Annotated in this window: 50 protein-coding genes (2 of these 50 only partly in view); 18 read left to right on the top strand and 32 right to left on the bottom strand. The window is 69.9% G+C overall.

The window, feature by feature from the left end; translation table 11 throughout:
* The 3 genes in view from ACG01O_RS15435 to ACG01O_RS15425 are tightly spaced (each overlapping or abutting the next) and all read left to right on the top strand, a layout consistent with a single transcriptional unit that may run on beyond the window.
* A protein-coding gene (locus ACG01O_RS15435) for a hypothetical protein (protein ID WP_394385894.1) crosses the window boundary here: on the top strand, positions 1-634 show its 3' portion. It extends 74 nt beyond the left edge of the window; the window shows 634 of its 708 coding nt (coding positions 75-708); its start codon lies beyond the left edge, outside the window; its stop codon occupies positions 632-634.
* Positions 631-1,482, top strand: a complete 852-nt coding sequence (locus ACG01O_RS15430; RefSeq protein ID WP_394385893.1) for an ATP-binding protein — start codon at positions 631-633, stop codon at positions 1,480-1,482. Before ACG01O_RS15435 ends, ACG01O_RS15430 begins: the two co-directional genes overlap by 4 nt.
* The gene (locus tag ACG01O_RS15425) at positions 1,479-2,117 is read left to right on the top strand and encodes a response regulator transcription factor (protein ID WP_394385891.1); all 639 of its coding nucleotides are present in this window, start codon (positions 1,479-1,481) and stop codon (positions 2,115-2,117) included. Before ACG01O_RS15430 ends, ACG01O_RS15425 begins: the two co-directional genes overlap by 4 nt.
* An 893-nt stretch (positions 2,118-3,010) precedes the next feature.
* On the opposite strand, the gene ACG01O_RS15420 is transcribed toward ACG01O_RS15425, so the two are convergent.
* Positions 3,011-3,316, bottom strand: coding sequence for a high-potential iron-sulfur protein (locus tag ACG01O_RS15420; RefSeq protein ID WP_394385889.1), 306 nt, complete (start codon positions 3,314-3,316; stop codon positions 3,011-3,013).
* 74 nt (positions 3,317-3,390) lie between these two features.
* Positions 3,391-5,139 carry a PQQ-dependent methanol/ethanol family dehydrogenase gene (locus ACG01O_RS15415; protein WP_394385887.1) on the bottom strand — a complete coding sequence of 583 codons (1,749 nt, stop codon included), beginning with the start codon at positions 5,137-5,139 and terminating at the stop codon, positions 3,391-3,393.
* Positions 5,140-5,539: 400 nt separating this feature from the next.
* Here ACG01O_RS15415 and exaC point away from each other — a divergent pair, with 400 nt between their 5' ends.
* Positions 5,540-7,063 carry an acetaldehyde dehydrogenase ExaC gene (gene exaC / locus ACG01O_RS15410; protein ID WP_394385885.1) on the top strand — a complete coding sequence of 508 codons (1,524 nt, stop codon included), beginning with the start codon at positions 5,540-5,542 and terminating at the stop codon, positions 7,061-7,063.
* A 66-nt stretch (positions 7,064-7,129) separates the two neighbouring features.
* Positions 7,130-7,525: a DUF779 domain-containing protein gene (locus tag ACG01O_RS15405; RefSeq protein ID WP_394385884.1), complete on the top strand. Its 396-nt coding sequence runs from the start codon at positions 7,130-7,132 to the stop codon at positions 7,523-7,525.
* Between the two features lie 33 nt (positions 7,526-7,558).
* On the opposite strand, the gene ACG01O_RS15400 is transcribed toward ACG01O_RS15405, so the two are convergent.
* From ACG01O_RS15400 to ACG01O_RS15380, 5 genes are all read right to left on the bottom strand, one after another.
* Positions 7,559-8,806: a hypothetical protein gene (locus ACG01O_RS15400; RefSeq protein WP_394385883.1), complete on the bottom strand. Its 1,248-nt coding sequence runs from the start codon at positions 8,804-8,806 to the stop codon at positions 7,559-7,561.
* 90 nt (positions 8,807-8,896) lie between these two features.
* A complete protein-coding gene (locus tag ACG01O_RS15395) occupies positions 8,897-9,574 on the bottom strand; it encodes a hypothetical protein (protein WP_394385882.1) in 678 nt (225 codons plus the stop codon).
* A gap of 293 nt (positions 9,575-9,867) precedes the next feature.
* On the bottom strand, positions 9,868-11,775 hold the full coding sequence (locus tag ACG01O_RS15390) for a hybrid sensor histidine kinase/response regulator (RefSeq protein WP_394385881.1): 1,908 nt from the start codon (positions 11,773-11,775) through the stop codon (positions 9,868-9,870).
* Positions 11,756-12,571 carry an alpha/beta fold hydrolase gene (locus ACG01O_RS15385; RefSeq protein ID WP_394385880.1) on the bottom strand — a complete coding sequence of 272 codons (816 nt, stop codon included), beginning with the start codon at positions 12,569-12,571 and terminating at the stop codon, positions 11,756-11,758. The genes ACG01O_RS15390 and ACG01O_RS15385 overlap by 20 nt, the downstream gene beginning before the upstream one ends.
* 118 nt (positions 12,572-12,689) lie before the next feature.
* A complete protein-coding gene (locus ACG01O_RS15380; RefSeq protein ID WP_394385879.1) occupies positions 12,690-13,646 on the bottom strand; it encodes a sodium-dependent bicarbonate transport family permease in 957 nt (318 codons plus the stop codon).
* 75 nt (positions 13,647-13,721) lie between these two features.
* Between ACG01O_RS15380 and ACG01O_RS15375 the strand changes: the two genes are divergently transcribed.
* The 3 genes from ACG01O_RS15375 to ACG01O_RS15365 all read left to right on the top strand — a co-directional run bounded on the left by ACG01O_RS15375 (position 13,722) and on the right by ACG01O_RS15365 (position 15,994).
* Positions 13,722-14,663, top strand: a complete 942-nt coding sequence (locus ACG01O_RS15375; RefSeq protein WP_394385878.1) for a LysR family transcriptional regulator — start codon at positions 13,722-13,724, stop codon at positions 14,661-14,663.
* Between the two features lie 96 nt (positions 14,664-14,759).
* Positions 14,760-15,233: a hypothetical protein gene (locus tag ACG01O_RS15370; protein WP_394385877.1), complete on the top strand. Its 474-nt coding sequence runs from the start codon at positions 14,760-14,762 to the stop codon at positions 15,231-15,233.
* Positions 15,234-15,439: 206 nt separating this feature from the next.
* Positions 15,440-15,994: an Lcl C-terminal domain-containing protein gene (locus ACG01O_RS15365; RefSeq protein WP_394385876.1), complete on the top strand. Its 555-nt coding sequence runs from the start codon at positions 15,440-15,442 to the stop codon at positions 15,992-15,994.
* A 154-nt stretch (positions 15,995-16,148) separates the two neighbouring features.
* Here ACG01O_RS15365 and ACG01O_RS15360 read toward each other — a convergent pair whose 3' ends face one another.
* The 7 genes from ACG01O_RS15360 to ACG01O_RS15330 are packed head-to-tail and all read right to left on the bottom strand — an operon-like array spanning position 16,149 to position 23,996.
* The gene (locus ACG01O_RS15360) at positions 16,149-17,162 is read right to left on the bottom strand and encodes an ABC transporter ATP-binding protein (RefSeq protein WP_394385875.1); all 1,014 of its coding nucleotides are present in this window, start codon (positions 17,160-17,162) and stop codon (positions 16,149-16,151) included.
* Complete coding sequence (locus ACG01O_RS15355; protein WP_394385874.1) at positions 17,138-17,941, bottom strand: ABC transporter permease; 804 nt, start codon at positions 17,939-17,941, stop codon at positions 17,138-17,140. The genes ACG01O_RS15360 and ACG01O_RS15355 overlap by 25 nt, the downstream gene beginning before the upstream one ends.
* Positions 17,938-18,774, bottom strand: a complete 837-nt coding sequence (locus ACG01O_RS15350) for a hypothetical protein (RefSeq protein WP_394385873.1) — start codon at positions 18,772-18,774, stop codon at positions 17,938-17,940. Before ACG01O_RS15350 ends, ACG01O_RS15355 begins: the two co-directional genes overlap by 4 nt.
* Positions 18,765-19,541 (bottom strand): alkaline phosphatase family protein, encoded by a 777-nt coding sequence (locus tag ACG01O_RS15345; protein WP_394385872.1) that lies wholly within the window; start codon positions 19,539-19,541, stop codon positions 18,765-18,767. The genes ACG01O_RS15350 and ACG01O_RS15345 overlap by 10 nt, the downstream gene beginning before the upstream one ends.
* Entirely contained in the window at positions 19,538-20,587 is a 1,050-nt protein-coding gene (locus ACG01O_RS15340; protein ID WP_394385871.1) for an ABC transporter substrate-binding protein, read from the bottom strand. The genes ACG01O_RS15345 and ACG01O_RS15340 overlap by 4 nt, the downstream gene beginning before the upstream one ends.
* On the bottom strand, positions 20,584-21,738 hold the full coding sequence (locus tag ACG01O_RS15335) for an alkaline phosphatase D family protein (protein WP_394385870.1): 1,155 nt from the start codon (positions 21,736-21,738) through the stop codon (positions 20,584-20,586). The genes ACG01O_RS15340 and ACG01O_RS15335 overlap by 4 nt, the downstream gene beginning before the upstream one ends.
* Positions 21,738-23,996, bottom strand: a complete 2,259-nt coding sequence (locus ACG01O_RS15330; protein ID WP_394385869.1) for a TonB-dependent receptor — start codon at positions 23,994-23,996, stop codon at positions 21,738-21,740. Before ACG01O_RS15330 ends, ACG01O_RS15335 begins: the two co-directional genes overlap by 1 nt.
* 222 nt (positions 23,997-24,218) lie before the next feature.
* Here ACG01O_RS15330 and ACG01O_RS15325 point away from each other — a divergent pair, with 222 nt between their 5' ends.
* On the top strand, positions 24,219-25,061 hold the full coding sequence (locus ACG01O_RS15325; protein ID WP_394385868.1) for a DeoR/GlpR family DNA-binding transcription regulator: 843 nt from the start codon (positions 24,219-24,221) through the stop codon (positions 25,059-25,061).
* Here ACG01O_RS15325 and ACG01O_RS15320 read toward each other — a convergent pair.
* The 4 genes from ACG01O_RS15320 to murQ are packed head-to-tail and all read right to left on the bottom strand — an operon-like array spanning position 25,046 to position 29,602.
* On the bottom strand, positions 25,046-26,326 hold the full coding sequence (locus ACG01O_RS15320; RefSeq protein WP_394385867.1) for a glycoside hydrolase family 10-like protein: 1,281 nt from the start codon (positions 26,324-26,326) through the stop codon (positions 25,046-25,048). The two genes, ACG01O_RS15325 and ACG01O_RS15320, sit on opposite strands and share 16 nt — an antisense overlap.
* Positions 26,323-27,456 (bottom strand): acyltransferase family protein, encoded by a 1,134-nt coding sequence (locus ACG01O_RS15315; RefSeq protein ID WP_394385866.1) that lies wholly within the window; start codon positions 27,454-27,456, stop codon positions 26,323-26,325. Before ACG01O_RS15315 ends, ACG01O_RS15320 begins: the two co-directional genes overlap by 4 nt.
* Positions 27,453-28,724, bottom strand: a complete 1,272-nt coding sequence (locus ACG01O_RS15310) for an MFS transporter (protein WP_394385865.1) — start codon at positions 28,722-28,724, stop codon at positions 27,453-27,455. Before ACG01O_RS15310 ends, ACG01O_RS15315 begins: the two co-directional genes overlap by 4 nt.
* On the bottom strand, positions 28,721-29,602 hold the full coding sequence (gene murQ, locus ACG01O_RS15305) for an N-acetylmuramic acid 6-phosphate etherase (protein WP_394385864.1): 882 nt from the start codon (positions 29,600-29,602) through the stop codon (positions 28,721-28,723). The genes ACG01O_RS15310 and murQ overlap by 4 nt, the downstream gene beginning before the upstream one ends.
* A 233-nt stretch (positions 29,603-29,835) precedes the next feature.
* Between murQ and bufA2 the strand changes: the two genes are divergently transcribed.
* The 5 genes from bufA2 (at position 29,836) to ACG01O_RS15280 (ending at position 33,846) form a co-directional block, all read left to right on the top strand.
* Positions 29,836-30,090, top strand: a complete 255-nt coding sequence (bufA2, locus tag ACG01O_RS15300) for a BufA2 family periplasmic bufferin-type metallophore (protein WP_394385863.1) — start codon at positions 29,836-29,838, stop codon at positions 30,088-30,090.
* Between the two features lie 126 nt (positions 30,091-30,216).
* Complete coding sequence (gene bufB / locus ACG01O_RS15295) at positions 30,217-31,038, top strand: MNIO family bufferin maturase (RefSeq protein WP_394385862.1); 822 nt, start codon at positions 30,217-30,219, stop codon at positions 31,036-31,038.
* Complete coding sequence (locus ACG01O_RS15290) at positions 31,035-31,829, top strand: HvfC/BufC family peptide modification chaperone (protein WP_394385861.1); 795 nt, start codon at positions 31,035-31,037, stop codon at positions 31,827-31,829. Before bufB ends, ACG01O_RS15290 begins: the two co-directional genes overlap by 4 nt.
* A gap of 95 nt (positions 31,830-31,924) precedes the next feature.
* A complete protein-coding gene (locus tag ACG01O_RS15285; RefSeq protein ID WP_394385860.1) occupies positions 31,925-32,467 on the top strand; it encodes a peroxiredoxin in 543 nt (180 codons plus the stop codon).
* On the top strand, positions 32,467-33,846 hold the full coding sequence (locus tag ACG01O_RS15280; protein WP_394386351.1) for an amidase: 1,380 nt from the start codon (positions 32,467-32,469) through the stop codon (positions 33,844-33,846). Before ACG01O_RS15285 ends, ACG01O_RS15280 begins: the two co-directional genes overlap by 1 nt.
* Before the next feature lie 24 nt (positions 33,847-33,870).
* On the opposite strand, the gene ACG01O_RS15275 is transcribed toward ACG01O_RS15280, so the two are convergent.
* The 4 genes from ACG01O_RS15275 to ACG01O_RS15260 form a co-directional block, all read right to left on the bottom strand.
* Positions 33,871-34,353 (bottom strand): hypothetical protein, encoded by a 483-nt coding sequence (locus ACG01O_RS15275; protein ID WP_394385859.1) that lies wholly within the window; start codon positions 34,351-34,353, stop codon positions 33,871-33,873.
* 43 nt (positions 34,354-34,396) lie between these two features.
* On the bottom strand, positions 34,397-35,869 hold the full coding sequence (locus tag ACG01O_RS15270) for a hypothetical protein (RefSeq protein WP_394385858.1): 1,473 nt from the start codon (positions 35,867-35,869) through the stop codon (positions 34,397-34,399).
* Complete coding sequence (locus ACG01O_RS15265) at positions 35,866-36,345, bottom strand: hypothetical protein (RefSeq protein ID WP_394385857.1); 480 nt, start codon at positions 36,343-36,345, stop codon at positions 35,866-35,868. Before ACG01O_RS15265 ends, ACG01O_RS15270 begins: the two co-directional genes overlap by 4 nt.
* A 69-nt stretch (positions 36,346-36,414) precedes the next feature.
* A complete protein-coding gene (locus ACG01O_RS15260; RefSeq protein ID WP_394385856.1) occupies positions 36,415-37,041 on the bottom strand; it encodes a glutathione S-transferase family protein in 627 nt (208 codons plus the stop codon).
* Between the two features lie 129 nt (positions 37,042-37,170).
* On the opposite strand from ACG01O_RS15260, the gene ACG01O_RS15255 reads away from it, so the two are divergent.
* Entirely contained in the window at positions 37,171-37,815 is a 645-nt protein-coding gene (locus ACG01O_RS15255; RefSeq protein ID WP_394385855.1) for a DUF6515 family protein, read from the top strand.
* Between the two features lie 22 nt (positions 37,816-37,837).
* Here the strand turns inward: ACG01O_RS15255 and ACG01O_RS15250 are convergent, their stop codons facing one another.
* Together ACG01O_RS15250 and ACG01O_RS15245 are read right to left on the bottom strand one after the other, a co-directional pair.
* The gene (locus ACG01O_RS15250) at positions 37,838-38,818 is read right to left on the bottom strand and encodes an XdhC family protein (RefSeq protein WP_394385854.1); all 981 of its coding nucleotides are present in this window, start codon (positions 38,816-38,818) and stop codon (positions 37,838-37,840) included.
* A gap of 94 nt (positions 38,819-38,912) precedes the next feature.
* Positions 38,913-39,581: an alpha/beta hydrolase family protein gene (locus ACG01O_RS15245; RefSeq protein WP_394385853.1), complete on the bottom strand. Its 669-nt coding sequence runs from the start codon at positions 39,579-39,581 to the stop codon at positions 38,913-38,915.
* A 317-nt stretch (positions 39,582-39,898) separates the two neighbouring features.
* Here ACG01O_RS15245 and ACG01O_RS15240 point away from each other — a divergent pair, with 317 nt between their 5' ends.
* Positions 39,899-42,856 carry a TonB-dependent receptor plug domain-containing protein gene (locus tag ACG01O_RS15240; protein WP_394385852.1) on the top strand — a complete coding sequence of 986 codons (2,958 nt, stop codon included), beginning with the start codon at positions 39,899-39,901 and terminating at the stop codon, positions 42,854-42,856.
* A 332-nt stretch (positions 42,857-43,188) separates the two neighbouring features.
* Here the strand turns inward: ACG01O_RS15240 and ACG01O_RS15235 are convergent, their stop codons facing one another.
* From ACG01O_RS15235 to ACG01O_RS15220, 4 genes are all read right to left on the bottom strand, one after another.
* On the bottom strand, positions 43,189-43,902 hold the full coding sequence (locus tag ACG01O_RS15235) for a queuosine precursor transporter (RefSeq protein WP_394385851.1): 714 nt from the start codon (positions 43,900-43,902) through the stop codon (positions 43,189-43,191).
* Positions 43,903-44,005: 103 nt separating this feature from the next.
* On the bottom strand, positions 44,006-47,311 hold the full coding sequence (locus ACG01O_RS15230; protein WP_394385850.1) for a PAS domain-containing hybrid sensor histidine kinase/response regulator: 3,306 nt from the start codon (positions 47,309-47,311) through the stop codon (positions 44,006-44,008).
* Positions 47,312-47,421: 110 nt separating this feature from the next.
* Positions 47,422-48,225 (bottom strand): orotidine-5'-phosphate decarboxylase, encoded by an 804-nt coding sequence (pyrF, locus tag ACG01O_RS15225; RefSeq protein WP_394385849.1) that lies wholly within the window; start codon positions 48,223-48,225, stop codon positions 47,422-47,424.
* Between the two features lie 3 nt (positions 48,226-48,228).
* On the bottom strand, positions 48,229-50,472 hold the full coding sequence (locus ACG01O_RS15220; protein WP_394385848.1) for a putative bifunctional diguanylate cyclase/phosphodiesterase: 2,244 nt from the start codon (positions 50,470-50,472) through the stop codon (positions 48,229-48,231).
* A gap of 64 nt (positions 50,473-50,536) precedes the next feature.
* On the opposite strand from ACG01O_RS15220, the gene ACG01O_RS15215 reads away from it, so the two are divergent.
* Positions 50,537-51,046: a GNAT family N-acetyltransferase gene (locus tag ACG01O_RS15215; protein ID WP_394385847.1), complete on the top strand. Its 510-nt coding sequence runs from the start codon at positions 50,537-50,539 to the stop codon at positions 51,044-51,046.
* A gap of 34 nt (positions 51,047-51,080) precedes the next feature.
* Here the strand turns inward: ACG01O_RS15215 and purB are convergent, their stop codons facing one another.
* Both purB and ACG01O_RS15205 read right to left on the bottom strand, forming a co-directional pair.
* Positions 51,081-52,457, bottom strand: a complete 1,377-nt coding sequence (gene purB, locus ACG01O_RS15210; protein ID WP_394385846.1) for an adenylosuccinate lyase — start codon at positions 52,455-52,457, stop codon at positions 51,081-51,083.
* Positions 52,458-52,540: 83 nt separating this feature from the next.
* A complete protein-coding gene (locus ACG01O_RS15205; protein WP_394385845.1) occupies positions 52,541-52,837 on the bottom strand; it encodes a DUF7092 domain-containing protein in 297 nt (98 codons plus the stop codon).
* A gap of 351 nt (positions 52,838-53,188) precedes the next feature.
* On the opposite strand from ACG01O_RS15205, the gene ACG01O_RS15200 reads away from it, so the two are divergent.
* Complete coding sequence (locus ACG01O_RS15200) at positions 53,189-53,815, top strand: glutathione S-transferase family protein (RefSeq protein WP_394386350.1); 627 nt, start codon at positions 53,189-53,191, stop codon at positions 53,813-53,815.
* A gap of 56 nt (positions 53,816-53,871) precedes the next feature.
* Here ACG01O_RS15200 and ACG01O_RS15195 read toward each other — a convergent pair whose 3' ends face one another.
* Both ACG01O_RS15195 and ACG01O_RS15190 read right to left on the bottom strand, forming a co-directional pair.
* Positions 53,872-54,519 (bottom strand): response regulator, encoded by a 648-nt coding sequence (locus ACG01O_RS15195; protein WP_394385844.1) that lies wholly within the window; start codon positions 54,517-54,519, stop codon positions 53,872-53,874.
* A 104-nt stretch (positions 54,520-54,623) separates the two neighbouring features.
* Positions 54,624-54,903, bottom strand: partial view of an FMN-binding glutamate synthase family protein gene (locus tag ACG01O_RS15190; protein WP_394385843.1) — the 3' portion only. 1,373 nt of this gene lie beyond the right edge of the window; only the last 280 of its 1,653 coding nucleotides appear in the window; the start codon falls outside the window, past its right edge; its stop codon occupies positions 54,624-54,626.

Here is a 54,903-nt window from a genome sequence, read left to right as displayed (position 1 = left end):
CTGGTTCCCGCTCGCCGCCGGCCACCGCTGGACCTACCGCGTCACCACGCAAAGCGGCGCCGAGGCGCCCGAGCGCGAGACGCTCACGCTGCGCACCCAGGGCCGCGACACCCTGGTGCTGGACGACCAGCCCGCGTGGCTGCGCCGCAGCGACAGCGGCATCACCTACTGGCTGCGCAGCGACGAAGCCGGAATCCGCCGCGTGGCGCAGAAGAGCGACATGCAGGTGGACCCGGTGGCCGACCCCGCCGACCGCTTCGTGCTGAAGGCGCCGTTCGTGGCGGGCACGCAGTGGCAGGCCGGCACCACCACCTACCTGCTGATGCGCACGCACGAGTACCCGCGTGAGCTCAAGCACAGCCACCCCAACATCCCCATGACCTACACCATCGAGGCCGTGGCCGACGAGGTGCAGGTGGCGGCGGGCAAGTTCTCGCCCTGCCTGCGCGTGCGCGGCAGCGCCACGGTGCGCGTGTTCGTCGATCCCATCAGCGGCTTCAAAGACCAGCCGCTCACCAGCCTGGAGTGGTACTGCCGCGGCGTAGGCCTGGTGAAGATGGAGCGCAGCGAGCCCTCCAGCTCGCCCATGCTGGTGGGCGGCACGCGCACGCTGGAGCTGGAGCGCTGGGAATGAAGCTCGCCACGCGCCAAGACCTGGCCTGGGTGGCCGCTGCCACGCTGGCTGCCTACGTGCTGGGTGGCCTGGGCCAGTGGCGCGAGCGCATGGCCGCGCTGTTGGAGCGTTATGAAGCCTGGCAGGTGGACGAGCTGCCCCTGGCGCTGACCGTGATGACCGTGGGCCTGGCTGTGCTGCTGTGGCGCCGCCACCGCGAGGCCGCGGCGCTGCTGCGCCACAACCGCGAACTCGCCCGGCAACTGATGACCGTGCAGGAGCGCGAACGCCAGGCCGTGGCCCGCGAGCTGCACGACGAACTGGCCCAGCATTGCACCGCCATCCGCTTCGAGGCCGCCGTGGCCCAGCGCTGCACCAGCCTGCCCCAGGCCGTGGCCGCCGCTCAGCGCGCCGCCGCCAGTGCCGAGCAGTTGCAGCAAGGCGTGCGCCGCCTGCTGCGGCAGCTGCGCCCGGCCGACCTGGACGCGCTCGGACTGGGCGCCGCGCTGCAAGCCCTGTGCGCCCAGCGGCCGTGGCCGGCTTGCCGCTTTCAGGGCAATGCCGAGCTGCGCCTGGGCGACGAAGCCGACATGGCCGTGTACCGCGTGGCGCAGGAGGCGCTGTCCAACACCCTGCGCCACGCCCACGCCACCGCCGTGACGGTGCGCCTCACCGCCGCGGACGGCGGCGTGTGCCTGCAGGTGCAAGACGACGGCCTGGGGTTCGACCCCGAAGCCAGCACCCCCGGCCTGGGCCTGCTGGGCGCTCGCGAGCGCGCCGCCGCCCTGGGCGGCCACCTGCAACTGCACAGCGCGCCTGGCAAGGGCACGTGCGTCAATTTGTGGTTGCCCACCGGAGCCCACCCATGACCCGCCTGCTGCTGGTGGACGACCATCCCATCGTGCGCGCCGGCTACCAGCGCCTGCTGGAAATGGACGGCGCCTGGCGCGTGGTGGCGCAGGCCGGCAGCGTGGACGAAGCGCTGGACCTGCACCGCCAGCACCAGCCCGAACTCACCATCACCGACCTCGGCCTGCCCGGCCGCGGCGGGCTGGAGCTGCTGCGCCAGCTCACCGAGCGCGACGCCAGCGTGCGCGTGCTGGTGTTCAGCATGCACGAGGGCGAGGCCATGGTGCGCCGCGCGCTGGCCATGGGCGCACGCGGCTACGTCAGCAAAAGCAGCCCCCCGCAGGAACTGCTGGACGCCGCCGCCTGCGTGATGACCGGCTGCCGCTACCTCTGCAGCGGCCTGCCCGCCCATTGGCTGCAACCGTTGCCACCGCAAGGCGACCCGGATGGCCTGGAGACCCTGAGCGACCGCGAGTTCGAAGTCTTCCGCCTGCTGGCGCGGGGCCTCACGCCGGCGGACTGCGCGGGCACTTTGAGCCTGAGCTCCAAGACGGTGTCCAACCTGCAGACGCAGATCCGGGACAAGCTGGGGTTGGCGTCAACGGCGGCGATGGCGCATTTGGCGTTGCGGCGGGGGGTGATCGAGGGGGGCTGAGTGGCGGTTTGGCTGCTGGTTTGCTCGGGCTGCGGCGGCGGCGAGCTCGCCAAGGATTTTTTGAGTGGTCGCTGCGCTGACCTGTAGGTTGGGGTGAGCCTGCGAACCCCAACGACTTGTTCGGCTGCGCTGACTTTTGGGGCGTTTGCCAGGAGCCTTTCGACGCGGGGCACCGAGCCGGGAGTTCTGCCTTGCCGCTTGCAAGCGGCAAGGCCTTCGCCAGGCACAAGACAGCCCGCAGTGGGCTGTCTTGTGTCCGGGCTCAGTCCCGGCGGGCGAGTAACTTTTCTCTGTCTTGCCAGAGAAAAGTCACCAAAAGAGAGGCGCTAACCGCAAGTCAGCGGACTGGGGCGTGAGGCTCTCGCGCGAGAACAGCCGCTCGGTTGGTGCGTAGAAGCGAACCGCTGCGCTCTCGCCGCCCACTTGTCACGAGCGCTACAACCCGTGCCGCTCAGTCGCTCAACGCCGGCTGCACGCCGGGCTCATCAGTGAATGCACCGCATGCTGTGACGCGCCGTCGACGGCGCTTGCCTTTCACGCGTGAGTTCGGCGTGCAGCCGACGTTAGGCGCACGAGCGGTGGATGAGTCGGGTTGGGGATAAGGACAGCAGCGAGAGCGCAGCGGCTCGCTTCGTACCCACAACCCACTGCCCGTTCTCGCGCGATGTCCGTCGCAGGCCAGTGGCCGTGTGCGGTTCAGCGCCTCTTCTTTGGTGACTTTCTTCTGGCGCCCAGAAGAAAGTTACCCCGCCGCCGGGCGGGACTCCCGGCTCGGTGCACCGAACGGCAAAGGCTCCAGGCAAAAGCCCGAAAGGTCACTGCCGCTCAACAACGTCGTTGGGGTTCGCAGGCTCATCCCAACCTACACAGCTGCACAGCGGCCCGATGGCTGATCAGCCAGCCATCTTGACCCACGCGTTGCACCACCCGTTTTTGGCGACTTGAGCCTTGCGCCCGAACATCGCGCAGTTGCTCCACGCGTCGGTGGGTTTGGCCTGCCAGAACTGGCAGTTGGCGCAGTGCTGGCTGGCCTGGTGCTTGGGGAACTTGACGGTGTCGACCTTGGTGGTGTCGTGCTTGTAGCCCAGGGCCACGGCGGTTTCGCTGGCTTCGTCGACGGGGGACGTCTGCGCGAGGGCCGGGACGGCCAGGGTGGCCATCGTGGCCTGGAGCATGAAGATACGGCGGGTGGGTTGCATGGGAAATACCTCGGAGAAGAACAAAGCGCCGGCCCGCCTGCGCAGGCCGGCGCCTTCACATCGAAACGAACGGCTTACTTGGGGAGTTTGAACACCCAGACCATGCCGCCCTGTTCGAGGTAATTGACCTTCTTGGCCACATCCCCGCCCCACAGCGGCACCGCACCGCCCCAGCCGGACACGACGCTGATGTACTGCTCGCCGTTTTGCTGCCAGGACACCGGCGGGGCCACCACGCCCGAGCCGGTCTGGAACTGCCAGACGACCTTGCCGGTCTTGGCGTCGGCGGCCTTGAGCCAGCCTTCCGGCGTGCCCCAGAACACGAGGTTGCCGGCGGTGGTGAGCACGCCACCCCACAGCGGGGCGCCGTTCTTCACTTCCCAGACGATCTTGCCGGTCTTGGGGTCCACGGCGCGCATGGCGCCGATGTAGTCGTCGTTCAGCGTCTTGATGGTGAAGCCGGCACCCAGGTAGGCCGCGCCCTTCTTGTAGGCGATGGGCTCGTTCCAGATCTCCATGCCCCATTCATTGGCCGGCACGTAGAACAGCTTGGTGTCGGGGCTGTAGGCCATGGGCATCTGGTTCTTGCCGCCCAGGAACGAGGGCGCCGAGAACACCGAGTTGCCCTTCTTGCCGTCGGCCGCGGCGGTCGGGTCGCCGGGGCGGTTTTCAGGGATGAAGTTGGGGCGGCCGGTCTTGAGGTCGATGCCCGAGGCCCAGGTGATCTTCTTGACGAAGGGGAAGGCGTTGTTCAGCTGGCCGTTGGTGGCGTCCAGCACGTAGAAGTAGCCGTTGCGGTCGGCCTTGGCGCCCATGCGCTTGCCGTCCATGTCGAAGGTGATGAACTCGTTGACGCCGTCAAAGTCCCAGCCGTCGTTGGGCGTGCCTTGGTAGTGCCAGACGATCTTGCCGGTCTTCACGTCAATGGCGACGGTGGAGCAGCTGAACAGGTTGTCGCCCTGGCGCAGGTGGCTGTTCCACGGCGCGGGGTTGCCGGTGCCGAAGTAGGCCAGGCCCGTCTTGGGGTCGTAGGTGCCGCCCAGCCAGGTGGCGGCGCCGCCGGTCTTCCACAGGTCGCCGGGCCAGCTCTTGCCTTGGGTGCCCGAGATGCCGTTCTCGGTCTTCTTGCCGTTCTTGTCCCAGGTGTAGCCCATGTGGCCTTCCACCGTGGGGCGAATCCAGACCATCTTGCCGGTCTTGGGGTCGCGCGCTTCCACGCGGCCCACCACGCCGAACTCACCGCCCGACACGCCGGTCAGCAGCAGGCCGCCCGCGATGATGGGCGCGGCCGTGGCCGAGTAGCCGGCGGCGTAGTCGTCGATCTTTTCCTTCCACACCAGCTCGCCGGTGTTCTGGTCCAGCGCCACGAGTTGGGCGTCCAGCGTGGCGAAGATGACGAGGTTGTCGTAGAGCGCGGCGCCGCGGTTCACCACGTCGCAGCAGGGCATGATGCCGTCGGGCAGGCGGTGCTCGTACTTCCACAGCTTCTGGCCGGTGGCGGCGTCCAGCGCAAAGATGCGCGAGTACGAGGCCGTCACGAACATCTTGCCGTTGTGGATGACCGGCTGCGACTCCTGGCCGCGCTGCTTTTCACCGCCGAACGAGAACGCCCAGGCCGGCACCAGCTTGGCCACGTTGCTGGTGTTGATCTGCTTGAGCGGCGAGTGGCGTTGCCCCTCGGTGCCCAGGCCCCACGACAGCACTTCCTTGCCGGACTTGGCGGAGGCTTCGATCATCTGGTCGGTCACGGCGGCGTGGGCGGTGCCAGCAGCCATCAGCCCGAAGCTGAGGGACAGCAGGGCGGCGAGCGGTTTGCGTTGCATGGGGTTGTCTCCTGATGGATTGGATGTGCACCGCCATGCCAAGGCGGCGAGCGGATCGCCCCCCAAAGCGCAAGCTCCATGCCAGTTGAAATCGGCGCGGGTTGGAGCAATTCCGGGCCCTGCCCGTGGCCGGTTTGCAGGGTTCCACCGGGGCCGGTGTCAACGGCTTGAACAGGCTGCGCCGCGGTGTGACAGCGGCGGCGTGGAGCACTGCCCACCCCCGCGCTGGCACAACGCCGTGCCACGCGGTGTTCCAGTGCTCCAGCCTGCAACAGTTGGCGGGTGCTTTCCCGGGTTTGAAGGCGTTGCCGCCGGGGGTGAACGCGCTTGCAGCGGGCTGGCACGGGTTCTGCGAAAGAGGTCTGTCCCAACCCCCATCGCACAACGCAGGAGACAGACCATGACCGTTTACGCCGCCCCCGGCCAAGCCGGCGCCAAGATTGCCTACAAGCCCCGCTACGACAACTTCATCGGCGGCAAGTTCGTGCCGCCGGTCGAAGGTCAGTACTTCGACGTCATCACGCCCATCAGCGGCAAGGTCTACACGCAAGCCGCCCGCTCGGGTGCGGCGGACATTGAGAAGGCCCTGGACGCCGCCCACGCCGCCGCCGCCGGCTGGGCCGCCACGCCGCCGGCCGTGCGCGCCAACATCCTGCTGCAGATCGCCGACCGCATCGACGCCAACCTCGAACTGCTGGCCTACGCCGAGACCGTCGACAACGGCAAGCCCATCCGCGAAACGTTGAACGCCGACATCCCGCTGAGCAGCGACCACTTCCGCTACTTCGCCGGCTGCGTGCGTGCACAAGAAGGCGCGCTGAGCGAGATCGACCACAACACCATTGCGTACCACTTCCACGAGCCGCTGGGTGTCGTCGGCCAGATCATTCCCTGGAACTTCCCCATCCTGATGGCGGCCTGGAAGCTGGCCCCCGCGCTGGGTGCGGGCAACTGCGTGGTGCTCAAGCCCGCCGAGAGCACGCCCATCAGCCTGCTCATCCTGGTGGAGCTGATCGCCGATCTGCTGCCCCCGGGCGTGCTGAACGTGGTGAACGGTTTCGGCCGCGAAGCCGGCATGCCGCTGGCCAACAGCAAGCGCATCGCCAAGATCGCCTTCACCGGCTCCACCGCCACCGGCAAGGTCATCGCCCAGGCCGCCGCCACCAACCTCATTCCCGCCACGCTGGAGCTGGGCGGCAAGAGCCCGAACATCTTCTTTGAAGACGTGATGGCCGAGGACGACGCCTTCCTGGACAAGGCCATCGAAGGCCTGGTGCTGTTCGCGTTCAACCAGGGCGAGGTGTGCACCTGCCCCAGCCGCGCGCTGATCCAGGAGTCCATCTACGACAAGTTCATCGAGCGCGCGCTCAAGCGCGTGGCCGCCATCAAGCAAGGCGACCCGCTGGACACCGACACCATGATGGGCGCGCAGGCCTCGGCCATCCAGATGGACAAGATCCAGAGCTACCTGGCGCTGGGCAAGGAAGAAGGCGCCAAGGTGCTGATCGGCGGCGACCGCGCGCAACTGGGCGGCGACCTGGCCGGCGGCTACTACATCCAGCCGACGCTGTTCCAGGGCCACAACAACATGCGCATCTTCCGCGAGGAGATCTTCGGCCCCGTGCTGGCCGTGACCACCTTCAAGACCGAAGCCGAAGCGCTGGCGATTGCCAACGACACCGTCTACGGCCTGGGCGCCGGCGTGTGGAGCCGTGACGGCAGCCGCGCCTACCGCATGGGCCGCGCCATCCAGGCCGGCCGCGTGTGGACGAACTGCTACCACGCCTACCCGGCGCACGCTGCCTTCGGCGGCTACAAGGAGTCCGGCATCGGCCGCGAAACCCATAAGGCCATGCTCGACCACTACCAGCAGACCAAGAACCTGCTGGTCAGCTACAGCCCCAACGCCTTGGGCTTCTTCTGATCGCGCGATCCGCGACTCAGCCACGGGGGCGGCTTTCGGGCCGCCCTTTTTTCATGGAGGCTGCCCATGCCCGAGTTCATTCCCCGCGTGCGCGCCACCGCGGCCGCGCAAGCGCTCATCGAGCAACTGCGCCGCCAGCACGGTGAGCTGCTGTTCTACCAATCGCACGGCTGCTGCGCCGGCAGCGCACCCATGTGCTTTGCGGTGCACGAGATGAAGCTCAACGCGGCGGACCGCTGGCTAGGTCAGGTTGGCGAGGGGGCTGGTGTGCCCGTCTACGCCAGCCAGGCCCAGTGCGACTACCTCGCCGGCCTGGAAATGACGCTGGATGTGGCCCCCGGCAACAGCGGCAGCTTCGGCCTGGAAGACGGCTCGGGCCAGCACTTCACGGCGCAGTTCCGGCTGTGGACGGACGAGGAGGTGCCGCGGCTGGCGCCCTTGGTGCCCGCGCCCGTCAGCTGACGCGGCCGGGGCACGGCGCCACGGCCCGGGCGCTCAGCGCGCGGTCACCGCTGGCGGCTTCGGTGAGGCCGCCTGCCAGAAGGCCTGCCAGCGCGGCAGGGCCCAGGTGTCGCCTGCGCTGCGCGCGGCGGCCTCGGCGTCTTCCACCAGCGGCAGCAGCGTGGCGCGGGCGGCGTCCACGCCCTCTCGGGCTTCCAGCAGGCCGCGATAGGCGATCAGAAAGCTCAGGCGCGCCCGCGTGTCGGCCTGCGCCAGCTTGTGCGGGGGCAGTGCCACGGCCCAGTGCCAGGCCTCGTCCAGGTCGCCGTTCTGCACCAACAGGTACATCAGGTCGCCGGCGATCTCGGTGGTTTGGCTGGGGTCGTTGCAGCGCGAGCAGGCCGGGTCGTTCCACTGGGCCTGCAGATAGTGCGTCAGGAAAAACCGGTACAGCGGCACGAAGTTGGGGTCGTGCCCGGCGCTGATCAGCCCGGCCAGGTCTCGCGGCCGGTCTTTGAAGGCCAGCACGCGGGCGCGCGCCCACTTGAAGCGCCGCTCCGACAGGCCGGCCTCGGCATGGGGCCAGGGCGTGTGGGTGTCCAGCCAGTATTCGGCCGCGCCGGCCAACTCGCCTGACGCGCCGGCCGGGTTCATGCCGCGCCAGGGCAGGCGGGCCCACCACCAGGGGCGGGGCACGGCGGCGTCCAACTCGGGCCAGGCCGGCCAGCGGGCTTCCAGGGCGGCGTCGGCGGCGCGGGTGTCGGCGCGGCTCCACGCCGCCGCCTGGCCCACCAGCACCGGTGCGGCCGTGAGCGCAGCCAGCACGCCCAGGCGCCGCCAGCGGCCGGCCCCAGGCCAGGCGAGCAGCAGCACCGCGGCGCCCAAAGCGAGGGCCGGCGCCAGCATGTCGTGTGCGGGGTGGGCCAGCACGAAGGGCTCCTGCGCAGGCAGGGTCAAGGGGTCGTGCAGCACGGTGACGGTGTCGCCCGGCTGCTGTGTGAGGAAGAGCCCCGGGCTGAGCAGCGACAGGCGCTCCACACGGCCGTTGCGGCGTGGGTCGGCCACGTCCACCTCGATGCGCAGCTCCTGCGTGCGCGGGCTGGTGGCCGTGGGCCCGGCCACCGTGCTGTGGCCGCGGGCCACCACGCGCCCGGGCAGGTGCAAGGCGTTTTGCCACAGGGCCAGTCGCTCGTGCACCTGCCACCCTGCCACCAGGGCCAGCACGGTGGCCAGCACCCAGCAGCCGGCGCGCACCAGGCGCAGCGGGTGAAGGGCGGACAGCAGCAGAGGGGGCAAGGGCATGGTGGCGGGCCGCCGGCTGCGAACGCAGGCCACGGCTGGGGCGTGGGCAACAGCCCGCCACTGTAGGGCCTGGCCCTGCGGGGCCAACGCTCAGCCGCGGCTGCGGCGGCGCACCGTCAGCAGGGCGGCCAGGGCGGTGCCGGCCAGGGCCAGCGACGCCGGTTCCGGCAGGCGGCCGTCTTCGGTGGGCTCGGCGTTCAAGCGGACCGCAAACGTGAGGTCACTGGCATTCCACTGCGTATCCTCGATCCGGCGCAGTACCGAACTGTTGCCCCTCCGGTCGGTCACGCCCCACTGCCACGCAGAGACGCTGCTGCGAACCGACAGGTAGTAGTCACCCACGCCGAGCACCAGCGGCTGCGCGAGCGCGGCAACGTAGTCGTAGACCTGGAAGTCGGAGAACAGCCATTGGCCGGTGGCGGAGCGGCTCGCTTGGTCGGTGGTGACTGTGAGCAGCGGTGCAGAGTTGGGAAGGCCCTGGTTGGCGGCATAAACGTCGATGACGAACTCTTCCGTCGGAGCGGCGCCATAGCGGGCGTAGATGCCGCTCCAAGAGACGCTGGTCAACTGCACCGGCTGGGTCATCTGGAACAGCTCGGCGCGGAGCGCGCTGCCGCTGCGGTTTGCGGTGCGCGCATCCACCAGGCCGTTGCCATAGGTGTTCCACACCAAGCCGGCGTGGGCCGACGCGGCGGCCAATGCGCAGGTGAGGGCCAGCAGACCGCGTTGCAGGGGTTTGAAGCGAGCGAGGGGGTGGGAGTGGGACATGGTTGCCTTCCTGAGTCAGCGGTTGTGAGTGGGGCGAGCTCTGCGGCTCGCGTCCAAGAACAGGGCAATGACACATGCCCCGGCTTCTTCAAGAACGACACGGCGCGTGGGGTTGCGCCAGGTTGGGCGCGCAAACGCGCCGTCTCGCCCCTTAAAGGCGGGTGGGGGCGTCCTCAGGGCTGAGCATGCAGGGCGGTGAATCCTCACCGGGCGTGTCGGTGAGGGGGTGCGGCCTGTGCGAGGGGACCTGGGCTGGGCCGCGGGCTCGGTGGCCGGTGCGGCTCCGCCTGCGTTCAGGGCGACGGCGCGCTCAGCAGCTGTGCATGCAACAAGGCCGTCAGGTCGGCGGGCAGCTGGTGCAGGTCCAGCGGCTTGGTCCAGTAGGCCTGGAAGCCGCCGGCCAGGGCGCGGGCGCGTTCGGTGGGCATGGCGTCGGCCGTCACGGCCACGGCGGGCACATCGGCCAGGGCGGGTTGGGCGCGCAAGGCGGCCAGCAGGGCGTGGCCGTCCATGTCGGGCAGGCTCATGTCCAGCAGCAGCAGGTCTGGGCGCAATTCGCGCGCCAGCGCGCAGGCGGTGCGGCCGTCGGAGGCCACGCGCAGGTGCAGGCCGGGGAAGCGGGCGAGGAAGGCCTGCATCAGCAGCGCGTTGACCGGGTCGTCTTCGGCGTACAGCAGCTCCCAGGTGGTGCCGGGCTGCAGGTCGGCGATGCAGGGGGTGGGCGCGGCGCGTGGGGCCGGCTCGGCCACCGGCTCGGCGCGGGGCAGGCTGACCTGGAAGCTGCACCCGGCGCCCACTTCGCTGTCCAGCGTCAGCTGCCCGCCCATGGACTCCACCAGGTGCCGGCTGATCACCAGCCCCAGCCCCGTGCCTTCCACCTGACCGCGCTCGGCGCCCAGGCGGTTGAAGGGCTGGAACAGTTGCGCCCGCTGCGCCGGCGTGAGCCCGGGGCCATCGTCCTGCACGGTGAGGTGCACCCGGTCGCCCTCGGGCTCCGCGCGGACCTCGATGCAGCCCTGGTCGCGCGTGTACTTGATGGCGTTGGACACCAGATTCGTCAGCACCTGGCGCAGCCGCGTGTCGTCGGCCAGCACGGCCAGGGGCTCCGGCAGGTGCCACCGCAGGGTGAGCTGGCGCTTCTGGCTGGCGTGGGCCAGGCTGTCGCGCACCTGCCGCACCAGCGGCTCCACGGCCACCGGCCCCAGTTGCAAGCGCAGCCGGCCGGCCTCAATGCGAGAGATGTCCAGCACGTCGTCGATCAGGTGCAGCAGGTGCTCGCCCGCGTTCTGGATCAGCCCCACGCGGTTGAGCAGCCGGGGCTCAGCGCGGTGCAGGTCTTCGGCCAGCAGGTGCGAGAACCCGATGATGGCGTTCAGCGGCGTGCGCAACTCGTGGCTCATGCGGGCCAGGAATTCGCTCTTGCTGCGGCTGGCCTGCTCGGCGGCGTCGCGTTCCAGAGCGGCCGCTTCCCCGGCCACGGCGTCGGTCACGTCCACGATGGTGCCGTACCACACCAGGCGCCCATCGGGCTCGGCATAGGGCTGGGCCAGCAGCCGGTGCCGGCGCCAGGGGCCGTCGCCCGCCCGCCCGCGGAACTCGGCCCGCCAGATGGACATGGCCGTGGCCGAGATGTCGCGGCTGATCTGCAGGCCGGCGTGGTCGTCTGGGTGGACGTGGGCCAGCCAGGCCGCATCGCTGAAATGCACCGCCTCCGGCGCGATGCCGTACAGCGACACGATGCCCGCGCTGGCGTAGCTCATCCAGGCGCGGCCATCCACGTCGCGCACGCATTCAAACAGCAGCAGGGGTGCGGCGTCGGCCGAACGCTGCACGCGGCTCAACTCCTCCTCGATGCGCAGCCGCTCGCGCATGGGCGACAGCACCAGCTGCGCCACGGCGCCGTCCGGCGTTTGCAGCAACCGGGCCGAGCACAGCACATGCAGCGTGCCCTGCGGCCCGCGCAGCGCCAGGCTGAGTTCCTGAACCCGGCCGTGCAGCCGCAGCGTGGGCAGCAGGTGGGTGTGATACAGCACGCGGCCCGCGCGGCTGAGCAGGGTGTCGATCGACTGCCCCACCAGCGTGCCCGGTGCTGCGGCCAGCCACTCCCGCAAGCAGGCGTTGGCGGCCAGCACCTCGGCCTTCAGGCTGACGTGCAGCACGCCAACCGGCAGGCCTTCCAGTTCAGGGGGCAGCCCGGCCATCGAGCATCTCCCGGATGAGGTCGACGGTCAGCCCCGGGTGGCTCACGTGCGGGCAGTGGCCCGACACGTCCACCTCGCGCAGCACGCTGCCGGGCATGCGGGCCTGCATCCAGCGCCCGATGCCGGGCGGGGCGATGCTGTCTTGCAAGCACTGCACCAGCGTGCACGGCACCTGCACGCGGGGCAGCAGGTCGCGCACATCCACCAGGAAGGCCAGCCGGGCGAAGTGCCGGGCGATGCGCGGCTCCAGCGAACACAGGGCGGTTTCAAACTGCGCGGCCAGGTCGGGCGGGTTGTGCTCGCCCATGGCCATGGGCGCCAGAAAGTGAGCCCAGCCGAAGTGGTTGGCCTCCATCAGGTGGAACATGTCGTCGAGGTCGCTGCGCTCGAAGCCGCCCACATAGTCTGGCGGGTCGTTCATGAAGCGGGGCGAGGGGGCCAGCAGCATCAGCCGGTCGAACAGCTCGGGCCGCTGCTCGGCGGCCAGCAGGGCCACCACGCTGCCAATGGAATGACCCACACACACCACCCGCTCGAAGCCCGACGCCTCAATCACCTCCAGCAGGTCGGCCGCATAACCTCTCAAGCTGGCGTGGCGCTCTTGGTCCCAGGCGGGAATGGCGCGCCCGCAGCCGGCTTGGTCGTACACCAGCACGCGGTGATCCGGCTCGAAAGCCGGGGCCACGAAGCGCCAGATGCTGCGATCGCACCCGAAGCCGTGCACGAACACCAGGGCTGCGCCCCCCGTGCCGCTGATCAGGGCATGGTGGCGGTCCAGAGCCGACGACAGACTCATTCCATCCTCCTTGGCGGGCCGGACGGCGGTCACGGAGGCGTGCCGCGGTTCTCGGGCCTGCAGGCTGGCAGTATGCGTCGGCGGCGGGGGCTGGGGTCAAGACCTGGCATCCTGTAGGTCAAAGCACCTGTTGCGCGACACGGACGTAAACCGGAATCCCGACCAGGATATTCAGCGGGAACGTGAGCCCCAGCGACATGCCGAAGTACAAGGCCGGCCGCGCCTCCGGGATGGCGATGCGCACCACCGCAGGCACGGCGATGTACGACGCGCTGGCCGCCAGCACCATCAGCAGCGCGCCGTTGCCGGCTGACAGCCCTGTCAGCACCGCCAGCCCCAGCGCAAGGCTGGCGTGCACCGGCGGCGCCAGCAGCGCGTAGGCCAGCAGCCGGGGCGACTCGCCCCGCAGCGAGCCCAGGTTGCGCGCGGCCAGCAAGCCCATGTCCAGCAGGAAGAAGGCCAGCATGCCTTTGAACAGGTCGCCGGCAAACGGCTTCATCGCCGCCTCGCCCGACGCACCCGTCAGCAGGCCCACGCCCATGGCACCCAGCAGCAGCAACTGCGCGCCGTCGGTCAGCGATTCATGCATCACCGCCTTGAGGCTGTGGCCTTCACCGGCGCGCCCCTCGCGTTGCCGCGCCAAGTTGGCCAGCAGCACGGCCATGATGATGGCGGGCGACTCCATCAGCGCCATCGCCGCGGCCATGTGCCCGCCAAAGGCCAGGCCGTGGTTGTCCAGGTATTGCGTGGCCGTGATGAACGTGACCGCGCTGACCGAGCCGTAGGTGGCCGACAGCGCCGCCGCATCAAAGCGCGACACCCAGCGCTGCAGCAGCACGTAGCCCAGCGCCGGCACCACCACCGCCATCAGCAGCGCACAGCCCAGGCTCAGCACCACCTCCGGCGTGAGGCCCGACTTGGCCAGCGCAAAGCCCCCCTTCAGGCCCAGCGCCATCAACAGGTACAGCGACAGGAAGCGCGCAATCGGCGCGGGAATCTCCAGGTTGGACTTGAGCGCGCCGGCCAGCAGGCCGAACACGAAGAACAGGATGGCGGGGTCGAGAAAATTTTGCATGGTGGGCCGGCATGGTGCGCAGGCCGGTTCATCTGCACAATTGATTTATGTCGATGCCATTCATTCGGAATGCCAATGCGTGATGCCTTCCCCCCGGGTTTGGAGCGGGCCTGGCGCGCCAGCTGGCCGCAACTGCGCAGCCTGGAAGCCACCGTGCGCCTGGGCGGCGTGGGCCGGGCGGCGCAGGCGCTGCACCTGGCGCAGCCCACGGTGTCCACCCAACTCAAGGAACTGGCCGCCAGCCTGGGGCTGGTGCTGTTCGAGCCGCACGGCCGGGGCCTGGCCCCCACGGCCGTGGCGGAACTGCTGGCCCAAACGGTGCGCGACATGGCGGCCCGCTGGCAGCAGTTCGAGGAAGACGCCGCCGCGCTGCAAGGCCTGCGCCGCGGGCGGCTGCGCATTGCGGCCGTCACCACCACCGAGTACTTCCTGCCCGACCTGCTCGGGCCGTTTGCGCGCGGCTACCCCGGCATTCGCATCGACCTCGCGGTGGAGAACCGCGACGCCGTGGTGGCCCGGCTGGAACGGGGCGACGACGAGTTGGCCGTGATGATGCGCCCGCCCGCCCACCTGCCCCTGGCCCGCTGGCCGTTTCTGGACAACCCCCTGGTGATGATTGCGCCGGCGGACCATGCGCTGGCGTCACGGCGCCGCCTGCGTTTGCAAGACCTGACCGACGAGCCGCTGCTGGTGCGCGAAAAGGGCTCGGGCACGCGGGCTGTGGTGTCGGAGGTGCTGGCCGAGCGCGGCGTGACCTGGGCGCCGCGCATGGCCCTGGGCAGCAACGAGGCCATCAAACACGCCGTGCGCGCCGGCCTGGGCGTGGCCGTGCTGTCCCGCCACACCCTCGCGGCCGATCCTGCCACTGAAGGCCTGGTGGTGCTGCCGGTCACAGGCTTCCCCGTGCGCCGCCAGTGGTTCCTCGTCTGGCGCCAGGACCGGGCCTTGTCACTGCCCGCGCGCACGCTGCTGGACGACTTGCGGCAGCGGCTGGGGGTGCGGGTGCGGCCGGGGTGAGGGGTGAACGCCGTGGTGCGCAGCCGTTGGGTAAGCTGAGAGCGCGCCTGCGTTTTGCACGCACCTCAGGCACCTCACCCTCGGAAGATCGCTGCCATGCCCCGTTCTCGTGTGCTGTTCTTGTCCGTCGCGTTGGCCGGGTTGGCTGGCTGCGCCGGCCAGCCCCTGGTTGCCCTCCCCACGCCTTCGCCCGAGGCGCGCGCGGAAGTGCTGGTGTACCGCGAATCTGCATTCATCGCCGGTGGGGTCTCGCTGGCGGTGGGCAGCCCGGGCGGTGCTTTCGCGGCGTTGTCGAATGCTGATTACGTGGTGGCGGGTATGGCCGCCGGAGTGCGTGAAATCTTCGTTCAGGCCCGCTCGGCCGAGCCTACCCGGGTGACGGTGAACCTGCAGCCCGGCGCGCGTGTGTGCCTGCGCACCAGCGCGTCCCCCAGTACCTTGGCCAAAGTGTTGGTGCCCGTCACCTTGATCGCCACGGGCTACCACTTCTACCTGGACGAAGTGCCGTGCCCTTCGGCTGACGTGCTGGCGAACTACAAGCGCGTGCCGGTCACCTACGCTGCCCCCTAGCGCTGGCTCGCGTCAAGCGTGCAGCCACGCAGGGCGGGTCGCGACGCGCCGCTGCGCTTCGGGCGTTCCACGATGGATGTCTGTTGGTCTCTGGCACGACGCAGGCCGCAACGGCCTCGATCGCTGCGCCCCAACTCGCGGGATTGTGGCCCTGCCCAGAACAATGACCATCTCGCCGCTCATAAGTTCGGGATCAAAGGAGAAACATGATCAAGGAAGGTCGGTCGATCGCTGTCGCTTTGACGGTCACTCTGTCAGCGATTGCGTCAAACGCACAGGTTGTTGCCCGCGGGGATGGGACGTTTGAGGATGTTGTCAACGGTCTGATCTGGACCAACGGCAATATCTCTGCCAGAACCACCAAGACCTACTCTGAGGCGAGTGGTTGGGCGGCAGCTTTGAACCTTGCTGGCATCTCCTCTTGGGAACTCCCGACCAAAGATCAGTTCGCGCTGCTGTATGCGACCCAGGGTAGCAATCAGAGCGGTGGAATGATCAGACCTCCACTGACGATCGGCGGCAACTACTACTGGACCAGGGACGTGGGCGTCTTGGCGGGACCTAACAGTTCCGTACATGCACACTATGCGTTTGCACCAAACGCCTATCCCGCAAGCGCCTCCTTCAAGGTCTTTGCAGACACAACCGCAATGAGCTTCTGGGCAGTTGCCGCTGTACCAGAACCGACCACGTTCACCTTCATGCTTGTCGGAGTTGTCGGACTTATCCTGTTCAAGCGCTATCGGAAGGCTGGTTCGTGAGAGCTTGCTGACGCCTAACTCACGTACAGGGACTTCCCGGTGAATCAACCGGATTGATGTGGGTGGCATCCGATAGTTGCCTTCGCTGTTTTCCTCAAGACCCGAGTTCGGGTTTGATGCAGCGTCACATAGAACAGACTGCACATCTACAGGCTCAGTCCGCCAGCCACTGCAGCGCCTCGGCCGGCAACGCCAGGCTCAAGCGCTCGCCCGGTGCGGGTGCAGTGGCCTCCGGCGGCAGGTTCAGCACCAGCGTTTGGTCGCCCGAGGTTTGCAGTTCCACGCAGGTGTGCGTGCGCCCCGGGTGGGCGGCGCGCACCTGGGCGTCGAGCCGCCAGGCGTTGGCGGGCGTGTGGGCGCTGGCAATTTGCAAGGCGGTGATGGGGGCGATCCAGCAGCCGGTGTCGCGCCGCCAGGGCTCGGGGGCGCTGCGGGCGTCCAGTGGGTTGAAGGCGCCGAGGAACTGAGCCACGCGCAGCGTGCGCGGGCGTTGCCACAGCTCGGCCGGTGGGCTGCATTGCTCGATGCGGCCGTCGAACATCACGGCCACCTGGTCGGCCAGCTCGAACGCTTCGTCGCGGTCGTGGGTGACGAGCACGCAGCTCTGGCCCAGTTCGCGTTGCAACTGCCGGAACGACCGGCGCAGCGGCACGCGGAAGGATTCGTCCAGGGCCGAGAAAGGCTCGTCCAGCAGCAGCAGCGAGGGGTGCGGGGCCAGCGCGCGCGCCAGGGCCACGCGCTGTCGTTGGCCGCCGGAGAGCTGGCCCGGGCGCTTGGTGGCGTGTTCGGCCAGGCCGATGAGTTGCAGCAGCTCGGCCACCCGGGCCTGCTGTTGCGCGGCGGGCGCGTGGCGGGCTTGCAGGCCGAAGGCGATGTTGTCGGCCACGCTGAGGTTGGGGAAGAGGGCGTAGCTCTGGAACACCACGCCGATGCCGCGCTGCGCGGTGGGCAGGGCGGTCACATCACGGCCGGCCAGGGCCACGGTGCCGCCGTCCAGCGGCTGCAGACCGGCAATGGCGCGCAGCAGCGTGGTTTTGCCGCAGCCCGAGCCGCCCAGCAGCGCCAGCACCTGGCCGGGCGGCAGCGCCACGTCGATGCCTTGCAGGATGGGCCGTCCGCCGAGGGCCAGCCGGGCTTGTTGGACTAGGAGCGCGCTGGGGTTCGCCATGAGGTGAGCAAGTGAACGACCAGGCCGAGCCCGGTGGTGATGACGAGGCTGACGACGATGAGCGCCGCCGCGAGGTGGCCGTTGGCGCCGCGCAGGCCGTTGATGAGGGGCTGCAGCAGCTCCAGCGAGCCGGCCAGCAGCAGGTTGGCGATGGCGAACTCCATGGCCGCCGTCGTCCAGGCCAGCAGGCCGGCAGCGGCGAAGGCGGGCAGCAGCAGCGGCAGCAGCACGCGCTTCAGCAGCAGGCTGTCGGGCGCGCCCAGCGTGCGGCTGGCGTCGATCAGCGGGCCGGCGTCCAGCTGCTGCAGCGCGGCCGAGAGCGTTTGGTGCACCAGCGGAAACAGCAGCGCAGCCAGCAGGCCCACGTACACCAGGCGCAGGTCCAGCACATCGCCCCAGCGGCCCACGAAGAGGTCCAGCGCGCCGATGGCCACCACCACCGGCGGGATGGCGTAGGGCAGCAGGGCGAGCGCGTCCAGGAAGGCCTTGAGGCGCGGCGACGCGAGATGCCCCGCCAGGCTGGCGGCGCCGCCCAGCACCACGGCCAGCGCGGCGGCGGCGCCGGAGATCCACACCGAGTTCCACGCCGCGCTGCGCACGCGCGCGTCGGCGGCCAGACCGGCCAGCCAGTGCAGCGTGGCGTCCTGCGGCAGCAGGCTCTGGTCCCACCGTTCGCTGAAGGCATAGGCCGCCACCGCCAGCGGCGGCAGCAGCACCAGCAGCGCGGCGGCCCAGAAGGCGAAGGCGGGCAGGCGCCAGGGGCGGTTGGCGGACTTCATGCCGAACGCCTCCACCGGGCGGCCAGCCACCGGCCGCCCACGATCACGCCCAGCAGCAGCACGGCCATCACCAGCGACAGCGCGGTGGCCAGCTCGGGCTGCGAAAAGATGTCACCACTCACCGCAGCGGCAATGCGCACCGCCAGCACCGGGCTGGCCGTGCCGGCCAGCGCAAACGGCGTGGCGTAGGCCGCAGCGGCGTTGGCGAACAGCAGGCTGGCGGTTTCGATCAGGCTGGGCGCCAGCAGCGGCAGGCCCACGCGGCGCCAGAAGCGCGCCGGCGTGGCGCCCAGCGTGGCGGCAGCGTCCATCAGGGCTGGGTCCAGCAGGCGCACGGGGGCCATCAGCAGCACCAGCGCCAGCGGCACCTGGAAGGCGGTGAAGGCCAGCAGCAGGCCGGCATCGCTGGCCAGGTCCCAGCCCTGCAGCAGCCCCACGCTGCGGGCCAGTGCGGTCAGCACGCCCTGGCTGCCCAGCAGCAGCGTGAGCGCCAGCGCCAGCGGCACGCCGGCGAAGTTCGCACCCAGGCCGGCCAGCACGGCCACGGGCTTCTCCCAGCGCGGGTGGGTGACGAGGTGCAGCGCCGCACCCAGGCCCAACACCAGGCCGAGTGCGGTGGACGCGGCCGACAGCGCCACGGTGCGGGCGATGGCGTCGAGGTAGAAGCGGTCGGCCCACAGCTCGTGCAGCGCGCAGGGGGCGCCGCCGCTGCTGTTCATGCAGGCGTGCAGCAGGTCCAGGCTGCGCCAGCCCAGGGGCAGCACCAACGCGGTGGCCAGCAGCACCAGCAGGGGCGTGGCCACCAGCCAGGCGCGGGTGGGGGTCAGCTGCATCCGAGGTGCTGGGCGATGAAGGGGCGAATGCCCAGCTGCGTGCCGGGCCAGCCGGCCGGGGCATGGCCGCCACCCTGGCGCGGCAGCCACACCAGCGGCACCTCGCGCTCCACCGGCAGCGGGCCGCCGTGCCAGTGGTCGGCGTGCATGCCGTGGTCGCTGGTCAGCAGCAGGTCGTAGCCAGCAGCGTGCCAGCGGGGCAGGGCCTGGGCCAGGATCATGTCCAGCTTGCGCGCGGCCATGCTGTAGCCGCTGGATTCGCCGCCGTGGCGGTGGCCGGCCAGGTCCAGCCCCATGGGGTGCACCAGCAAGAAGTCGGGCGCGTGGGCCTGGCGCAGCGCCTCGGCATCGGCCAGCAGGTGGGAGTCGGGGTAGTCGTCTTCCCAGTACCAGCGGGCGGCATCGATCTTGAGCGCGGGCAGCGCGGCCTCGCGGTGGGCGAGGGGGTCGAACACCTCGCCGGCCAGCAGTTCGTAGAACCAGTGGTAGCCCGCCACGGCGGAGCGGCGGCCGGCGGCGGCGAGGTCGTCGAACACCGTGCTGCCGCAGCGCTGCCCGGCCTGCCCGTTGCCCAGGATGCCGTGCTGCAGCGGCGTGCGGCCGTTGATGACCGTGGCGTACAGCGGGCGCGACAGGCTGGGCAGCTCGCAGCGCAGCGTGCTCCAGTGCGCGCGGCCGGCTTCATGCAGGGCCTGCACGTAGCCCATGTAGTCGCGCGCGGTGTCGGCGCGCAGGCCGTCGACGAGAAGAAGGATGAGCTTGTTCATGCGCCGAGGACATCCCGCTGCCAAGCGCGCGGCAGCTTCTTCACCTCTTCCGTCCACAGCGCGGGCTTGAGCGCGCGGGCGGCGGCGTACTGGGCGGCGGGCAACAGCTTTTTCTTGAGGTCGTCCGGCAGCGCGAGGTGCTCCACGCGGATGGGCCGGGCGTTGCCGCGGGCGAGGTTCAGCTGGCCCGCGTCGCCGAAGATGAACTCGCGCGTCAGGTCGCCCGCGTTGGGGCGCTTGGAGTGCTTGTTCAGCAGCGTGGTGTAGCCGCTGGTGATGCTGCCGTCGCTGGGAATGAGCACCTCGTAGTCGGCCGCGTTGGGCAGCTTGTCGCGGTAGCTCAGCGCGTTGAAGTCCCACATCACAAACACCTCGGCCTCGGCGCGTTCCATCAGCGCGGGCGAGGGGTCGGTGCTGAGCAGCTTGCGCGCCTTGGCGAGCTGCGCGAAGGCCTGCAGCGCGGGTTGCAGTTGCACCTCGCTGCCGCCCAGTGCGTGAGCGGCGGCCAGCACCGTGGCGTTGGCTTGCGCGGCGCGGCCCACGGCGCCGATCAGCACGCGCGGCTGGGCGGCGAACAGCGCCTTCCAGCTGCGCGGCACGTCCTTCAGCAGCCGCTTGTTCACGGCGAAGGCGATGGTGCCGGTGTAGGCGAGCGCCCAGTGGCCGTCGGCGTCTTTGGCCCAGTCGGGCACTTGCGCCCAGGTGCTGGGCTTGTAGGCGCGGGTGAGGCCGCGGGCCTTGGCGATGGCGCCGAACTCGAAGCCCACGTCGCCGAGGTCGATGCTGGCGTTGGCGCGCTCGGCCTCCATCTTGGCGATCTGCTCGGCGCTGCTCATGTCGGTGTCCACATGGGCCAGGCCGTACAGGCGCTGCAGGTCGGCCCAGGTGGCGCGCCAGTTGGCCCAGTCGTCGGGCATGCCCACGCTGGTGACGCGGCCCTCGGCGCGGGCGGCTTTCTCCAGCGCGCCGGGTTGGGCCGTGGCCAGGGGGGCAAAGCCGGTACCGGCCAGGCCGGCGAGGACGTGTCGGCGGTTGAAAGTGCTCATGCCTTGGAGGGGAAGCGCAGTTGGTCCAGGCTCAGCCGGTGCTGCAGGCGGGTGTCGCCCTTCACATCGCGGATGCTGAGTTGCAGCGTGGGCACGGGGGTGGAGAAGTCCAGGTCCACCAGGCCGAAGTTGAGGTCGGCGTACACGCTGCCCACGCGGCGCGCGTTGGGCGTGGGGATGTCCCACACCTCGGTGAGGCCGCTGCTGGTGAGGTCCCACAGCGGGTAGCTGGCGGGCGTGTCCCAGCGGGAGAGGTCGGCGTAGTGCATGTCGCCGCTCACCACCACCACGCCTTCGGCGCGCTTCTCGCGGATCAGGTCCACCAGCCGCTGGCGCTCCAGCGGGAAGTTGTTCCAGCCCTCCCAGCCCGTGCCCTCGGCGGCCAGCTGCACGCTGGAGCACAGGATGCGCACGTCCGCCGGCTCGGCCAGGCGATCGGCCAGCCAGGCCCATTGCGCCTCGCCCAGCAGCGTGGCGGCGGGGTCGAGGTTGGGCACGTACCAGCCCTTCATCGCGCCGCCACCCAGTTTGGCCTTGGCGTACATGGCCGCGTAGCCTTGCTTGAGCGACGGGTCGGCCACCAGGGCGGTGCGGTTGAAGCGCAGGTCCAGCATCAGCAGCTGCACCGTGCGGCCGCCGCGCTCGATGCGGTAGGCCTCATAGATGCCGGGCCGCGTGCGGCGGGGCGAGTCGGCGGGCTCGTTCCACTCGTCGCAGAACAGCTGTTGCGACAGGGCCTTGAACGCGTACTCAGTGCCCACGTCGTCGTCGCCGAAGTCGTGGTCGTCCCAGATCGCGAGGTGGGGCACATCGCGGCGGAAGGCCTGCAGCGCCTCGGCCGTGCGGAACTCGGCGTAGCGCTTGCGCAGGGTGTCGGCGTCCTTCGCGTCGGCGTAGAGGTTGTCGCCCAGGAACAGGAACAAGTCCGGCCGCGCGGCCCGCACCGCGGCCCAGATGGGCTGCGGCTTGGACTGCTTGGCGCAGGACCCGAAGGCGATGCGAAGGTGGTGGCCGTGGGCGGCATCGGCCGGCGCGGGCAGCGCCAGCGGGCGCGAACCGAGGTTCGCACCCGCCTGCGCGCCCACGCCCGCCGCGGCCAGCCCGGCCGCCAGCATCCACTGGCGGCGGTCGAGCCCGGCGGTCGTCGTCATCAGAGCTTGCCCGTGAAGGTGATGAACACCTGGCGCGGCGTGCCCTGCAGCAGGGTCTGGCTGTCACCGCTGTTCACAAAGCCGTTGCTGCCGATGGTGGACACGTACTTCTTGTTGGCCAGGTTGGTCACGCCGACCTGCACGCTGCCTTCGGACAGCACGCCCAGCGACTTGGTGCGCACGCCACCGCTCAGGTTCACCAGCGTGCGGCCGGGCACCGAGGCGTCGTTGAGGTAGCTGAAGTAACGCTTGGACATGTGGTCCACGCCCAGGTTGCCGAAGCACTGGCCGTCGTCGTAGCTCAGGATGCTCTTGACCATCTGGTCCGGCGCGTCCACCACGTGCTTGCCGGCGGTGGCGACGGTGGTGGTCTGGTTGCTGGCGTTCTTGCTGACCACGTCGTCCTGGTAGGTCGAGCGGCTCAGGCTCAGGCTGTTGTACCAGCTCACGCCCGGCATCAGGCGCAGCGACAGCGCGCCTTCCAGACCCTTGGTGCGCACGCCGCCCACGTTGCTCAGCACCGTCGGGTTGCCCTGGATGCCCGAGCCTTGCGTCACGCCCAGCAGGCGGTCCTTGAAGTCCACCACGTAGGCCGTGACGGCGGCTTCGTACAGCTTGCTGGTGGTGCGCCAGCCGCCTTCGAGGTTGGTGGAGGTTTCGGGGCGCAGCGAGCCCTTGATGGCGTCAAAGCCGGCCTGCGTGGTGGCGAACGGCGTGGTGCCGGTGGCCGCGCCCTGGTAGGCGCGCATGTTCTTGGAGACGCTGGCGAACAGCTCGTCCGTGCGGCTGAGCTGGTAGTTCAGGCCCACCTGCGGCAGGAAGCTCTTCTTGGCCGTGATGCTGCCGGCCGGGCCGGTGCCGATCTGGCGGTTGGCATCGATCGTGGCCTTCAGCGACTTGAAGCCCGCACCCAGCGTCAGGCCTTGGGCCAACTCCACCGTGTCGGACAGCGAGAACTGGTCCGTCTTGGTGGTGAAGGCGTACTGCCACTGCGTGAAGAAGGGGTTGCTCGGGAAGTCGTAGGGGCTGGGCACCGCGCTGGGCGAGGTGGCGTAGAAGCGGCGGGCCTGGTCGAAGTCGTTGTTCTCGTGCCAGTACGAGACGCGCAGCTGGTGGCCGGCGAGGTCGTATTCGAGCGTGGTGCTCAGGCCGTTGCGCTTGATGGCGTACTCGGTGGTGCGCAGCGCCACGGGCGTGCCGTCGGGCGAGGCGGTGTAGGGCGTGTACCAGAGGCCACGGCCGTCGTTCTTGTGGTGGTAGACGGTGGTCTTCAGCGTCAGGCTGTCGGCCAGCTTGGCGTCCAGAGTGGCACCGGCCAGCGTGTCCTTGCGCAGGCCGGAGCCGGCGTAGTAAGCGTCATCGCACTGGGCGGTGTAGGGCTTGCCGGCCACGTTGCCGCAGTAGTCCTGCGAGGCCTTCACGGCCGCGCTGAAGTTGGGGAAGAAGTTGTCCCACTGGTAGCCCAAGCGGTTGATCATCTCCAGGGACATGTCCTGGTAGTCGACCTCGCGGCGGTTGGAGGTGTTGAGGAAGGCCGACAGGCGGCTGCCGCCGAAGTCCTTCACGTACTTCAGGTTCACTTGCTCTTGGCGCTGCTGGCCTTCGCCGCGCCACTTGTCGGCCACCTGGCGGGTGTAGCTCAGGTAGACGGCGCCGAGCTCGCTGGCGCCGCTTTCCAGGCGCACGAAGGTGCGGCTGTTCTTCTCGCTGCCCAGCGTTTGCGAGGCTTGCAGGCCAAAGGTCTTGGCCGGGTCGGCCGAGTAGAACTGCAGCGTGCCGCCGAGGTTGCTGGAGGAGGGCGTGTCCAGCGAGCCGGTGCCTTGCGACAGGTCGGCGCGGGCCACGTTCTCGCTGCTGATGGCGCGGCTGATGTGCAGGCCGTTGAGGTTGCCGTAGCTCATGTCGCCCAGGGGCACACCGTCCAGCGTGAAGCCCAGCTGGTTCTGCGAGAAGGCGCGCACCGTGAAGCGGGTGGACCACTCGTAGTTGCCCAGCGGGTCGGCCGACTGGAAGTTCACGCCGGGCAGGCGCGACACGGTGGCCAGCGGGCTTTGGCCGGCGGCGGCTGCGGCCTCGAAGTCGGCCTTGGTGAGGCCTTGCACCGAGCGGATCTGGCCGCGGCCCAGCGTCACCGTGACGCGTTCGAGCTCCTGGGTGTCGGGGGTGCTTTGGGCGAAGGCCGGGGCGGCCGCGAAGGCCAGGCCCAGCAGGGCGGCGGCGGTGGCGACCGGGGTGAAAGCGTGAACAGCAGAACGCATGGTGTGTGGAGGCTTGGAGGTGACGAGGCTGCAGACCGGGCGGGCCCACAGGCGGCGTTGGAACGGGCCGCAATGTCACAAAAGTCCACGACAGTTCGACGACAAAACCGTGTCTTCGGCGCGAATTCCACAAACTTCCACAAGCGCCCCCGGATTCACACAAGCGCCACACGCCACTGCTCCACTCCTCGCGCATTGCTGCTTGCCGAGTGCCTCTCGCCCATGTGGGTTGCCGAACGTCACCGCCTCATCCTTGCGCTGCTGAACACCCACCAGGGCCTGACCACCGAGCGTTTTGCCGAGGCGCTGGGCGTGTCCCGCGAGACCGTGCGGCGCGACCTGATCGAGCTGGAGCGCAGCGGGCAACTGGCCCGCGTGCACGGCGGTGCCGTGGCCGCTGCGGCCGGCAGCCCGCCGGAGCCCGCGTATGCCGAGCGCGCGGCCCTGCAGCAGCAGCAAAAGCGGGACATCGCGCAGCAAGCCGCCGCGCTGCCCGCCCCGGGGCAAACCTGCTTTCTGGATGCCGGCTCCACCACGCTGGCGCTGGCCCAGGCGCTCGCGCCGCGCGAGGGGCTGATCGTCATCACCAACTCGCTGGACGCCGCCATGGTGCTGGCTTGCCACCGCCACCACGAGGTGCGGCTGCTGGGCGGCCGCCTGGAAGACGACGTGCCTGCCACCTACGGTGAGCAGACGGCGGCCGAGATCGCCCGGCTCCACGTGGACTGGGCGTTTGTGTCGCCGGTGGCGCTGGACGCTGTCAACGGCGCGATGGACTACCTCTGGCACGAAGCCACCGTGGCCCGCGCCATGCTGGGCCGCGCGCGCCGCCGCGTGGTGCTGGCGGATGCGAGCAAGCTGGGCCAGGCCAGCCGCGTGCAGATTTGCCCGCCGGTGGAGGTGGACGTGCTGGTGACCGACGCAGGCGCCGACCCGCAGGTGCTGGCCGCGCTGGCGGCGGCCGGCGTGGGCCAGGTGCTGCAGGCGCCGGCCCCGCCGCACGCCGCCGAGGGCCCGCGCGCCGCCGAGATTCAGCGCACGGCCGAGGTTCAGCGCGCAGCGTAGGGGCCGTTGCGCAAGGCGTCGGCCACGCCCTTGCGGTTCTGGGCCAGCGCCACCAGGCTGAAGTGGATGTGCCCGCTGCCGGGGCTGAGACGGCGCACGCTGTCGATCTGGCCCAGGATTTCGTCGGGCATCCAGCTTTGCGGGCTGGCGTCGATGCGGCTGGTGAACAGGCCGGGGTGGATGGGCCGGTCCAGCGGGTTCAGCGCCCGCCAAGCCTGCAGCAGCACATCGAACGCCTGCGCGGTTTGCGCACGCGGCCAGTACAGCTGCGGGGCGAGGTAGTCCAGCCAGCCCTCGCGCAGCCAGAGTTCCACGTCGGCAAACAGCTTGTCGTACTGGCTGAAGCCGCTGATGCCCGCGGGCCGCAGGTCCGGCCGCGGCAGTCCGAAGGGGCTGATGCCCACGCGCGTGCCGGGCCGCACCTCGTGCGCCAGCGCGTACAGCCGCTGCACCAGGCGGTTCACCTGGTAGCGGCGCCAGTCGGCGCGGGCCAGCGCGCCGCCGCTGGCGGTGTACGCCTTCCAGGCCGGGTCGTCCGGAAAGTCCACCTCGGCCTTGGTGGCCGGGTCGGTCACGGGGTAGGGGTAGAAGTAGTCGTCCAGGTGCAGGCCGTCCACCGCGTAGCGGCTCAGCAGGTCGCGCGCCACAGCCAGCGTGTGCTCGGCGGCGCCGGCTTCGCCCGGGTCCATCCAGAGCTGATCGCCATAACGGCGCACCCACTCGGGGTGGGTGCGGCTGACGTGGGTGTCTGCCACGGGCGACTTGGCCGTGCTGTGCCGCGCGCGGTAGGGGTTGATCCAGGCGTGCAGCTCCAGCCCGCGCGCCCGCGCTTCGGTCAGCCACACGGCCAGCGGGTCGTAGCCGGGGTGCTTGCCCTGCGTGCCGGTCAGCACCTCGCTCCAGGGCTCCAGCGCGGATTCGTACAGCGCGTCAGCCGCGGGGCGCACCTGCAGCAGCAGCGCGTTCAGGCCGATGCGCTGCGCCGTGTCGCACAGCCGGCGGATCTCGTCTTGCTGCTGCGCGGCGCTCAGGCCGGGCTTGGACGGCCAATCGATGTTGGCCACCGTGGCCACCCAGGCCGCGCGCCACTCGCGGGGCGGCACGGCGGGCAGGGCCGGGGCCGCTGCACTGGCGGCCGATGCGGCAGCGTCAGCCGCCGATGCCGCCGAGGCGGGGCCATTGCCCGCGCCGGGCAGCGGGGGCGGCGTGCCGCAGCCGGCCAGCCACGGGCCGGCGGCCCCGATCAACAGGTGGCGTCGCTTCATACCTTCACGAACCAGTGTTTGCGGTGCATCACCCAGGCCACCGCGTACATCACGGCCACGAACGCCAGCGCGTGCAGCAGCGAGGCGTTCACCGGCGCCAGGCCGCTGTCGCGCAGCGGGGCGTAGAGGGCGGTGCCCAGCGTGAGGCCGTCGGCCATGTGCACGGTGTACAGCAGCTTGGCCACCAGGCCCGACAGCGCGAACAGGAACAGCGCGTTCATGCCGAACACCACCAGCGGGTGCAACCAGCGGGCCCAGCGCGCGCGGGCCAGCGGCTGGGGCGAGGCGTCCAGCAGCCAGTAGAACACCGCGAACACCAGGCAGGCCCAACCCGCCATGGTGAACACGAAAGGCGGTGTCCAGAGGGACTTGTTGATGGGCATCAGCCAGGCGTCCAGCACCTGGCCCAGCCACAGCGAAGCCAGACCCGCCAGCACCCAGGTCATGGTTTTCTCGGCCGGCTGTCTTGTCGACGCCAGCACATAGCCGGCCAGCACGCCCAGCAGCTGCGAGGCCACCGCCGGCAGCGTGGAGAGCAGCCCTTCCGGGTCCCAGGTCTTGGCCTGGCGCCACAGGTGGCCGTCCATCAGCGTGCGGTCCAGCCAGGCGCCCACATCCTGGCCGGGTTCCAGCAGGCCGGTGTGCACCACGCCCTCGGCGTTCGGCACCGGCACGAGCAATTGCACGGCGGCGTACGCAGCCATCAGCGCCACGGCCCACAGCGCCACGCCGCGTGGCCGGCACCACAGCACGATGGGCGCGGCCAGCAGCGTGCACAGGCCCAGCCGCTGCAGCACGCCGGGGAGGCGCACGGCGCTGAAGTCGAAGCTGGGAATCAGGTTGAGCAGCAGCCCGATGCCGATGATGACGAGCGCCCGCCGCGCGGTGGTCAGCAGCAGCGCGGTTTTGTCGGCGCCGGCCTGGGCGCGGCGGGCGAGGCTGATCGTCATCGCCATGCCGCTGATGAACACGAAGAAGGGGAACACCCAGTCGGTGAAGGTCCAGCCGTGCCAGTGCGCGTGCAGCAGCGGTGCGTACACATGGCCCCAGTCGCCGGGGTTGTTCACCAGCAGCATGGCCGCGATGGCGAAGCCGCGGAAGGCGTCGAGCGACAGCAATCGATCTTTCATTCGTCTGCCTTCTTTCCGAAGCCGTCTGGCACCTGGATGAGCGCCGCCATCGCAAAGCTCGGCACGGTGGCCACCAGCACCCAGATGAAGAAGGGCACGTAGCCGAGGTGGTCTTGCAGCCAGCCGCTCCACATGCCCGGAATCATCATCCCCAGGGCCATGAAGCCGGTACAGATCGCGTAGTGCGCGGTCTTTTGCGGTCCTTCAGCGACATGGATCATGTACATCAGATAAGCCGTGAAGCCGAGGCCATAACCGAACTGCTCCACGGCAAGCGCCGCGCTGATGACCGCCAGGCTGGTGGGATGCGTGAGCGCCAGCAGCAGGAAGGCCACGTTGGGCACATGCATGGCCAGCACCAGCGGCCACAGGGCGTGCTTCAGGCCCACGCGCGAGATGACCCAGCCGCCCACCAGGCCGCCCACGGTCAGCGCCGTCAGGCCCACGGTGCCGTAGGCGATGCCCAGTTCCTTGGTGGTCAGGCCCAGGCCGCCTTGGGCCACCGGGTCCAGCAAGAAGGGCGAGGCCAGCTTCAGCAGCTGTGCTTCAGGGAATCGGTACAGCAGCAGAAAGCCCAGCGTGACTGCGATGCCGGGCTTTCGGAAGAAGCTGGCAAACACCGCAAAGAACTCGCGCGCCAGGCCGCCGGCGGCGTGCCTGCCGGGGCCGGGTTGGTCGGCCACCGGGCGGGGCAGGGCCACGCTGTGCCACAGGGCCAGCACGCCGAACAGCGCGCCCAGCACCCAGAACACGCCCGTCCACGCCTGCACCACGCTGCCGGTGCGCTCGGTCAGTTCACCGGCCAGGTACACCAGCCCGCCTTGCCCGCCAATGTTGGCCAGCCGGTAGAAGGTGGAGCGCACGCCCACGAAGGCGGCCTGCTGGTGCTGCGGCAGCGCGAGCATGTAGAAGCCATCGGCCGCGATGTCGTGCGAGGCCGAGGCGAAGGCCATCAGCCAGAACACCGCCAGCGACATCTGCACCATGTGCTCGGTGGGCAGCGTCAGCGCCACGCTGGCCAGCGCCGCGCCCACGAAGAACTGCAGCACCGCCACCCACTGCCGCTTGGTGCCGAACAGCTCGGCCAGTGGCGACCACAGTGGCTTGATGACCCAGGGCAGGTAGAGCCAGCTGGTGTAGAGCGCGAGGTCGGTGTTGGACAGGCCCAGGTTTTTGTAGAGCACGCCCGACAGCGTCATCACCACGACGTAGGGCAGCCCCTGCGCGAAGTACAGCGAGGGCACCCAGGCCCACGGCGAGCGGCTCATGCCGCCAGCGCCCGGCTCACGCTGCCGTCGGCCGCGTCCAGCAGCGCCCGGGCCTCGGCCACGGCCACGCCGCGCTGGAGCATCACCAGCGCGGTTTTCACGTGGTGGTCGCACTGGGCCAGCGCGGCTTGCGCGTCGGCTTCGCTCGCGCCACTGGCGCGCACGGTCAGCGCCACGGCGCGCTTCACCAGCTTGGCGTTGGTGGCCTTCAGGTCCACCATCAGGTTGCCGTACACCTTGTGCAGCTTCACCATCAGGGCCGACGAGAAGGTGTTCAGCGCGATCTTCTGCGAGGTGCCGGCCTTGAGCCGCGTGCTGCCGGAGATGACCTCGGGGCCCGTGTCCAGCGTGATGCCGATGTCGGCCTGCGCCGTGACCGGTGCGCTGGGGTTGTTGGCGAAGCCGATGGTGAGCGCGCCGGCCGCGCGCGCGGCTTCGATGGCGCCCAGCACATAGGGCGTGCCGCCGGAGGCTGCCAGCAGCAGGGCCACGTCGTTGGGGCCGGGGTTCAGTGCGGCGAGGTCGGCCGCCCCTTGGGCGCGGTCGTCTTCCGCGCCTTCCGCGGCCACGAACATCGCGCCCGCTCCGCCGGCAATCACGGCCACCGCGCGCTCACGCGGCCACGAGAAGGTGGGGTACAGCTCCACGCTGTCAAGCACGCCCAGGCGGCCGGAGGTGCCGGCGCCGGCGTACAGCAGCCGGCCGCCGGCGCGGATGCGGGGCAAGGCGGCGTCCACCGCGGCGGCCAGTTGCGGCAGGGCGGCTTTCACCGCCGCGACGGCCGCGGTCTGGTCGTCCACCAGCGCGTCCAGCAGGGCGGGGGTGGCGTAGGTGTCCAGGTCGGCGTGGCGGGTGCTTGGGGTTTCGGTGTTCAGCATGGGCAGGGCAAAACAGGCTGGCCGCACTCTAGCGGCTGGCACCCGGCCCCTGCGAATGCCAGCCGGCACAGTGCCCATAACGCCAGGCGATTGCAAAGAAGTGTGTCGACCCTGTAAGGCACACGCCCTCGGCCGCGACACACGGTGGCAAGTCGATGCGAGGGCACCTCGGTTCGACCTGTGGTGACCCCGATCTTCATCCCATTCTTTTCACTCTTTTCAGGAGATTCCTCATGAACGCATCCCTCAAGACCGGTCTGGGCATTGCCGCCGCCGCTGCCGCCCTGTTCGCCACCGCCGTGCCCACCACCGCGATGGCGGCCGACGGCATGGTCAAGTGCTCGGGCGTGAACGGCTGCAAGGGCACGTCGGAATGCAAGACGGCCACCAGCGGCTGCAAGGGCCAGAACGGCTGCAAGGGCCAGGGCTGGGTCAGCAAGAAGAGCGCCGACGAGTGCACCAAGGCTGGTGGCAAGGTGGAGAAGTAAGACCCCCCTACCGGCTGACGCCGGCCCCCCAGGGGGGGCGCAGCCGGTGGCCTGGCGGAGCCAGTTCCACGGCTGCCGCTGGAGGGCGCGGGCGCCTGCGGCCCCGCGTCAAATACTTCCGGACGCATGACTCAAATTCAAGGCTTCGGCCTCGGCCTGCGCGTGGAGCATTACGCCGCCTTTGAGGCGGGCGTGGATGCCGCCGTGCGGCCCGACTGGCTGGAGATCATTTCCGAGAACTACCTGGTGCCTGGCGGCCCGCCGCTGGCGCATCTGGAGCGCATCCGGGCGGACTACCCGCTGGTGATGCATGGCGTGTCGCTGTCGGTGGCCGGGCCCGAGCCGCTGGACCGGGCCTATTTGCAGGAGCTCCGCGCCTTGGCCGACCGGTTGCAGCCCGGCTGGGTGTCGGACCACCTCTGCTGGAGCGCCGACGCCCACAGCCAGTTGCACGACCTGTTGCCCGTGCCGCCGACCCGCGAGGCGCTGGCCCATGTGGGCAGCCGCATCGCCCAGGTGCAAGACGCGCTGGGCCGGCCGCTGGTGCTGGAAAACGTGTCCAGCTACGTGCGCTTTGCGGCGGACGAGATGACCGAGTGGGCCTTCATCACCGAACTGCTGAAGGCCACCGGCGCGCAGTTGCTGCTGGATGTGAACAACGTCTACGTGTCCAGCCGCAACCATGGCTTTGACCCGCTGGCGTACCTGAACGGCATCCCGGTGGCGGCTGTGCGGCAGATCCACCTCGCCGGGCACGATGACCAGGGCGATCTTGTCATCGACACCCACGACCACCCGGTGCGCGACGAGGTCTGGGCGCTGTACGCCCAGGCCGTGCAGCGCTTCGGCGCGGTGCCCACCATGATCGAACGCGACGACCACATCCCCCCGCTGCCCGAGCTGCTGGCGGAGCTGGGCCGGGCGCGAGAACTCGCGGCGGCTGCATGAACCTGGCGCAACAACAACGCGCGCTCGCCGCCGCGATTCGTGATGAGCCCGATCCCGGGGGCACCCCCGTGGGCCTGTTGGCGGGCGATTTCACCCGCGGCCTGGAGGCCTACCGGTACGCCTACCGCGCCCGGCTGCTGGAGGCCCTGGCCGACAACTTCACCGTGCTGGCCCGCGCGATGGGTGACGACGCCTTTGCCGCGCTGGGCCACGCCTACCGGGTGGCGCACCCCAGCCGGCATCCGTCCATCCGCTGGTTCGGCCATGCGCTGGCGGACTTCATGGCCACGGCGGGCGAGGCCCTGGTGCCGCACGCCAGCCTGGTGGACATCGCCCGCATGGACTGGGCGCTGCGCAGCGCCTTCGACGCGGCCGATGCGCCGCGTTTGACCGCCGAGTCACTGGCCGCGCTGGCGCCGGACGACTGGCCGACCCTGGTGCTGCACCTGAACCCCAGCGTGCAGCGCGTGGCGCTGGCTTATGCGGTGGAGCCGGCCTGGCGCGTGTTGCGCGAGGGGGCGTCGGACGCCGAGGCCCCCGAGCTGCCCGAACCCCTGCCCCACGCCCATGTGCTGCTGGCCTGGCGCCAGGGGCTGGACACGCGCTGGCGGTCGCTGGAGCCGCTGGAAGCCGCGCTGTTCGACGCCGTGGCCGGCGGGCAGCCCTTTGCCGTGCTGTGCGAGGTGGCGGCCGGTCACGTGGGTGAGGCTGACGCGGCGGGTGCCGTCATCGGGCTGCTGCACGGCTGGCTGGCCCAGGGCGTGTTGCGCGATCCGAGCCCAATGGCATGACATTGCGCCCTGGCTTTCAGGGCCGCAGATACTCGCGCGACTTTCAGCCCCCGGGCGGTATGCGCGCCTGGGGCACATCCCTTGTTGGAGTTGCCATGTCGCTGCATCCCGTTCGCCTGCTCGCCGCCGCTGCCCTGTGCCTGTCTGCCACGCTGCCCGCCCAGGCCGCGCTGAACGTGGGGGCGCCCGCGCCCGACTTCACGGCCGATGCCGCCGTGGGCGGCCAGGCCTTCAAGTTCAAGCTGGCCGAAGCCCTGAAGCAGGGCCCGGTGGTCGTGTACTTCTACCCCAAGGCCTTCACCAGCGGCTGCACCGTGGAGGCGCACCAGTTCGCAGAAGCGACCGACAAATTCAAGGCGCTGAACACCACCGTCATTGGCATGTCCAACGACGACATTGAGACGCTGAAGAAGTTCAGCGTCGAGGCCTGCCGCAACAAGTTCGCGGTGGGGGCCGACGCCGGCGGCAAGGTCATCAAGGACTACGACGTCGCGCTGAAAATGGTGCCCGGCACCATGGCCGACCGGGTGTCCTACCTGATCGGGCCGGACGGCAAGGTGGCCGCCGTGCATGCCAGCATGAACCCCGACGGCCACATCGACGCCATGCTCAAGGCCGCCGCCAAGTTCAAGAAGTGATCGCCGCCCTGGGCACGGCCGAGCTGCTCGCGGCCTACCGCGACGGCCAGCTCTCGCCGGTGGAGGTGATGCAAGCCGTGCTGGCCCAGGCCCAGGCCCGTGAAGGCCAACTGCACGCCCTGTGTGCGGTGGACGCTGACGCCGCCCTGGCCGCTGCGCGAGACAGCGAGGCGCGCTGGCGCGCCGGCACCGCGCGGGCGCTGGACGGCGTGCCCGTCACCCTCAAGGAAAACATCGCCGTGCCGGGCGCGGCCTACCGCCTGGGCACCGCGGCCACGCCGCCGGGCGCGGTGGCTGACTTCGAGGCCCCGCCCGCGGCGCGGCTGCGCGAGGCCGGCGCCATCGCCTGGGCGCGCACCACCATGCCCGACTACGGCATGCTGAGTTCGGGCCTGTCCAGCCTGTACCCCGAGCCCGCCCGCAACCCCTGGAACCCGGCGCTCACGCCGGGCGGCTCCAGCGCCGGGGCAGCGGCAGCGGCCGCTGCCGGCTACGGCCCCCTGCACCTGGGCACCGACATCGGCGGCTCCATCCGTCTGCCGGCCGGCTGGTGCGGCCTGGTGGGTCTGAAACCCAGCCACGGCCGCGTGCCCATCAAGCCGGGTTATGCCGGCCGCGTCGCCGGGCCGTTGACGCGCACCGTGGCCGATGCCGCGCTGATGCTGGCGGTGCTGGCCCAACCCGATGCCCGCGACCCGACCCAGCTGCCGCCGGGCCGCGTGATGCCCCGTGCGCTGGACCTGCGGGGCCTGCGCCTGGGCTTGCTGCTGGACGCCGGCTGGGGTGCGGCGGTGGAGCCCGAGGTGGCGGCCGCCATCACCGCGGCGGCGCAGGCCTTCGAGCGCGCCGGGGCGGTGGTGGAGCCGCTGGCGCCCTTCGCCACGCGCGAGATGGCGGATGGCATCGACCGCTTCTGGCGCATGCGCTCGTGGCTGGACATCTCGGCCCTGCCGCCCGCGCAGCGCGAGCGCGTGCTGCTCTACATCCTGGACTGGGTGGCGCCCGCCGCGGGCTACGACGGCGCCACGGTGTTCCAGGGCTACAGCCAGATGCAGGCGCTGCGCGAGGCGGCCAACGCCGCCATGGACGCCGCACATCCGCTGGACTTCGTGCTCTCGCCCGTGGCCCCCATGCCCGCCTTCCCGGCGCACCAGGCCAGCGCGCTGCACGACCCCCGCCGCCCGTTCGAGCACATCGCGTTCACGCTGCCGGCCAACATGAGCGAGCAGCCGGCGCTGGCGATCAATGCGGGCTACACCGCCGCAGGTCTGCCCATCGGCTTGCAGATCGTGGGCCGTCGCTTCGACGACGCCGGCGTGCTGGCCCTGGGCGCGGCGTGGGAGCAGATGCGACCGGCGCCGCGGCCCTGGCCGGTTTGAGCGAGGGAGCCGCCGGGGCGCCGGTCAGCGTGGCGCGCTGGCCGCTTGCTCGGGCAGGTCGGCATCGCGCAACACGCGGTTGACCTCGGCCCAGGCCGCTGCGGCCTGGGTGCACACCACCACCGGGCGGCTGCACTGGTAGACCTCGGTCATGGTGCGCACCATCGGGTGCTCGTCGTCACCGGGGGCCAACAGCAACACCGTCGCCAGCGGCACGATGCGGCGCTCCACGAAGCCGCCGACGGTCTCCTTGAACTCGCGCAGGCCGTCGTCGTCCATGCCCAACGGCCGCCTGAACTCCATCAGGCTCACGTAGCGCCGGTCGGCGGGCATGCGTTCGGCGGCGATGTTGGTGCAGCGTTTGCCGGCGGCCATCAGGGCAGCATCGAACGGGCCTTGCGCCACGTAATGCATGACACGGCCTTCAAAGCCTGCCGTGACGCGGCCGAAGCCGTGGGTGTCGGGTTGCTCGTGCAGTGGCGTGGAGCCAGGAGAGGGTAGCGACATGGGCGGTGTGATCCAGGCGGTGCCTCGCGGGCACCCCGTGACTCTAGCCCCGCTTGAAAAACCCCATCAACGCGGCCATGGGCAGCACCGAGCGCGGCAGGTAGGGCAGCCGCCACAGACCGCCATGGTTGGCGGTGTGCACCAGCAGCTTGAGCGGGTGCGCGAACTCGCGCGGTGCGGTGCGCAGCTGGTGCACCCACATCGCGGCCATGAGGGCGTTGGTGGTGGCCGGCTCAAACACCTCCACACCAAACGCCTGGGCCCCGCGAAAGCCCGCCGCCAGCAGCGGGTTGGACACGACGGACGCGGTGGTGGTGCTGGGTGCCACGTTGAAGGCCACGCGGTGGCCGTCAGCCCGCGCCACCAGGGCGCGCCACTGCTGCAGGCGCTTGGCCAGGGCGTAGTTGGGGCCTTGCTCCACCACGAGGGCGTCCACCAGGCCCCAGGTGCCGAAGTCGCCGGCGTCGACCCGCTCGGTGATGTGCGGTGCAAAGCCGCGCCCGCGGCTGCCCAGCCGGGCGCCCCACTGCGCCAGCTTCTTGGCCAGCCCGCGGCCGGCGTAGCGCTGCATCACGGCCGTGACCACGGGGTCGGGCACGGCGAAGACGTCGGTGGGCGTGGCCATGTAGGCCAGCTGGGTGCGGGCGTCGGCCGCGCACAGGGTGGCGCTGATGGCGTCCATGGCCAGCGAGACGCGCACATGGCGCTCGCCGTCCAGGTAGGCCAGGTTGGCCACGGCCAGCGGCACGCCCAGCCCGGCCAGCCAGGCGGCAATGTCGGGGGTGTCGGTCAGCAGATCTGCGCCGGCGTGGTTCAGGTCAGCCGGCAGCCCGGGCGCGAGCGGGGCCAGCAGCCGCGCGTTGCCCGCCTGCACCGTCGCGGCGATGCGCTTCCAGGGGGCCGGGCGGGCCACGTCCACCGCCACCAGCTGCGCGCGCCAGCGGGCCAGCCAGCTCAGCGGCCCGGCCTCGCTGCCGGCGCCCAGCAGCACGAGGTGTTGGTCGGACAGGTCGAACCACTCCGGGTGCGCCAGGCAGTCCCGCAGGGCCTGGGCGTGGGCGGGTTCGCAAATGCCCTGGGCCTCCCAGCGGTCGATCTGGCGGGCCAGGCTGTCGCCCTGCAACTGGCGGCCTTGGTGGGGCACGGTCCAGGGCGCGGGTGCGGGGTCGCCCTGGCCTTGCAGGGTGAGGGTTTGCAGCGCCCGCTGGGGCGTGCGCAGGGCGTCGGCCAGGGCCAGCGGTTGACCGGCGCGCACGAAGGGCAGCGTCTGCCACGCCGCGGCCAGGCCGGCCCGGGCCGACGCCACCACGGCGGTGGGGCGGGCCGCGTGGGCTTGCACCAAGGCGCGCCAGTGCTGGGGGTAGCGGTGGCGCCATTGGCGCTCGGCCTGCAGCGCGTCGGCCGCTTCTGCGTCGAGCGGGCGCAGGGCCTCAGCCACGATGCGCTGGCCGGGCGTGCCCGAGGCGCGACGGCCGCGCTCGTCCAAGGGCCATTGCAGGCCGGTGGTGGGGGTCATGGGCGGGGCGGGGGGGCTTGGGTGGGCAGGCCGGCGGCAGCGAGGTCGGCGTTCACCAGGGCCCAGGCGGCGGCAAAGCTGTCGGCCCGGCGCACCGGCCGGCTCTGGCGCCAGATGTCCATCAACGCGGGCAGTCGCTCGATGCCGGGCAGCCCCGGCGGCACCAGGAAGACGGTGGACAGCGCCACGATGCCATGCCGCGCGAAGCTGTCGATGCCGGCACGCAGCTGGGCCAGGGCGTTGGCATCCATTTGCAGGCTGCCGCGAATTTCCACGAGGTCGCCGAAGCGCCGGTCCTGCGGCAGCCGCTTGCCGGCCAGCGAGATGGCACGGCGTGTGGCAGCCATGAGGTCCGCGTCAAACGGCCCCTCGGCCACGGACATCATCACGCGGCCGTACACGCCCACGCTGACGCGGCCAAAGCTCGGCCGCAGCGCCGGGCGCCGGGCGGGCGGAAGGGCAGGGCTGGTGCTCATGGGGTGCGTTGATTTTGCCCGTCATGGCGGGTTGCGTGCAGACCGCGCGCAGCCCGCCGATTCAGCGTTTCAGAACACCGGGTCGGGCAGCTGTTCCTTGGCCACCACGCGCTGCGTGGCCGGGCGTTCCAGCACGCGCTGCAGGTAGGCGCCCAGGGCCGGTCGGGTCTTGGCGGGGCGGGTTTGCATGCGGGTCCAGCGGCACAGCATGAAGGCCAGCGGGTCGACCGCGGTGTAGTGCTCGCCCAGGAACCACGGGCCGCCGTGGCGGGCGAGTTCGGCGTCCATCTGGTCCAGCATGGGGGCGATCTGCGCCTCGGCGCGGGCCTTCACCTCGGCGGCGTCGGTGGCCATGCGGTCGGGGTAGAAGTAGTGAATCAGCATGGCCTGCAGCGTGTTGGTCAGCCACACCATCCACTTGTAGTACTGCGCCCGCTCGGGCGTGCCCGGTGCCGGGGCGAAGCCGGGGTGGCCATCGGCCAGGTGCATCAGGATGGCGGCGGTTTCGTACAGCACCAGGTCACCGTCCACCAGGGTCGGGATCAGGCCGTTGGGGTTGAGCTTCAGGTAGGCGGGCGACTTGTGCTCGTTGTTCGCCCGGTCCACCTGACGCAAGGTGTAGGGAATGCCCAGTTCCTCCAGCAGGATGTGGGGGGCGAAGCTGGCGTTGCTGGGGTAGTAGTGAAGTTCGATCATGGCGAGGGCGCGACAGGTGGGCGACAGACAGAGCGAGCAACTTTACGTGCGCGCAAAGTGCCCGCAGTCCACCCAGGCGACGCTGGGCGCGTTGCTTCATCACCTCGTCGTTTCTGCATTGCTGAACCCATGAAGACCTTGCTTCGATCTGCAACGGCCACCCTGCTGGCCCTGGGCGCCTTGGGCGCGACGGTGGCGGCCCATGCCGAGGTGCGAGCCCGCGTGAACATCGGCATGGTGTTCGACAACCGCTACCACCACGACCACTACTACCCCGCGCCCGGCTACGTGGCGCCGGTGGTGCCGTACGGCGCCGTCATCGTGGGCTCCGGGCCCAGCCGCTACTGGTTCCATGGTGGGGTCTGGTACCAGCCCTACGGCCCGCGCTACCGCGTGGTGCTGCCGCCGGTGGGGGTGGTGATTCCGCTGCTGCCGCCGGCCTACGTGACGGTCACCTTCGGGGGCGTGCCCTACTACTACGCCAATGGCGTGTACTACCGCGCCGTGCCCGAGGGCTACATGGTGGCGACGCCGCCGCCCGACGCAGCCCCCGCGCCCGCGCAGGTGCTGGTGCAGCAGGCCCCGCCGCCGCCTGCGCCCAAGGCCGAGCCCGTCATTTACCCGCGCAACGGTCAGTCGGCCGAGCAGCTGGAAACCGACCGCCGCGAGTGCAACCGCTGGGCCACGACGCAGCCCAGCGCGCAGGCCGATGCCAGCGTGTTCAACCGCGCGGTGGAGGCCTGCATGGACGGCCGCGGCTACACGCTGAAGTGAGCGCCGCGCGGCCGCAGCCGCTTCACAGCGTGCAGCCCGCCTCCGCGGCGGGGCCGGCGGCGCGGTAGCGCACGGCCGTCATCTCCGCCAGGATGCTCAGCGCGATCTCGGGCGGGGTGCGCGCGCCGATGTTCAGCCCCACCGGGCCGTGCAGGCGGTCGAGTTCGGCGTCCGTCAGGCCGAAGTGCTCGCTCAGCCGGGCGCGGCGCTTGGCCTGGTTCACCCGCGAGCCGATGGCGCCCACGTAGAACGCGGGGCTCTTCAAGGCCTCCATCAGGGCCAGGTCGTCCAGCTTGGGGTCGTGCGTGAGCGCGACGATGGCGGTCGCGTCGTCCACCTGAAAGCCCAGCACCACGTCGTCCGGCATCTCGCGGGTCAGCGTCACGCCGGCCAGGGCGAAGCCTTCGGCGTATTCCTCGCGGGGGTCGCACACCGTCACGCCGTAGCCCAGGGCGCCGGCCATCTGGGCGAGGTAGTCGGTCATCTGGCCTGCGCCGATCACCAGCAGGCGCCATTGCGGGCCGTGGTGGCTCACGAGGTGGGTGTCGGTCAAGGTCAGCGTGTCGGCGCCGCGTTCGGCGCTGTCCAGCGTGACGGCGCCGGTCGCCAGGTCCAGCGTGCGGCGCACGCGCTCGCCCCGGGTCAGGTGGCCCAGCAGCGCATCGAGGGCCGAGTGCGGGCCGAGCGGCTCCAGCATCAGCTCCAGCGTGCCGCCGCAGGGCAGGCCGAAGCGCCGCGCCTCTTCCGCCCCCACGCCGTAGCGCAGCAGGTGCGGCTGGCGCAGCGCCAGGCTGCCGGCCCGCAGCTGGGCGATGAGGTCGTCTTCAATGCAGCCGCCCGACACCGAGCCGGCAATCAATCCATCGCCACGCACCGCCACCAGCGAGCCCACCGGCCGGGGGGCGGAGCCCCAGGTGCGGGTGATGGTGCCGAGCACCACCGGGTGCTGGTCGGCGCGCCACTGGGCGGCCGTGCGCAGCACGCCGAGATCGAGGTTGTCCATGCCGTGTCGCCTTGCGTCGTGAGACCCGGCAGCGTAGCGAACGCCGCCCGGCCCTGGCGGCCCTCGGGTATCGGTTTGTGTGCGAACGGCTGGGTCAGCCGACTGGGCGCTCGTTGTCTTGCGCCGCGATCAGCGCCTCGCGCCACAGGCGGGCGGGGATGAAGGTGCGCAGCTGCTCCATCGCCTTGTCGATCAAGGCGGGGTGCAGGCTGTGGTCGATGTGGGGCAGCAGGTCGGCGGTCACGTCAGCGCCCAGGTCGACGAGCGCCTGGGCGGCGTCCACGACGTGGCGGTACGGAAAGCGTTGGTCGGCCAGGCCGTGCAGCAGGTGCACGCACACGTCCTGCGGCGCCACCTGCGGGCGAGCCAGGTAGCCCCCGGCGAAGGCGATCACCCGGCCCACCAGGGCGGGCTCGGCCTGCACGGCCTCCAGCGCCAGCATCGCGCCATCACCCACGCCGGCCAGGGCCACGCGCTGCCAGGGCAAGCCAAGCCGGGCGGCTTCCTGGCGCACCCGCGCGATCAAGGCCACCCGGGCGGCGTCCACACCGAGTTCGCTGGGCGCGTCGTCAGCCCACCAGCGGCAGCGGCCTTCAGCGTCGCGCAGCGGCGGGTGCAGATTCAGCGTGAGCGCCTGCGGGTACTGGCCCACCAGCGCCGCGGCCAGCGGGGCGAGGGTGTCCGGCCCATCGGGCGCGATGCCGCTGTCGGGCAGCAGGGCGAAGAGCAGGTCGGGGGCGGCGGCGACGGACGGGGAACTCATGCCCGGATTGTCCGCCGCACCTGGCCAGTCCCGGATGCCGGGATGTCGAGTCGCGCGATGCGAAATTTTGTTGCTGCACTGCAACGAGTTGCGACCTTGTGGTTTGCCACATGCCCATGTCGAAAGACATGGGATTTGTCATCTCTGTGTCATCTACCGGGCAATTCATCACGGAATTTCGTCGAAAACCCGCTTCTGACGCGCCAGTAAGAAAGTGTTCGCGCTCCCACGTTGTCAAGGGGGGGCATACCTGCCTTCTGAGGGGGCGCCCGTCGCCGCAGACTCGCGGCACGTTTGTTCACCCTGCCCTTACTCCCATGAAAACTTCCGGACACTTTCCGAAGCTTGCGGTGACGCTGACCGCGCTGGCAGCCCAGGCCCTGTGCCTGCAGGCTGTGGCCCAGTCCAGCAACCAGCAGCTCGAGCGCGTCGAGGTCACTGGCTCCAACATCAAGCGCATCTCGAAAGAGACGAGCTCGCCGATCGACGTGATCACGGCCAAGGACATCCAGGCCAGCGGCGCCCGCACCGCGCTGGAAGTGTTGAAGATGGTGCCTTCCATCGGCAACGACGGCTACAACGACACCGCCACCCAAAACGGTTTCTCGCGCGGCGTGTCCACCGTGTCGCTGCGCAACCAGACGGCCACGTCGACCCTGGTGCTGATCAACGGCCGTCGCATGACGCCGTCGGCCTACGCCAACCCCAACAACGGCACGACCACGCTGTACGACCTGAACTCGATTCCGGTCTCGGCCATTGCCCGCATCGAAGTGCTGAAGGACGGCGCCTCGGCCGTGTACGGCTCTGACGCCATGGCCGGCGTGGTGAACTTCATCACCCGCAAGGACTACCAAGGTCTGGAAGTGAAGGCCCTGGCTGGCGGCAACGACGCCGGTGAATACCAGCGCCAAAGCGTCAGCGGCACCTTTGGCTTCGGCGACTTCGCGACCAACGGCTACAACGTCTTCGTCGGCGTTGACTTCAGCCACAAGGGCCGCAGCATGGTCGGCGACAAGACCGACCAGGACATCCAGGCCGCCGACTACCGCGCGATCAACCTGCGTCGCAACCCGTACGGCAGCTTCCTGTACAACAACCAGCCCTGGTTCATCAAGGAAAACGGCGCCGTCGGTTCGCGCAGCTTCCCGCAGACCGCCGCGCTGGCTGCCAACACGGTCAACACCGCCAACTGCCCCGACTCTGAAAAGATCGTGGCCGAAACCGGCCGCTACGGCATCACCAACGCTGCGCTGCTGGGCCGCACGATCTGTAACTACAACCTCGACCAGTTCGCGGAAATGCAGAGCCCGGGCAACGACCTGAATCTGCTGTCGCGTGGCAACCTGAAGCTGACGGACAACATCGAAGGCTTCGCCGAAGTGATGTACAGCCGCAGCAAGCGCCAGTACCTGGCCGCGCCGCGCACCATCAGCGGCCTGAGCCCGACCAACAACTTCAACGTGAACGGCCTGGCTGCCACGTTCCAGCCCATCCTGGAAATCGGCCACCCGGACAACCCGTTCCCGAACGCCCGCGCTGCAGTGCAACTGCGCTTCCCGAACGTCTCGGGCGGCTATGACCTGACCAACACCGGCTCGCGCGCTCTGGTGGGTGTGCGCGGCACGGCTGGCACCGACATCGACTGGGAATCGGCAGTTCTGTGGAACCGTTCGGACCGCGACGAGTACTACTACGGCTTCCTGCGCCTGCCGGTGCTGCGCCAGATGCTCGGCCCGCAGTTCGGTGGCACGAACCGCTCGCTGGCGTCCATCGCCGCCGACCCGGATCTGTCGCGTCCGCTGCTGAATGGCGGCTCGGCTGAAGTGCTGCAGTGGGATGCCAAGGCCAGCACCACCGTCGGCCGTCTGCCCGGTGGCGACATCGGCGTGGCCGGCGGTATCGAACTGCGCCGCGAAGCCATTGATGTGCGTCCGGACCCGGAAAACCTCGCCGGCAACATCCTGGGCCTGGCCAACACCAACGTGAAGGGCTCCCGCGTCGTCAAGTCGGCGTTCGTGGAAGTCGTCGCACCGGTGCTGAAGAACCTGGAACTGAACATCGCTGGTCGCGTCGACAAGTACCCCACGCTCAAGACCAACTTCGTGCCGAAGTTCGGCGTGAAGTGGCAAGTGCTGGACAACCTGGCCTTCCGCGGCAACTACTCCGAAGGCTTCCGTGCCCCGTCGGTGTCGCAGGTGAGCCCGGGCGGTGCGCAGTACTTCCTGAACGGTCTGCGTGACCCCGTGCGTTGCAACATCGAAGCCGTGCCGCCGGTGCCGAAGCCGGGCGCGGAAACCGCGGACTGCAACAAGAGCGTGGCCGGTCTGTCGGGCGGTAACCCCAGCCTGAAGCCGGAAAACTCGTACAACACCTCGGCCGGCATGATCTTCAGCCCGGCCAAGGGTGTGGACCTGCTGGCGGGCTACTGGGCCATCCGCAAGAACAACGAAGTCGCGCTGGGTGATGCTCAGTCCGTGATCGACCACCCCGAGGCCTACCCGCCCGGCTCGCTGATCCGTGACACCAACCCCGCCCTGCTGCTGAACGGCCAGGCCGGTACCGGCCCGCTGCTGACCGTGTCGACCCCCTGGACCAACCAGGGCACGACCTTCACCAGCGGTGTGGACTTCGAAGCCCGTGTGGTGCAGACCGTGATGGACGGCGTGCGTTGGACCAACGCGCTGAACGGCCAGTACACGCTGAAGTACATGCGCATCGAGCACCCTGGCTACGCCGAGAACAACCTCGTGGGCACCCGCGGCGGCTTGGCTGACTGGGCCACCTCGGCGCCGGACGTGCCGCGCACCAAGCTGCGCTTCACTTCCAGCCTGGACGCTGGCGCGCACTCGCTGATGGGTGCGATGAACTACGTCTCCAGCATCTCGTTCATCCGCTACATGGATGGCACGACGCTGCCTGACGCTGGCGTGAAGCCGCAGTACTTCTCGGGCAATACCTGCCACTACGGCGGCGCTCTGAACGATGCGGGCGTGAGCGGCCGCAGCGTGCTGGGTGTGGCCCCGACGGCCACCAACGGTCGCGACCTGTACATCAACCGCTACCCCGGCTGCTCGATGTCCAAGTGGATGACCTTCGACGTGGGCTACACGTACCGCGGCTTCAAGGACCTGACGCTGAGCCTGTCGGTTCAGAACGTGCTGGACGAGAAGGCGCCTTACGACCCCGCCGGTGGCCAGCTGGGCTACAACTCGGGTCTGCACAACCCGTTCGGCCGCTACTTCACCGTGTCGGCGAACTACAAGTTCAAGTGATCGCGCGGCTGCCTGGCAGCCAAGCAAAAGGGCACCCCTCGGGGTGCCCTTTTTTATTGCCTTGGTGGGTGGCGGCCGAGGCCGAAGTGGGGAGCAGCGGGGCTCAACCTCGCGCCCAGCCCAGCCCAGCCCAGCGCAGCGCAGCCCGGCGTTCAACCCGCCGCTTGCGGATGCTCGCTCCTGTGCCGCAACCCTGCAGCCGGGTCTGCCGCGTGAGGCGTTGAAACCTCTCGCGGCGTGGCGGTCGCAGCAGGCGCTGCGCAGCTGGGGGGGCGGCGGCAGGCGTTGGCGAGCGCCATGCGAATGCGTCAGGCGCTCGATGAACGCCCAGCTCAGACCTTCATCGAGAACGGATTGAAGTTGGTGTGGCGGTCATAGAAGTCCACGCCTTCCACGCGCTTCAGGAAGTTCACCACGCGGGCCGTGACCGGGTACATCACGGCCTCCCAGGCCGTCTTGGCGAGGTACTGGGTCAGGATGACGGCCACCAGTTGCTCGTTCGCCCAGATGCCGTAGAACGCGATCAGGAAGAACACGCTGGTGTCCACCAGCTGCCCCACCACGGTGGAGCCCACGATGCGGGCCCAGAGGTGGCGGCCTTGGGTGGCGATCTTCATCTTGGCCAGCACAAAGCTGTTGGCGAAGCTGCCGCAGGCAAACGCGATCATCGAGCCCGCCGCGATGCGCCAGGTGTTGCCGAACACGGCTTCGAGCTGGGGTTGGTACACCGCCATGAACGGCGTGTCGGCCGCCGGCTGGTGCACCACGGCCCAGGCCATGAAGGCCGAGAACAGCAGGGCGGCAAAGCCGGCCCACACCACGCGCCGGTCGCGGCCGTAGCCGTAGACCTCGGTCAGGATGTCGCCGAAGATGTAGCTGATCGGGAAGAAGAACAGGTCCGCGCCGTAGGTGATGGTGCCGATCACCGGCAGCGTCATCTGCGCCTGCTTGGCCGCGCCGATCAGGTTGGAGCACAACAGCACGCACACGAAGGCGGCCATGATCAGGTCGTAGTACTTGAAGCTGCGGGGCGCGTGAGCGTTCATGGGGCGCGGTCTCCTGAAGGAAGCCGGCATTGTGCGGCGAGGCGCCGCGCCCCGTGACTGCGCGGGCACAGCGGCGGTGCCGCCGAGGCACTGCGCCGCGCGATCAGGCGTGGCCCGTCAGCCGCAGCAGGGCCTGGTGCAGCTTCAGCGTGTCGATGGGCTTGGTCAGGAACTCGTTCATGCCGGCCGCGAACGCGTCGTCGCGCTCGGACACCAGGGCGGCCGCGGTCAGCGCCACGATGGGCAGCTGCTGGGCCGAGAACTCCTTGCGCAGCTCGCGGGTGGCGTCGTGACCGCCCATGACGGGCATCTGCACGTCCATCAGCACGATGCCGAAGGGCTTGCCCATGCTGGCCGCAGCGCGCACGGCCTCGATGGCCTGGCGGCCGTCACTGGCCTGTGCCACTTCCATGCCCCATTGCTCCAGCTGCGCCACGGCGATCAGCATGTTCACCGGGTGGTCTTCGGCAATCAGCACGCGCAAGCCGTGCAGGGCCTCGTGGCCGGCGGGGCCGCTGCGGGCCTCGCGGGGCTGGTGGGCCATGGGGGCCGGGGCGGCCGGCAGAGGCAGTTCGGCCCAGAACACCGCACCGGCGCCCAGGCTGCTGTGCACGCCCACGTCGCCGCCCATCAGCGCGGCCAGCTCCCGGCAGATGGACAGGCCCAGCCCCGTGCCGCCAAAGCGTCGGGTGGTGGACTCATCGGCCTGCGTGAAGGGCTGGAACAGGCGGGCCTGCTGGTCCGTTGCGATGCCGGGGCCGGTGTCGCGCACCTCGATGCGCACCCATTCGCCGGCGCTGCCCCGCGTGTTGGAGGTCTGCATTGCCACCCGCACGGTGATGCCCCCTTGCTCGGTGAACTTCAGCGCGTTGGTGAGGTAGTTCGACAGGATTTGCCGCGTGCGCAGCGGGTCGCCGAACACCCACGGCGGCAAGGCCGGGTCGATCTCCACGGCGAAGGTCAGCCCGCGGGCCTGGGCCAGGGTCAGGTAGGCCAGGCGCATGGAGGCCAGCAACTCGCGCAGCGAGAACGGCTGGGTTTCCAGCGTGAGGCGGCCGGCCTCGATCTTGGAGAGGTCCAGGATGTCGGAGATCAGGCCGGACAGGCTCTCCGCGCTGTCCATCATCTGGTTCAGGTAGTCGCGCCGCTGCACATCCGAGATGTCGGGCTGCTGCGCCAGCCGGCCCAGGCCCAGCAGGCCGTTGAGCGGGGTGCGGATTTCATGGCTGGTGTTGGCCAAGAAGGCACTCTTGGCGCGGCTGGCCGCCTGGGCTTCGTCGGTGGCGCGGGCGAGCTGGTCTTCCACGCGCCGCCGTTCGGTGATGTCTTCAATGATCCAGATCGTGCCGCCGCGGCTCGGGTGGGCCGGGTCCACCGCCTTGGCCTGCAGGCGGGCCAGGAAGGTGCTGCCGTCGCGCCGGCGCATGGGGCGCTCGGTTTCCACCTGCTGGCCGGCCGCCAGTTGCGCGCCCAGGTCGCGGCCCACGGCTTGCCACTCTTCCACGCTGGGCCACACCACGCTGCCGTGCTGGCCAATCATGGCGCCGTGGTCCCAGCCGAACATGGCTTCCACGCGCGGGTTGGCCAGCACGAACTGCTGCTCCCGCGTGAGGGCGATGCCGACCGAGGCGTTTTCCAGGATGGCGCCGTGCACCAGGCGCGTACGTTCGCTCTCGGTCACGTCGCGGGCGTACAGCACGAGGTAGTGCTGGCCGTCCATCTCGAACGGCGCCACCGACACCAGCATGGACACGGCGCTGCCGTCCTTGCGGCGGAAGCTGATGGGCACGTTGTTGGCGATGCCGTCGCGGCGGATGGCGTCGCGGATCGCGCCGCGGTCGGTCGCGTTGTGCCAGATGCCGATCTCGTCGGCCGTGCGGCCCAGCACCTCGCTGCTGCTCCAGCCGCTCAGCGTCTCGAAGGCCTTGTTCACCATCGCGTAGCGACCGGTCTCGGCCTCGGTCAGCGTGATGACGTCGGGGCTGGTGGCCACCAGGTGGCTGAGCAGGCCTTCCGAGCGGCGCAGGGCGTCTTGCGCGCGGCTTTGCTCGGTCTGGTCGGTGAAGAAGGTCAGCGTGGCCGGGCCGCTGGCGGTTTCCACGCGCACGCTGGTGGCCTGCACCAGCCGGCGGCGGCGCGACAGCGTGCGCAGCCGGTACTCCGCCATGGGCTGCATCGCGCCCGGGGCCAGGCCCTCCAGGCGTGCGGCCTGCTGGCGGGCGGATTCATCGTCGCCCGGCTCGTAGTGGCTGAACAGGTCTTGCCCCACCATGCTGGAGCGTTGCGCGTAGCCGAACATGGCCATGGCCGCCGGGTTGGCGTCCACCACGCGGCCCCAGCGGTGCAGCACCAGCGGGCTGGGCGAGCGGCGGAACAGCTCGCGGTAGCGCGTCTCGGTGGCGTGCACGGTTTGCTCGGCCGCCACCTCGTGCGTCACGTCACGGCCCACGCCCCAGTAGCCGCGGAAGTTGCCTTGCGCGTCGAAGCGCGGCTCACCGCTGATGGACACCCAGCGCGTGCTGCCGTCGGTGGCCATTCGGCGGGCCACCATGCCGTGGAAGGGCCGGCGCGATTCCAGGTCGGCCCGGTGGGCATCGAGTTCGTCGTCGGTCAGGCCCAGGCCGTCCACCTCCCAGGGCGTCTTGCCCAGGCGGGACTTCAGGTCCAGGCACGAACTGCCCTCGCGCTCTTCGGCGATCTGGGTGAAGCGGTACTCGCGGTCCATCTCCCAGTACCAGTCGGCCGCCATGCCCAGCAGGCCGCGAAAGCGCGCGGTGCGCTCTTCGGCCTCGGCGAGCGATCGCTCCACCATCTTGAGCAGGCCGTAGCCGGCAATCAGCCCCGAGCTCAGCAGCCCGAACTGCACGACCGAGCGCAGCAGCAGGCTGTTCATGCCCATGGGGTGGGTGTTCCACCCCAGCGCCTCAGCCACGGTCATGCCGCCCAGCGCCAGGCCGGTCAGGCCGGTCAGCAGCAGGCCCGCCCGCCAGCCGAGCATGGCCGTGGAGAACGCCACCGTCAGCCCCGACACGCACAGGCCCAGCGCCCACAAGCCCAGGTTGCGCGACACCGCCACGGCCACGGGCAGGGCGATCACCAGCCCCATCATCAACAAGGCCAGGCCCGGCTTGGATTCCTGCCGCGCGCTGCGCTGCACCGAGCGCAGCCGCGAGAACGCCAGCAGCGAGATCAGCAGTGCCAGCGCCGGGGGCAGCCAGCCGCCCAGCCACTCGGTGGGCTGGCGGGTGTGCCACAGCAGGGCGGCAATCGGCAGAAAGATCGGCCCACAGGCCAGCAGGAACACCCGTGCGGCTTGCCAGCGCATGCTGGTGGCCAGGCGCAGGCGCTGCTGCTCGGGGGGCAACACCTGGCCCACCAGGCTGCTGGGTTGATCGCTGTCGCGGCTCATGCGCAGGTCAGGCCGCGGTTCGCCCGGGGTGCCCGCGGTGCCGTGGCGCCACGGGTGCGAGAACGAGGGGCGCGAACGAGGGGCGGGCGCTGCGGCCAGGCGTTCACGGCTCAGGCCAGGCTCGCGCGCGTGGCTTCGGCCACCGCGCGGGCGCGGGCGGCAAAGTCGGCGCCACTGCTGGCGTACAGGATGGCGCGCGAGGAATTGACCACCAGCGGCGCCGTGCGGCCTGCGGCCTGCACCACCGCGGCCGCGTCGCCGCCCTGTGCGCCCACGCCGGGCACCAGCAGCGGCAGCGTGGGGGCGAGTTCCCGCACGCGGGCGATCTCACCGGGGTAGGTGGCGCCCACCACCAGGCCGAGCTGGCCGTTGCGGTTCCATTGCGTCTCGGCCAAGTGGGCCAGGTGCTCGAACAGCCGCGGCTGGCCGGGGACGTCGGCCAGGCGCTGCATCTGCCAGTCGTCGCCGCCCTTGTTGGAGGTGCGGCACAGCAGGATGGCGCCCTTGCCTTCGTAGGCGAGGTAGGGCTCCACGGAATCGAAGCCCATGAAGGGCGACAGCGTCACGGCATCGGCGCGGTAGCGCACGAACGCTTCGCGCGCGTACTGTTCGGCGGTGGAGCCGATGTCGCCCCGCTTGGCGTCCAGGATGACCGGCACGCCGGGCGCGACCGCGTGGATGTGGTCGATCAGCCGCTCCAACTGGTCTTCGGCGCGGTGCGCGGCGAAGTAGGCGATCTGCGGCTTGAACGCGCAGACCAGGTCGTGCGTGGCGTCCACGATCGCGGCGCAGAAGTCGTAGATCTTGCTCGCGTCACCGGCCCAGGCGCCGGGGAACTTGGCGGGCTCAGGGTCCAGGCCCACACACAGGCGCGAGGAGGCAAGGGCTTGGAGCTGGGCGACGAAAGCAGTCATGGATCAGATGGCGTAAGCGGACAGGGGGGCCTGGATGTGGGCCACCACGAATTCTTCAAAAGCAGCGGCGGTGAGCGGGCGGCTGAACAGGTAGCCCTGCACGGCCTGGCAGCCTTGGCGGCGCAGAAAGTCCAGTTGCCCTGGCGTTTCCACACCCTCGGCCAGGGTTTCCAGGCCCAAGGCACCCGCCATGCGGATGACCGCGTCGACGATGGCGCGGTCTTCCGCATCTTCGGTCAGATCGCGCACGAACGACTGGTCGATCTTCAGCTTGCTGACGCGAAATTTCTTCAGGTAGCTCAGCGACGAATGGCCGGTGCCGAAGTCGTCGATGGACAGCCGCACGCCGCGGGCATGCAGTGCATTCATCACCGTGATGGCCACCGTCGGGTTGTGCATCGCGGCGCCCTCGGTGAGCTCCAACTCCAGCCGGCCCGCGGGCAGGCCCACTTCGCCCAGCAGGCGGTCCACCAACTCGGGCAGGTTGTCGTGGCGGAACTGCACGGCCGACAGGTTGACCGCCATGGTCAGGCCCGGCAGCCCCGCGCGGTCCCAGCGCACCAGCTGCGACAGGGCTTCCTTCAGCACCCATTCCCCGATCGGCAGGATCAGGCCGGAGCTTTCCGCCACGGGAATGAACTCCGCGGGCGACACCCAGCCCAGCTCCGGGTGCTGCCAGCGCAGCAGGGCTTCGGCGCCGATGATCTGGCTCTCCAGCGCCTCGTCGTCCTCGGTCAGCGCGAACTGCGGCTGGTAGTGCAGGCTCAATTGGCCGCGCTCCAGGGCCCGGCGCAGCGCGTTTTCCAGCAGCAAGGCGCGGGCCGACTGGGCCTGCATCTCGCTCGTGAAGAAGCGGTAGGCGTTGCGGCCGTCTTTCTTGGCGCGGTACATGGCCGCGTCGGCGCATTGGCACAGGGTGTCGAAGTCGTCGCCGTCGGTCGGGAACATCGCGATGCCCATGGACGGCGTGATGGTCAGCTCCTGCGCCTCCACCTGGAAGGGCGCGCTGGCCAGGCCCATCAGCTTGGTGGCCAGGTGGGCCGCGCCGGCAATGTCGGTCAGCGGCAGCACCAGCACGAACTCGTCACCGCCCATGCGGGCCACGGTGTCTTGCTCGCGCACGGCGCTGCGCAGCCGGTTGGCCAACTGGCTCAGCAGCGCATCGCCCACGCGGTGGCCCAGCGTGTCGTTGATGTTCTTGAAATGGTCCAGGTCCAGGAACAGCACCGCCAGCGGCTCGTCGCTGCGGCGGGCGATGTCGATGGCCTGGCAGGCGCGCTCGGTCAGCAGGTGGCGGTTGGGCAGGCCGGTCAGGCCATCGAACATCGCCAGGCGCTCGGCGCGGGCCTCGGTGGCCTGCTGCTCGGCCACTTTCTGCTCCAGCGCAGCCACGGTCTGGCTCAGCTGCTGCGTTCGTTGCTCGACCAGGGCCTCCAGTTGGGCCTTGGCCTGCACCAGCTCCTGCTCGGCTTGCTTGCGGGCGGAGATGTCTTGCGTGATCCAGATGGAGCCGCGCGACAGGTCGCTGCGGTCGATGGCCTTGCTGCGCACCTCGCACCACACGGGCGTGCCGTCCTTGCGCCCCAGCAGCATCTCGGCATGGAAGGCGTCGCCCCGGGCCAGCGGCGCGTAGCAGAGGTCGCCAGCAGCTTTCCAGTCCTCGTCGTTCAGGTACCAGGCGCGCGAGAGCTGGCCGTCCAGCTCGCCCGGTGCGTAGCCGAACAGCTGCTCGAAGGCCCGGTTGCAGCGCGTGACGCGCCGGCCGCGCAGGAACACGATGCCCACCATCGCGTGGTCGAAGATCAGCTGCTGCTCGGCGTGCAGGTCGGCCAGCGCGGCGTCGGCGAGCTTGCGTTCGTGGATGTCGTCCACGATCCAGATGGACCCTTCGCTCGGGTCGTCCGGGTTGATCAGCCGGCCGGTCAGGTGGCTCCAGAAGAGCTCGCCATTCTGGCGGCGCATCAACTCTTCGCTGCGGAAGGTTTCGCCGGCGGCCAGCTGCGGGTAGGCGCGCCGACCCAGGTCGCGCGCGGCCTGCTGGGTGTCGTACAGCTCCAGGCTGCTGCGGCCCACCGCCGCTTCCGGGCTGGCAAAGCCGTAGATCTCGGCGTAGCGCTGGTTGCAGCGCACCAGCGTGCGTTCCTTGACGTACACCACGCCCACCCCGGCGTTGGCCAGGATGACATCCAGCTCGCGCAGCGCTTGGCTGAGCGAGGGGGCGTCGTGGGAGGCGGGAGCCGGGCTCATGAAAAGGTCAGGCAGGCGTCAGGCAGGTCGGGGCGCAAAGCATGACCGGGTATTGTCTGGTGTCATGCAAATCCTCAGCACCGAACGCCTCTGGCTGCGTGAATTCACACCGCTTGATGCCGCCTTCCTGCTCCGGCTCGTCAACGAGCCGGGTTGGATTCGCCACATCAACGATCCCGGCGTGCGCACGGAGGCGCAGGCGCTGGCCTGGGCCGAAAGCCGCCTGTTCAAGAGCTACCGTGAACAGGGTCACGGGTTCTGGGCCGTGCAGCGGCGCCAGGACGGCGCGCTGCTGGGCATGTGCGGCTTGTTCCGGCGCGTCGGGCTGCCCGAGCCGGACATTGGCTACGCGCTGCTGGCCGAACATGAGGGCCAGGGCTACGCGCTGGAAGCCGCACGCGGCTGCGTGGCGCATGCCCGCGAGGTGCTGGGCTGGCGCACGCTGATGGCCATCACCGCGCTGGACAACGCCCGCAGCGTGGCGCTGCTGGCGAAGCTGGGGTTCGCCGAGCAGGCCATCCAGCACATCGAGGGCTACAGCGAGCCCTCGCGGGTGTTCCGGCTGGCCTTGTAGGCCCGGCCCGGCGTGCCGGACCTGCGGCTGAGGGTCAGACGCGCTTGGCCAGGTCCTGGGCCAGGCCGGTGTAGCTGCCCGGCGTCATCTTGAGCAGACGGGCCTTCTCGGCCTTGGGCAGGTCCAGGCCTTCGATGAAGGCGCGGATGGACTCCTGCGTGATCGCCTTGCCGCGCGTCAGCTCCTTGAGCTGCTCGTAGGGGTTGGGCAGGCCGAAGCGGCGCATCACGGTCTGGATGGGCTCGGCCAGCACTTCCCAGGCGGCGTCCAGGTCGTCGGCCAGCGCGGCCTCGTTGACCTCCAGCTTGCCCAGGCCCTTGGCCAGGGAGTCGTAGCCCAGCAGTGCATAGCCCAGGCCCACGCCCATGTTGCGCAGCACGGTCGAGTCGGTCAGGTCACGCTGCCAGCGGCTCACCGGCAGTTTCTGGCTCAGGTGCGTCAGCACGGCGCTGGCGAGGCCGAAGTTGCCTTCTGCGTTCTCGAAGTCGATGGGGTTGACCTTGTGCGGCATGGTCGAGCTGCCGATCTCGCCAGCCTTGGTCTTCTGCTTGAAGTAGCCCAGCGAGATGTAGCCCCACACATCGCGCGCCCAGTCGATCAGGATGGTGTTGGCGCGCGTGAACGCGTCGAACAGCTCGGCCATGTAGTCGTGCGGTTCGATCTGGATGGTGTACGGGTTGAAGGTCAGCTTCAGCTGCTTCTCGATGACGGCCTTCGAGAAGGCTTCCCAGTCGTGCTTGGGCCAGGCGGACAGGTGGGCGTTGAAGTTGCCCACTGCGCCATTCATCTTGGCCAGCGGCTTGACGGCGGCGATGCGCGCGCGGGCCGTTTGCAGGCGGGCCACGACGTTGGCGATCTCCTTGCCCACCGTCGTCGGGCTGGCCGTCTGGCCGTGCGTGCGGGAGAGCATCGGAATGGCCGCGAACTGGTGGGCCATGCCACGCAGCTTGTCGATGATGCTGTCCAGCGCGGGCAGCATCACTTCGTCGCGCGCGGCCTTGAGCATGAGCGCGTGGCTGGTGTTGTTGATGTCTTCGCTGGTGCAGGCGAAGTGCACGAACTCACCGGCGGCTTCCAGCTCGGGGTGGCCGGCGAAGCTGCGCTTGATCCAGTACTCCACGGCCTTCACGTCGTGGTTGGTGGTGCGCTCGATGGCCTTGATCTCTTCGGCATCGGCCTCGCTGAACTTCTTCACCAGGCGACGCAGGCGGCTGCGCGCGGCGCTGCTCAGCGGCTTGAATTCCTTGAAGCCGGCATCGCTGAGCGCGATGAACCACTCCACCTCCACCTGCACGCGGCGGTGCATCAGGCCGAATTCGGACAGCAGCGGGCGCAGGGCCGCCACCTTGGCGGCGTAGCGGCCGTCCAGCGGCGAGAGGGCGCTGATGGCGGAGTAGTCAGACGAGGTCATGGCAGGCCGGCAGGTCGTGGAAAACCCGCAATTCTAGGTTTTCGCTGCGCCTGCCGGTTTCGCGCCGTTCCGGCTGGCTGAACTCAGTGCAGCCCGACCCAGCGCGCCGAGCGTTGCACCAGCCGCACCAGGCACGACACCGGCGCCTCGCCCTGGCCGCAGGCTGCCGCCCAGGCGTCAAAAGCCGCTGCATCGTCAAACTGCAGCCAGCCGCCCTGGCGCAAGCCCAGCCGGCGGGCGCCGCGGCCGCGCCGGGCCGGCCAGTGCACCTGGCGCAGCGACACGAGGCGGTCGCCGTATTGCAGCCAGCCGTCCTGCAGTCGCACTTCCACCACCACGGCGGTCGCGTTCGGCGCGCTGAACCAGCGGGCCCTCAGCATGGGGGCGTCTCTCATGGCGCGCGCCCCCAGCAACGGCGCGCACACAGGCGGTCAGGCGTGAAGCGGATTTGGACGACAGGCCGCCCGACCCCCTCACGGGGCGGCGGCCGCTGCGCCATGGCCGGAGCGGCCAGGGCGGCGTGAACGGTGTGCATCGAAAACTCCCTGGTACAGCTTGGCCGCCCTCTGCGTGGCGGGCCGGGCAGCACTGTGGCGCAGGCGGCGGGGCGAGGCAATACCTGCTTCCGAGGGGCTGTCGGGCGGCTCCGACAAGACCTTTTCACGGCCGGGCCTCCAGAGGGCGCTGGCTAGAATCGTTTCGACTTTGGAAGCCTTGTGTCCCCTATGACGATGAAGTTGATCGGATCTCTCGCCAGCCCCTACGTGCGCAAGGTGCGCATCGTGATGGCCGAGAAGAAGCTCGATTACCAACTGGTGCTGGAAGACGTCTGGGGCAGCGATGCCATCCTGAAAATGAACCCGCTGGGCAAGGTGCCCTGCCTGGTCATGGAAGGACAAGACTCCATCACCGGCGCCGTGTTCGACTCTCGCGTGATCGTCGAGTACGTCGACACCCTCTCGCCCGTGGGCAAGCTCATTCCCGAGCGGGGCCGCGAGCGGTGTGAGGTGCGCACCTGGGAGGCGCTGGCGGACGGGATCTGCGACGCCGCCATCCTCGTGCGCCTGGAGCGCACCTGGAAGCACCGCCCGGCCGAGCAGCGCAGCCCGGCCTGGATCGACCGCCATCTCGAGAAGGTGACGGCGGCCCTGGCCGCGATGAGCCAGGGGCTGGGCGACAAGGCCTGGTGCTCGGGCAACCACTTCTCGCTGGCGGACATCGCCGTGGGCTGTGCGCTGGGCTGGCTGGAGTTCCGCTTCCCGGAAATCCAATGGCGCGAAACGCACCCCAACCTGGCGCGCCACATGGACAAGCTGTCCCAGCGCCAGAGCTTCCTGGACACCGTGCCGACGGCCTGAAAGGCGTGCTGACGGGGGGCGGTGAACGGTGGCGCCTGAGATGCGCCCCCGGCGCCTCACGCGATCTGCAGTTCCCGCGACCGCACGTGCAGCAGGCGCACCAGGCGCCAGATGCGGCGTTCAATTTCCGCCGCTTCCAGCCGCCACAGCGTGGCGATTTCGGCCAGCAGCAGCCCCTGCGACAGCAGCGTCAGCAGGTGGCGGCTGGCTTGCTCGATCTGCCGGCCGGCGGGGCTCACATCCAGCGGCGCAGCGGGCTGGCGGGCGGTCACCAGCGGGCTGCGCTCGATGCCGAAGGCCGCCAAGGCCTGGCGGGCCAGCTGCGGGTTGAGCATGGCGCGGCGGTCGTGCAGGCGCGTCAGCGCTTCCACCAGCCCGGTGCCGTCGCCATGCTCCACGTGGTACGCGTTGGCGCCGGCGCTCAGCGCGGCGAACAGTTGCAGGTCGTCCGATGTGGGCGTGAGCAGCAGCAGTTGCGGGCGCACCGGCAGGCGGCCCAGTTCGTGGGCCACGCGCATGGCATGGCTGTCGACCAGGAGCAGGTCGGTGGCCACGATGTCGGGCGACAACCGGACGATGGCCGGCAGCGCGTCGTCCAGCGACTGACCGCTGCCCACCAGTTGCACACCCTTGGCCTCGGACAGCAGGCGTTGGGTTCGCTGCAGCGCGGTTTCGCTGAGGCGGAGGAGGAAGACTGAGGGCATGACGGCGCAAAAACGAGACCCGAATTGTGCGGGCTTTGCGCCTCACCCCCCTAGTTCGTGGTCAACATCCCCCGCGACCGGGCGGGGTGGTCGCGCACCCACTTTCAGGGGGTGCGAATGATGTTGCCCTGGGGCGAGAAGCTGTGCGCGCTGGCCAGCGGCCAGTAAATCTTGAAGGTGTTGTGCGTGACCTCGTTGCGCAGGATGGCGCCGGGCTCCACCAGCGGCAGCAGGTTGGCCAGCAAGCGCACCTCGTGCTTGTCCATGCGGTGCACGATGTGCTGGGCCGTCACCTCCTTGGGGTGCTGCAGTCCGGCGGCTTCCACCAGTTCCTTCAGGGCCTTGAGGGTGTTTTGGTGGAAGTTGGCCACGCGCTGGGCCTTG

It is taken from the genome of Pelomonas baiyunensis (assembly GCF_043555935.1).
GTDB lineage: Bacteria > Pseudomonadota > Gammaproteobacteria > Burkholderiales > Burkholderiaceae_C > Pelomonas > Pelomonas baiyunensis.
Note: the sequence above shows the minus strand (reverse complement) of the source record. Positions and strands in the feature narration are given on the sequence as shown.

Coding starts and splice junctions, on each gene's coding strand:
- ACG01O_RS15430 (WP_394385893.1), top strand. CDS start 631: ATGAAGCTCGCCACGCGCCAAGACCTGGCCTGGGTGGCCGCTGCCACG.
- ACG01O_RS15425 (WP_394385891.1), top strand. CDS start 1,479: ATGACCCGCCTGCTGCTGGTGGACGACCATCCCATCGTGCGCGCCGGC.
- ACG01O_RS15420 (WP_394385889.1), bottom strand. CDS start 3,316: ATGCAACCCACCCGCCGTATCTTCATGCTCCAGGCCACGATGGCCACC.
- ACG01O_RS15415 (WP_394385887.1), bottom strand. CDS start 5,139: ATGCAACGCAAACCGCTCGCCGCCCTGCTGTCCCTCAGCTTCGGGCTG.
- exaC (WP_394385885.1), top strand. CDS start 5,540: ATGACCGTTTACGCCGCCCCCGGCCAAGCCGGCGCCAAGATTGCCTAC.
- ACG01O_RS15405 (WP_394385884.1), top strand. CDS start 7,130: ATGCCCGAGTTCATTCCCCGCGTGCGCGCCACCGCGGCCGCGCAAGCG.
- ACG01O_RS15400 (WP_394385883.1), bottom strand. CDS start 8,806: ATGCCCTTGCCCCCTCTGCTGCTGTCCGCCCTTCACCCGCTGCGCCTG.
- ACG01O_RS15395 (WP_394385882.1), bottom strand. CDS start 9,574: ATGTCCCACTCCCACCCCCTCGCTCGCTTCAAACCCCTGCAACGCGGT.
- ACG01O_RS15390 (WP_394385881.1), bottom strand. CDS start 11,775: ATGGCCGGGCTGCCCCCTGAACTGGAAGGCCTGCCGGTTGGCGTGCTG.
- ACG01O_RS15385 (WP_394385880.1), bottom strand. CDS start 12,571: ATGAGTCTGTCGTCGGCTCTGGACCGCCACCATGCCCTGATCAGCGGC.
- ACG01O_RS15380 (WP_394385879.1), bottom strand. CDS start 13,646: ATGCAAAATTTTCTCGACCCCGCCATCCTGTTCTTCGTGTTCGGCCTG.
- ACG01O_RS15375 (WP_394385878.1), top strand. CDS start 13,722: ATGCGTGATGCCTTCCCCCCGGGTTTGGAGCGGGCCTGGCGCGCCAGC.
- ACG01O_RS15370 (WP_394385877.1), top strand. CDS start 14,760: ATGCCCCGTTCTCGTGTGCTGTTCTTGTCCGTCGCGTTGGCCGGGTTG.
- ACG01O_RS15365 (WP_394385876.1), top strand. CDS start 15,440: ATGATCAAGGAAGGTCGGTCGATCGCTGTCGCTTTGACGGTCACTCTG.
- ACG01O_RS15360 (WP_394385875.1), bottom strand. CDS start 17,162: ATGGCGAACCCCAGCGCGCTCCTAGTCCAACAAGCCCGGCTGGCCCTC.
- ACG01O_RS15355 (WP_394385874.1), bottom strand. CDS start 17,941: ATGAAGTCCGCCAACCGCCCCTGGCGCCTGCCCGCCTTCGCCTTCTGG.
- ACG01O_RS15350 (WP_394385873.1), bottom strand. CDS start 18,774: ATGCAGCTGACCCCCACCCGCGCCTGGCTGGTGGCCACGCCCCTGCTG.
- ACG01O_RS15345 (WP_394385872.1), bottom strand. CDS start 19,541: ATGAACAAGCTCATCCTTCTTCTCGTCGACGGCCTGCGCGCCGACACC.
- ACG01O_RS15340 (WP_394385871.1), bottom strand. CDS start 20,587: ATGAGCACTTTCAACCGCCGACACGTCCTCGCCGGCCTGGCCGGTACC.
- ACG01O_RS15335 (WP_394385870.1), bottom strand. CDS start 21,738: ATGACGACGACCGCCGGGCTCGACCGCCGCCAGTGGATGCTGGCGGCC.
- ACG01O_RS15330 (WP_394385869.1), bottom strand. CDS start 23,996: ATGCGTTCTGCTGTTCACGCTTTCACCCCGGTCGCCACCGCCGCCGCC.
- ACG01O_RS15325 (WP_394385868.1), top strand. CDS start 24,219: ATGTGGGTTGCCGAACGTCACCGCCTCATCCTTGCGCTGCTGAACACC.
- ACG01O_RS15320 (WP_394385867.1), bottom strand. CDS start 26,326: ATGAAGCGACGCCACCTGTTGATCGGGGCCGCCGGCCCGTGGCTGGCC.
- ACG01O_RS15315 (WP_394385866.1), bottom strand. CDS start 27,456: ATGAAAGATCGATTGCTGTCGCTCGACGCCTTCCGCGGCTTCGCCATC.
- ACG01O_RS15310 (WP_394385865.1), bottom strand. CDS start 28,724: ATGAGCCGCTCGCCGTGGGCCTGGGTGCCCTCGCTGTACTTCGCGCAG.
- murQ (WP_394385864.1), bottom strand. CDS start 29,602: ATGCTGAACACCGAAACCCCAAGCACCCGCCACGCCGACCTGGACACC.
- bufA2 (WP_394385863.1), top strand. CDS start 29,836: ATGAACGCATCCCTCAAGACCGGTCTGGGCATTGCCGCCGCCGCTGCC.
- bufB (WP_394385862.1), top strand. CDS start 30,217: ATGACTCAAATTCAAGGCTTCGGCCTCGGCCTGCGCGTGGAGCATTAC.
- ACG01O_RS15290 (WP_394385861.1), top strand. CDS start 31,035: ATGAACCTGGCGCAACAACAACGCGCGCTCGCCGCCGCGATTCGTGAT.
- ACG01O_RS15285 (WP_394385860.1), top strand. CDS start 31,925: ATGTCGCTGCATCCCGTTCGCCTGCTCGCCGCCGCTGCCCTGTGCCTG.
- ACG01O_RS15275 (WP_394385859.1), bottom strand. CDS start 34,353: ATGTCGCTACCCTCTCCTGGCTCCACGCCACTGCACGAGCAACCCGAC.
- ACG01O_RS15270 (WP_394385858.1), bottom strand. CDS start 35,869: ATGACCCCCACCACCGGCCTGCAATGGCCCTTGGACGAGCGCGGCCGT.
- ACG01O_RS15265 (WP_394385857.1), bottom strand. CDS start 36,345: ATGAGCACCAGCCCTGCCCTTCCGCCCGCCCGGCGCCCGGCGCTGCGG.
- ACG01O_RS15260 (WP_394385856.1), bottom strand. CDS start 37,041: ATGATCGAACTTCACTACTACCCCAGCAACGCCAGCTTCGCCCCCCAC.
- ACG01O_RS15255 (WP_394385855.1), top strand. CDS start 37,171: ATGAAGACCTTGCTTCGATCTGCAACGGCCACCCTGCTGGCCCTGGGC.
- ACG01O_RS15250 (WP_394385854.1), bottom strand. CDS start 38,818: ATGGACAACCTCGATCTCGGCGTGCTGCGCACGGCCGCCCAGTGGCGC.
- ACG01O_RS15245 (WP_394385853.1), bottom strand. CDS start 39,581: ATGAGTTCCCCGTCCGTCGCCGCCGCCCCCGACCTGCTCTTCGCCCTG.
- ACG01O_RS15240 (WP_394385852.1), top strand. CDS start 39,899: ATGAAAACTTCCGGACACTTTCCGAAGCTTGCGGTGACGCTGACCGCG.
- ACG01O_RS15235 (WP_394385851.1), bottom strand. CDS start 43,902: ATGAACGCTCACGCGCCCCGCAGCTTCAAGTACTACGACCTGATCATG.
- ACG01O_RS15230 (WP_394385850.1), bottom strand. CDS start 47,311: ATGAGCCGCGACAGCGATCAACCCAGCAGCCTGGTGGGCCAGGTGTTG.
- pyrF (WP_394385849.1), bottom strand. CDS start 48,225: ATGACTGCTTTCGTCGCCCAGCTCCAAGCCCTTGCCTCCTCGCGCCTG.
- ACG01O_RS15220 (WP_394385848.1), bottom strand. CDS start 50,472: ATGAGCCCGGCTCCCGCCTCCCACGACGCCCCCTCGCTCAGCCAAGCG.
- ACG01O_RS15215 (WP_394385847.1), top strand. CDS start 50,537: ATGCAAATCCTCAGCACCGAACGCCTCTGGCTGCGTGAATTCACACCG.
- purB (WP_394385846.1), bottom strand. CDS start 52,457: ATGACCTCGTCTGACTACTCCGCCATCAGCGCCCTCTCGCCGCTGGAC.
- ACG01O_RS15205 (WP_394385845.1), bottom strand. CDS start 52,837: ATGCTGAGGGCCCGCTGGTTCAGCGCGCCGAACGCGACCGCCGTGGTG.
- ACG01O_RS15200 (WP_394386350.1), top strand. CDS start 53,189: ATGAAGTTGATCGGATCTCTCGCCAGCCCCTACGTGCGCAAGGTGCGC.
- ACG01O_RS15195 (WP_394385844.1), bottom strand. CDS start 54,519: ATGCCCTCAGTCTTCCTCCTCCGCCTCAGCGAAACCGCGCTGCAGCGA.